This window comes from Turicibacter faecis (assembly GCF_037076425.1).
Classification (GTDB): Bacteria; Bacillota_I; Bacilli_A; order MOL361; family Turicibacteraceae; genus Turicibacter; species Turicibacter faecis.
This window is the reverse complement of record NZ_AP028127.1, coordinates 779731-837401: the sequence shown is the minus strand read 5'-3', so window position 1 is coordinate 837401 and position 57671 is coordinate 779731. Positions and strand designations below refer to the sequence as shown.

54 protein-coding genes, 3 tRNA genes, 3 rRNA genes and 1 other annotated feature (2 of these 61 only partly in view) are annotated in these 57671 nt (G+C 39.0%); of the genes, 15 read left to right on the top strand and 45 right to left on the bottom strand.

All coding sequences use genetic code 11. From position 1 onward, the window contains the following. Positions 1–128: the 3' portion of a helix-turn-helix domain-containing protein gene (locus tag AACH31_RS04035; RefSeq protein WP_262950817.1), read on the top strand. Its footprint begins 1126 nt before the window's first position; 128 of the gene's 1254 nt are visible here — the last part of the coding sequence; its start codon lies off the left edge, out of view; it ends in the stop codon at positions 126–128. Between the two features lie 70 nt (positions 129–198). Next, positions 199–405 (top strand): hypothetical protein, encoded by a 207-nt coding sequence (locus tag AACH31_RS04030; RefSeq protein ID WP_262950816.1) that lies wholly within the window; start codon positions 199–201, stop codon positions 403–405. A 123-nt stretch (positions 406–528) separates the two neighbouring features. Here AACH31_RS04030 and AACH31_RS04025 read toward each other — a convergent pair whose 3' ends face one another. The 9 genes from AACH31_RS04025 to AACH31_RS03985 form a co-directional block, all read right to left on the bottom strand. Further along, positions 529–1059: an apolipoprotein A1/A4/E family protein gene (locus tag AACH31_RS04025; protein ID WP_262950814.1), complete on the bottom strand. Its 531-nt coding sequence runs from the start codon at positions 1057–1059 to the stop codon at positions 529–531. A 128-nt stretch (positions 1060–1187) separates the two neighbouring features. Beyond that, the gene (locus AACH31_RS04020; RefSeq protein ID WP_262950813.1) at positions 1188–1466 is read right to left on the bottom strand and encodes a hypothetical protein; all 279 of its coding nucleotides are present in this window, start codon (positions 1464–1466) and stop codon (positions 1188–1190) included. A gap of 24 nt (positions 1467–1490) precedes the next feature. Continuing rightward, positions 1491–2798 carry a UDP-N-acetylmuramate--L-alanine ligase gene (gene murC, locus AACH31_RS04015; RefSeq protein WP_161832499.1) on the bottom strand — a complete coding sequence of 436 codons (1308 nt, stop codon included), beginning with the start codon at positions 2796–2798 and terminating at the stop codon, positions 1491–1493. Positions 2799–2955: 157 nt separating this feature from the next. After that, entirely contained in the window at positions 2956–5367 is a 2412-nt protein-coding gene (locus AACH31_RS04010; protein WP_262950812.1) for a DNA translocase FtsK, read from the bottom strand. A gap of 120 nt (positions 5368–5487) precedes the next feature. Then, a complete protein-coding gene (locus AACH31_RS04005) occupies positions 5488–5802 on the bottom strand; it encodes a thioredoxin family protein (RefSeq protein WP_161832501.1) in 315 nt (104 codons plus the stop codon). A 74-nt stretch (positions 5803–5876) separates the two neighbouring features. Next, positions 5877–6875: a hypothetical protein gene (locus AACH31_RS04000; protein WP_161832502.1), complete on the bottom strand. Its 999-nt coding sequence runs from the start codon at positions 6873–6875 to the stop codon at positions 5877–5879. 65 nt (positions 6876–6940) lie between these two features. Next, positions 6941–7462: a DUF84 family protein gene (locus AACH31_RS03995; protein WP_237658970.1), complete on the bottom strand. Its 522-nt coding sequence runs from the start codon at positions 7460–7462 to the stop codon at positions 6941–6943. Between the two features lie 28 nt (positions 7463–7490). Next, positions 7491–8132 carry a tRNA (guanosine(46)-N7)-methyltransferase TrmB gene (trmB, locus tag AACH31_RS03990; RefSeq protein WP_338617933.1) on the bottom strand — a complete coding sequence of 214 codons (642 nt, stop codon included), beginning with the start codon at positions 8130–8132 and terminating at the stop codon, positions 7491–7493. Between the two features lie 190 nt (positions 8133–8322). Beyond that, positions 8323–9051, bottom strand: a complete 729-nt coding sequence (locus AACH31_RS03985) for a pseudouridine synthase (RefSeq protein WP_338617932.1) — start codon at positions 9049–9051, stop codon at positions 8323–8325. 195 nt (positions 9052–9246) lie between these two features. Here AACH31_RS03985 and AACH31_RS03980 point away from each other — a divergent pair, with 195 nt between their 5' ends. After that, positions 9247–10374 carry a hypothetical protein gene (locus AACH31_RS03980; RefSeq protein WP_338617931.1) on the top strand — a complete coding sequence of 376 codons (1128 nt, stop codon included), beginning with the start codon at positions 9247–9249 and terminating at the stop codon, positions 10372–10374. 47 nt (positions 10375–10421) lie between these two features. On the opposite strand, the gene AACH31_RS03975 is transcribed toward AACH31_RS03980, so the two are convergent. Next, positions 10422–10820, bottom strand: a complete 399-nt coding sequence (locus AACH31_RS03975) for a hypothetical protein (protein WP_161832506.1) — start codon at positions 10818–10820, stop codon at positions 10422–10424. 41 nt (positions 10821–10861) lie between these two features. Continuing rightward, entirely contained in the window at positions 10862–12508 is a 1647-nt protein-coding gene (locus AACH31_RS03970) for a putative polysaccharide biosynthesis protein (protein ID WP_161832507.1), read from the bottom strand. 317 nt (positions 12509–12825) lie between these two features. On the opposite strand from AACH31_RS03970, the gene sspI reads away from it, so the two are divergent. Continuing rightward, positions 12826–13044, top strand: coding sequence for a small acid-soluble spore protein SspI (gene sspI / locus AACH31_RS03965; protein WP_161832508.1), 219 nt, complete (start codon positions 12826–12828; stop codon positions 13042–13044). Between the two features lie 465 nt (positions 13045–13509). Further along, positions 13510–15621 (top strand): LTA synthase family protein, encoded by a 2112-nt coding sequence (locus AACH31_RS03960; protein WP_262953796.1) that lies wholly within the window; start codon positions 13510–13512, stop codon positions 15619–15621. A gap of 31 nt (positions 15622–15652) precedes the next feature. Here the strand turns inward: AACH31_RS03960 and AACH31_RS03955 are convergent, their stop codons facing one another. The 3 genes from AACH31_RS03955 to AACH31_RS03945 all read right to left on the bottom strand — a co-directional run bounded on the left by AACH31_RS03955 (position 15653) and on the right by AACH31_RS03945 (position 18986). Then, positions 15653–16813 carry a leucine-rich repeat domain-containing protein gene (locus AACH31_RS03955; protein ID WP_161832510.1) on the bottom strand — a complete coding sequence of 387 codons (1161 nt, stop codon included), beginning with the start codon at positions 16811–16813 and terminating at the stop codon, positions 15653–15655. 186 nt (positions 16814–16999) lie between these two features. After that, entirely contained in the window at positions 17000–18259 is a 1260-nt protein-coding gene (locus AACH31_RS03950) for a VanW family protein (protein ID WP_161832511.1), read from the bottom strand. Positions 18260–18362: 103 nt separating this feature from the next. After that, positions 18363–18986: a hypothetical protein gene (locus tag AACH31_RS03945; protein ID WP_161832512.1), complete on the bottom strand. Its 624-nt coding sequence runs from the start codon at positions 18984–18986 to the stop codon at positions 18363–18365. A 539-nt stretch (positions 18987–19525) separates the two neighbouring features. Here AACH31_RS03945 and AACH31_RS03940 point away from each other — a divergent pair. Further along, positions 19526–20845 (top strand): leucine-rich repeat domain-containing protein, encoded by a 1320-nt coding sequence (locus AACH31_RS03940; protein WP_161832513.1) that lies wholly within the window; start codon positions 19526–19528, stop codon positions 20843–20845. 57 nt (positions 20846–20902) lie between these two features. Here the strand turns inward: AACH31_RS03940 and AACH31_RS03935 are convergent, their stop codons facing one another. Next, positions 20903–22105 (bottom strand): DUF1002 domain-containing protein, encoded by a 1203-nt coding sequence (locus tag AACH31_RS03935; protein ID WP_161832908.1) that lies wholly within the window; start codon positions 22103–22105, stop codon positions 20903–20905. A 182-nt stretch (positions 22106–22287) separates the two neighbouring features. Continuing rightward, positions 22288–24456 carry a DNA topoisomerase III gene (locus AACH31_RS03930; RefSeq protein WP_262953794.1) on the bottom strand — a complete coding sequence of 723 codons (2169 nt, stop codon included), beginning with the start codon at positions 24454–24456 and terminating at the stop codon, positions 22288–22290. Positions 24457–24652: 196 nt separating this feature from the next. On the opposite strand from AACH31_RS03930, the gene AACH31_RS03925 reads away from it, so the two are divergent. Next, positions 24653–25255, top strand: a complete 603-nt coding sequence (locus AACH31_RS03925) for a C39 family peptidase (RefSeq protein WP_161832910.1) — start codon at positions 24653–24655, stop codon at positions 25253–25255. Positions 25256–25259: 4 nt separating this feature from the next. On the opposite strand, the gene AACH31_RS03920 is transcribed toward AACH31_RS03925, so the two are convergent. Continuing rightward, the gene (locus AACH31_RS03920; protein ID WP_161832911.1) at positions 25260–25421 is read right to left on the bottom strand and encodes a hypothetical protein; all 162 of its coding nucleotides are present in this window, start codon (positions 25419–25421) and stop codon (positions 25260–25262) included. Positions 25422–25553: 132 nt separating this feature from the next. Here AACH31_RS03920 and AACH31_RS03915 point away from each other — a divergent pair, with 132 nt between their 5' ends. After that, on the top strand, positions 25554–26480 hold the full coding sequence (locus AACH31_RS03915) for a cation diffusion facilitator family transporter (protein ID WP_262950800.1): 927 nt from the start codon (positions 25554–25556) through the stop codon (positions 26478–26480). 73 nt (positions 26481–26553) lie between these two features. Here AACH31_RS03915 and AACH31_RS03910 read toward each other — a convergent pair whose 3' ends face one another. The 5 genes from AACH31_RS03910 to AACH31_RS03890 form a co-directional block, all read right to left on the bottom strand. After that, entirely contained in the window at positions 26554–27306 is a 753-nt protein-coding gene (locus AACH31_RS03910; protein ID WP_262950797.1) for a hypothetical protein, read from the bottom strand. A gap of 137 nt (positions 27307–27443) precedes the next feature. After that, positions 27444–28241: an HAD-IIB family hydrolase gene (locus AACH31_RS03905; protein ID WP_161832919.1), complete on the bottom strand. Its 798-nt coding sequence runs from the start codon at positions 28239–28241 to the stop codon at positions 27444–27446. A gap of 510 nt (positions 28242–28751) precedes the next feature. Next, positions 28752–29975, bottom strand: a complete 1224-nt coding sequence (locus tag AACH31_RS03900; RefSeq protein ID WP_262950795.1) for a PfkB family carbohydrate kinase — start codon at positions 29973–29975, stop codon at positions 28752–28754. A 24-nt stretch (positions 29976–29999) separates the two neighbouring features. After that, a complete protein-coding gene (locus AACH31_RS03895) occupies positions 30000–31355 on the bottom strand; it encodes a GntP family permease (RefSeq protein WP_262950794.1) in 1356 nt (451 codons plus the stop codon). A 23-nt stretch (positions 31356–31378) separates the two neighbouring features. Further along, complete coding sequence (locus AACH31_RS03890; RefSeq protein WP_262950793.1) at positions 31379–32413, bottom strand: zinc-dependent alcohol dehydrogenase family protein; 1035 nt, start codon at positions 32411–32413, stop codon at positions 31379–31381. A 575-nt stretch (positions 32414–32988) separates the two neighbouring features. Between AACH31_RS03890 and AACH31_RS03885 the strand changes: the two genes are divergently transcribed. From AACH31_RS03885 to AACH31_RS03870, 4 genes are all read left to right on the top strand, one after another. Beyond that, positions 32989–34125 carry an ROK family protein gene (locus AACH31_RS03885; RefSeq protein ID WP_262950792.1) on the top strand — a complete coding sequence of 379 codons (1137 nt, stop codon included), beginning with the start codon at positions 32989–32991 and terminating at the stop codon, positions 34123–34125. A 193-nt stretch (positions 34126–34318) separates the two neighbouring features. Continuing rightward, positions 34319–34528: a hypothetical protein gene (locus AACH31_RS03880; protein WP_262950790.1), complete on the top strand. Its 210-nt coding sequence runs from the start codon at positions 34319–34321 to the stop codon at positions 34526–34528. Beyond that, positions 34528–35499 (top strand): M20 metallopeptidase family protein, encoded by a 972-nt coding sequence (locus AACH31_RS03875; RefSeq protein ID WP_262950789.1) that lies wholly within the window; start codon positions 34528–34530, stop codon positions 35497–35499. The genes AACH31_RS03880 and AACH31_RS03875 overlap by 1 nt, the downstream gene beginning before the upstream one ends. Before the next feature lie 143 nt (positions 35500–35642). Beyond that, entirely contained in the window at positions 35643–36077 is a 435-nt protein-coding gene (locus tag AACH31_RS03870; RefSeq protein WP_161832793.1) for a hypothetical protein, read from the top strand. 195 nt (positions 36078–36272) lie between these two features. Here AACH31_RS03870 and AACH31_RS03865 read toward each other — a convergent pair whose 3' ends face one another. Both AACH31_RS03865 and AACH31_RS03860 read right to left on the bottom strand, forming a co-directional pair. Further along, a complete protein-coding gene (locus tag AACH31_RS03865; protein WP_161832794.1) occupies positions 36273–36593 on the bottom strand; it encodes a hypothetical protein in 321 nt (106 codons plus the stop codon). 142 nt (positions 36594–36735) lie between these two features. After that, positions 36736–36996, bottom strand: coding sequence for a hypothetical protein (locus AACH31_RS03860; RefSeq protein ID WP_262950788.1), 261 nt, complete (start codon positions 36994–36996; stop codon positions 36736–36738). 356 nt (positions 36997–37352) lie between these two features. Here AACH31_RS03860 and AACH31_RS03855 point away from each other — a divergent pair, with 356 nt between their 5' ends. Next, positions 37353–38267, top strand: a complete 915-nt coding sequence (locus AACH31_RS03855; protein WP_262950787.1) for an Rpn family recombination-promoting nuclease/putative transposase — start codon at positions 37353–37355, stop codon at positions 38265–38267. 362 nt (positions 38268–38629) lie between these two features. Here the strand turns inward: AACH31_RS03855 and AACH31_RS03850 are convergent, their stop codons facing one another. From AACH31_RS03850 to AACH31_RS03810, 9 genes are all read right to left on the bottom strand, one after another. Further along, positions 38630–39898, bottom strand: a complete 1269-nt coding sequence (locus AACH31_RS03850; protein WP_237658990.1) for an ABC transporter substrate-binding protein — start codon at positions 39896–39898, stop codon at positions 38630–38632. A 169-nt stretch (positions 39899–40067) separates the two neighbouring features. Then, positions 40068–41621, bottom strand: a complete 1554-nt coding sequence (locus tag AACH31_RS03845; RefSeq protein WP_161832797.1) for a hypothetical protein — start codon at positions 41619–41621, stop codon at positions 40068–40070. 137 nt (positions 41622–41758) lie between these two features. After that, positions 41759–42703: an IS30 family transposase gene (locus tag AACH31_RS03840; RefSeq protein ID WP_338617927.1), complete on the bottom strand. Its 945-nt coding sequence runs from the start codon at positions 42701–42703 to the stop codon at positions 41759–41761. 139 nt (positions 42704–42842) lie between these two features. Continuing rightward, complete coding sequence (locus AACH31_RS03835; RefSeq protein ID WP_255421511.1) at positions 42843–42965, bottom strand: hypothetical protein; 123 nt, start codon at positions 42963–42965, stop codon at positions 42843–42845. Positions 42966–43256: 291 nt separating this feature from the next. Further along, positions 43257–43637 carry a hypothetical protein gene (locus AACH31_RS03830; RefSeq protein WP_161832917.1) on the bottom strand — a complete coding sequence of 127 codons (381 nt, stop codon included), beginning with the start codon at positions 43635–43637 and terminating at the stop codon, positions 43257–43259. Between the two features lie 99 nt (positions 43638–43736). Next, positions 43737–44786, bottom strand: coding sequence for a response regulator transcription factor (locus tag AACH31_RS03825; RefSeq protein WP_161832916.1), 1050 nt, complete (start codon positions 44784–44786; stop codon positions 43737–43739). 250 nt (positions 44787–45036) lie between these two features. After that, on the bottom strand, positions 45037–45759 hold the full coding sequence (locus AACH31_RS03820; protein WP_161832915.1) for an amino acid ABC transporter ATP-binding protein: 723 nt from the start codon (positions 45757–45759) through the stop codon (positions 45037–45039). Beyond that, positions 45752–46435, bottom strand: a complete 684-nt coding sequence (locus tag AACH31_RS03815; RefSeq protein ID WP_161832914.1) for an amino acid ABC transporter permease — start codon at positions 46433–46435, stop codon at positions 45752–45754. Before AACH31_RS03815 ends, AACH31_RS03820 begins: the two co-directional genes overlap by 8 nt. 240 nt (positions 46436–46675) lie before the next feature. Next, a complete protein-coding gene (locus tag AACH31_RS03810; RefSeq protein ID WP_161832913.1) occupies positions 46676–47446 on the bottom strand; it encodes a transporter substrate-binding domain-containing protein in 771 nt (256 codons plus the stop codon). A 175-nt stretch (positions 47447–47621) separates the two neighbouring features. Continuing rightward, positions 47622–47846: a binding site (T-box leader), on the bottom strand. A 196-nt stretch (positions 47847–48042) separates the two neighbouring features. Between AACH31_RS03810 and AACH31_RS03805 the strand changes: the two genes are divergently transcribed. Then, complete coding sequence (locus AACH31_RS03805; protein ID WP_338617262.1) at positions 48043–48414, top strand: transposase family protein; 372 nt, start codon at positions 48043–48045, stop codon at positions 48412–48414. Positions 48415–48420: 6 nt separating this feature from the next. Continuing rightward, a complete protein-coding gene (locus AACH31_RS03800) occupies positions 48421–49329 on the top strand; it encodes an ISL3 family transposase (RefSeq protein ID WP_338618079.1) in 909 nt (302 codons plus the stop codon). A gap of 187 nt (positions 49330–49516) precedes the next feature. Here AACH31_RS03800 and AACH31_RS03795 read toward each other — a convergent pair. The 12 genes from AACH31_RS03795 to AACH31_RS03740 all read right to left on the bottom strand — a co-directional run. Further along, positions 49517–49590: transfer RNA gene (locus AACH31_RS03795), tRNA-Gly, on the bottom strand. A 128-nt stretch (positions 49591–49718) separates the two neighbouring features. After that, positions 49719–49827 (bottom strand): 5S ribosomal RNA (rrf, locus tag AACH31_RS03790). A 171-nt stretch (positions 49828–49998) separates the two neighbouring features. Further along, positions 49999–52892 (bottom strand): 23S ribosomal RNA (locus AACH31_RS03785). 44 nt (positions 52893–52936) lie between these two features. After that, positions 52937–53012: transfer RNA gene (locus tag AACH31_RS03780), tRNA-Ala, on the bottom strand. 17 nt (positions 53013–53029) lie between these two features. Continuing rightward, a tRNA-Ile gene (locus tag AACH31_RS03775) sits at positions 53030–53106 on the bottom strand. Positions 53107–53167: 61 nt separating this feature from the next. Beyond that, positions 53168–54683 (bottom strand): 16S ribosomal RNA (locus tag AACH31_RS03770). Together the 16S, 23S and 5S rRNA genes with 3 tRNA genes alongside form the textbook arrangement of a ribosomal RNA operon. Positions 54684–55092: 409 nt before the next feature. Next, positions 55093–55365 carry a 30S ribosomal protein S16 gene (rpsP, locus tag AACH31_RS03765; protein WP_338618088.1) on the bottom strand — a complete coding sequence of 91 codons (273 nt, stop codon included), beginning with the start codon at positions 55363–55365 and terminating at the stop codon, positions 55093–55095. Positions 55366–55478: 113 nt separating this feature from the next. Further along, positions 55479–55706, bottom strand: a complete 228-nt coding sequence (locus AACH31_RS03760) for a DUF2129 domain-containing protein (RefSeq protein ID WP_237658987.1) — start codon at positions 55704–55706, stop codon at positions 55479–55481. Between the two features lie 13 nt (positions 55707–55719). Further along, a complete protein-coding gene (locus AACH31_RS03755) occupies positions 55720–56121 on the bottom strand; it encodes a YlbF family regulator (RefSeq protein ID WP_161832772.1) in 402 nt (133 codons plus the stop codon). 128 nt (positions 56122–56249) lie between these two features. Then, positions 56250–56474, bottom strand: coding sequence for a YlbE-like family protein (locus tag AACH31_RS03750; RefSeq protein ID WP_161832771.1), 225 nt, complete (start codon positions 56472–56474; stop codon positions 56250–56252). Positions 56475–56485: 11 nt separating this feature from the next. Next, entirely contained in the window at positions 56486–56935 is a 450-nt protein-coding gene (ylbD, locus tag AACH31_RS03745; protein ID WP_161832770.1) for a spore coat protein YlbD, read from the bottom strand. 150 nt (positions 56936–57085) lie between these two features. Continuing rightward, on the bottom strand, positions 57086–57671 hold the final stretch of the coding sequence (locus AACH31_RS03740) for an FtsW/RodA/SpoVE family cell cycle protein (protein ID WP_237658986.1). 665 nt of this gene lie beyond the right edge of the window; 586 of the gene's 1251 nt are visible here — the last part of the coding sequence; its start codon lies beyond the right edge, outside the window; its stop codon occupies positions 57086–57088.

Sequence of the window (57671 nt, the reverse complement as noted above, 5' to 3'; positions counted from 1 at the left end):
ATCGTCAGGCGTTCGAACTCTACTCTTACCAACTTCATCACATCTACGAAAAGCAGCATAAATATAAGTCAGCTCTTTATATTTTAAAAACGTTAAATGAAAAAATGGATTTTTTAAACGTGGAGTAAAAACGACAAAATAAACTTTGGCTCCATTATATAATTAATCTACATTTTCTCATTGAAAGTGAGGGATATAATGAAAGAACTCTACATTCAATATTGTTATTCAAGGGAAGCATGGGGACTCTATGATCCAGACATAGAAGATTATATTCATTTTCATCCAACAATGAATGAAGTCGTCGCATATGCGTACGAGTTAGCGCCTTTGATTAAACCTTGTAAAATTAATCTTATTCCGCAATATTTATTAACAAGCTATACGCTTTGTTATTATTGCTAATTTAAAAAGAGTTATGTTGGGGAAAGGCATAACTCTTTTTTCTATTCATTAAGTCATCACGCCGATTGTTATGATGTTAAAAAGGAATAGCCCTTTCTTCTATGAAGGAGCTATTCCTTTTCATTATTTGTCTTCTTTTTTCATGGCAATATCAACAACATCAGATGTCGCCTTTTTCACTTCATCTGCCACATCAGATGCAATCACTTTTGCATCATCTGAAACATTAGAAACACGTGTTTTCACATCTTCGGCAATATCTTTTGCATGTTCTTTCACCGTATCAATAACGATAGTAAAATTCTCTTCTAAATCTTCTTGAGCTAATTCCGCTTGATCTTTAATATTATCTTTAGCCTCATCTAAACGAGCCATCATTTCGTTTAATTTAGCTTTTACTTCGTTCACTTTAACTTCAAGTTCTGCTTTTGATGTTTCCCAGTCAAAATTATTAATCACATCTTTTACATCATCTAATTTCGCTGTAAAAGCAGCCTTTACTTCATCCACTTCAATATCTTTGATTTTTGATTGAAGGTCCTCTAATTTTTGTAATAATTCTTTTTGCATTTCCTGACCAGACTTAGGTGTAAATAAGGCAACAGCTGCTGCCCCCACTAGTGCGCCTAAGAAAAAAGCATTTCTTTTTTTCATATAAAAACCACCTTTCCTTTTACAGTTTCTATTTTACCCATTTCAGATTATCCTATGAAGTATTAACGGAAATTATCACCGTTTCCGCTAAAAATTATTGAACAATCGGGTGATTGAAATGAATCAACTTATCGCTGACGATTCATCACCGAAAAAATTTTAAAAATTCCATGCCCATTTGTTAAAGCATCCGTCATGTAATCCCCCATGATCTTTGTTTTTTCTTGCACATCATCAACAATCTTTGTACTCTCATTAACTAGAACACGTGATTCATTAAGCAAACGAATGACTGCCTTTAACGTTAATACGAGATATACCGTTAAAACAATCAAACATCCAATAATCGTTAACATTAATAAATCCGATAAGGTTAATGTTACTGTCATTCCTGCTGCTAAAATCATTCTTTTCTCTCCTTAAAACTTACCTTAAATGCTTGGCGTTAATGTGGTATAAGCATCCTCATACTTCTTAATATCTCCCGCTCCCATAAAGACAATAACAGCGGTTGGATATTGTTCTAACTGATTGACTGTCTCTTTCGTAATTAAATGGCCGCTATGACATTTATCAATTAATGTTTGAATATTGACAGCACCACTTTCTTCACGAGCAGATCCGAATATTTCTGTTAAATAAATATAATCCGCTAAATTTAAACTTTGAGCAAACTCGTCGATAAAGGCAGCTGTTCGCGTAAATGTATGCGGTTGAAATACAGCAACTAAATCACGATCCGGATATTTTTGACGAACCGCTTTTAATGTCGCCGCAATTTCTGTTGGATGGTGGGCATAATCATCAATGATGATTTGGTCACGATAATTTTTTTGTGCAAAACGACGTTTCACACCTTCAAACGAACATAAATCACTTTCAATCGTTTCTTGATTCAACCCTTCTAAATAACAAATACTAATTACGGCTAAACTATTTAAAATCATATGGTCTCCAAAAAACGGTGTATGGAAGGTATGATAAAATTCTCCATTAATTAAGACATCAAATGTTGTTCCTGCTGAACTTTTAATGACGTTTGTTGCAACGACATGATTAGTTGGTTCAAATCCATAGGTCATAATTTTATCAGTGTCTTTTAATTTTTTCACCTCAACGTCATCACCGCAAGCAATCACTTTTTTCTTACATTGACTTACAAATGTATTAAACGCATCTAGCACATCATCGATATCCTTAAAGTAGTCTGGGTGATCATGTTCAATATTTGTAATGATTGCATAATCAGGATGATAAGCCAAGAAATGTCTTTGATACTCACAAGCCTCAAATACAAAATATTCGCTTGATTTAACCCCTTGTCCTGTCCCATCACCAATTAAAAATGATGTTTTGTGGTTAAGGCGTAACACGTGTGATAACAACCCTGTTGTTGTTGTTTTTCCATGAGTTCCAGAAATAGCGATTGACGTAAAGTTCCCCGCTAAAGAACCTAAGAAGTCGTGATAACGAATACACGTTGCTCCAACCTCTTTCGCCAATACCACTTCCACATGGTCATCCTTAAATGCATTTCCGATAATCACGGTCATATCAGGGTCGATATGAGAGTGTCCAAATGGATAAAGCTTCATCCCTTTAGCTTCTAATCCGATCTGAGTAAATAAAGTCTCCTCAATATCCGATCCTTGAACCTCATATCCCATATCATATAAAATATGTGCCAACGCACTCATTCCTGAACCCTTAATCCCAATGAGATGGTATTTTTCACTCATTTCGAATCGACTCCTATCTCGTCATAATTTCCTTACTATTATATCATTTATCATGTATTTGGAAACCGTCTTTTTACGATTCTTTCCATTATATCATCCACCTATAAAAAAACGTTCCCTCATGACAATGAAGAGGGAACGTTTTTTCTCATTTTATTTATAGGCGCGTTTGATCTTGTAAACTTTCAAACTCCGAACGTGTAATTTTTATTTCACGTTGCTTTTGTGCCCCCTGAGGATGGCCAATCCATCCATTTAACTCTAACGTGTCAATAATTCGGGCGGCACGATTAAACCCAATACGTAAACGTGTTTGTAAAGATGATACGGTCGCATATCCGCGATCAAAGATAAAACTCATTGCCTCATATAGGAGCGGGTCTGTATCCGTGTTCATTGCAGATGTTCCACGTTTAAAGATGTCATCTGCAATTAAATACTTCGGTTTCCCCTTTCCTTTGATGCAATCAACAATACGTTCAATTTCCTCGCTTGAAATATAGGCTCCTTGAACGCGCTTTGCCTTTGAACTGCTTCCTAAAAACAGCATATCACCTTGCCCTAACAGATTTTGAGCACCTGTCTCATCTAAAATTACCCGTGAATCATTCGCCTGGGCGACGGTAAACGCAATCCGACTTGGAATATTAGACTTAATCGTTCCCGTAATGACATCCACCGTTGGTCGTTGCGTGGCAACAATCAGATGGATTCCTGCCGCACGAGCTTTTTGGGTAATCCTCATAATACAATCTTCAACCTCTTGTGCTGACACCATCATCAAGTCGGCTAACTCATCAATAACAATTAAAATATAGGGGAGTTTCCCATAAGATATTTCAAATTGGTGACGGCGTTCATTAAAGGACTTAATGTCTTTAACACCATTTGCTAAAAATAAATCATAGCGTCGCTCCATCTCTTCTACTGCCCAGCGCAATCCTTGAGCAGCTTTGTGTTCATCACAAATAACAGGAGTAATTAAATGCGGAATGGTGTTATACGGAGCCAATTCTACTCGTTTAGGGTCGATTAACATCACACGAACTTCCTCGGGGCTCGCTTTATACAACATACTAATAAGTAAGGTATTAATACACACACTTTTACCTGAACCTGTTTGTCCCGCGATTAATCCGTGTGGCATCGCCGCGATATCCGCATAAACTGGATTTCCTGCTACATCTTGCCCTAACCCAATGTAAAGAGGACTTTCATGTAAAATAAATTCTGGTCGCGAAAGAATCTCTTTTAAACAAACCATTTTCCGCTTAGGATTTGGAATTTCTACTCCTATCGTATTTTTACCTGGAATCGGCTCAATACGTAACTCCTCAACAGACAGACTAAGTTTTAGATCATCCGATAAATTCATTATTTTATTTAATTTTGTTCCCGACTCCGGCTGAATTTCAATCTGAGTTACCGTTGGTCCTTGCGTATATTCTCCCGTTAGCCTCACCTTTACTCCAAAATCAAGGAACGTTCGCTCAAGAATATCCATCTTGCTAAAAATCCACTCTTCATCGATGAAATCTTCGCGTTTCGGTTCATTTAGCAATTCTAAAGAAGGCGTTTCATAATAAATAACCTCTTCCTCTTCATCCGCAATCTGAACCTGATCTAATAATTCGTTACAAAAATTCTCATCATCGTAAGGTTCGTCATCGTCTTCAAAAAGGAGATCTTGTGAGTGAAGGTCATCCTCCTCGATCGATTGAGAAAAATCAATGACTTGATCTTGCTCAATCGCTTGGTCGACTTCACCTTCGGAAAGAATTGAATCAAAAATCGAAGGCAATTGTTCCTCATCCTCTAATAAGGAAAAGACATCTTCTAATCCTAACTCCTGATTTTTTTCCTTTAATCCCCCTGCTACTTGTTGAAAAGCAACCGTATTTTCTACTCGTTCCGTTTGTTCCTCTTCAACCGTCGGTGCCCCTTCATCTATGGAGTCATTCACAGCCTGGGTTGACGCTACCGGTGTGTTAATTTCCTCATCTTTTGATACTGATCGATCCACCGTTTTTTCGTCTGTTTCCAAACAAGAAGCGTCTTCCTCAGCTGTAAAACTGGGACAAGGAGTAACATCATCAGTCGGCTCGAAGAGCTCGCTTAGCTCCTCGTTAGAAATAGCTGTTAGCTCCTCACGACAAACAGGTGCGAACTCCTCCTCACGTTGCCCCGCTTCTTGACCTTCATCGGTAACGATGGTTGCAGTCGATAATTGATACTTCCCATGCGCGAGTTGGACCGCTTTAGGTTGTTGCACGCGCCGTCCAGTAATCGGAGAAACAAACTCTACCGGCTTATAAATGGCCGTTTTTGGTGCACCCGTTTGTCCCTCTCCTGTGCGTGTTGTTGATGGCATCGGTTTCTTTTCCTGTACCACTTTAATTTCTTGACTTAATATTGCCTGTGGGCGGTCTATCACCGGTTTAACTTCCGATTGACGAACCGTATTTACTCTTTGTTTCACTTCATTTATTGAGACTGATTTTGGAGTAGCTACAACTTCCTCATCTCCAAAACCAATTTTCTCAATATCAAAAATCTTCCTTTTTTTCATATTGTCTCACCCTAAATTACCCAAATGTCTACATTTAATTATACATGAAAAATTCCATTATTCTCAACAATGTTCAAAAAAAATCGCCACGCGTTTTCATGACGATTTAATCTTAATGACCTATGCCAATGATTCAATAAAACCTTCAATTTGTTCACGTGTTTTACGTTCCTTATTAACATAACGTCCCACTTCTTTTCCATTTTTAAAGGCCACAAAACTAGGAATTCCAAAGATATCAAGTTCGATACAAAGATCCATTAAATGATCGCGGTTAACCGTATAAAACTGATAATTTGAGTATTTCTCTTCAATTTTTGGCATAAATGGTTTAATCACCATACAATCTGGACACCAATTAGCGGTGAATAAAATAATCACATTTTCATTTTTAATAATCTCTTGATACTGCTCTACTGTCGTAATCTCTTTCATATGAATCCTCCTTTTTTATACTTACCGATAACAGTTTTCTATCATCGGCTCCTCATCAAAGATGATCATCTTCGCTACTTATTTCCCTCTGTTTCCTGACGCTTTTCTGTACTAAAATCAAATTGAATAACTTGATTTCCTTCCTCAGTCGCCATCTGTTGATTCGAAGAATCGACTGACTCGCTCATTTCTGTTGCTTGTGTATCTTCTTTCGATATCACAGGCGCCTTAGCGTCCTGTGCCTCATTCCCTTGCCCCTCTACATTAGGGTCTACCGACCGAACTTTCGCTTCAGCATCCTCTAATTTTGCCTCATTTTTTGAAACTTGTAATTCCTTAGCAACTCCCACTTCATCAGCTACTGCCGTACGCCCTAAAACTAACATATTATATGTTAAGTAAGGGGCCTCTTGATAGTCAATAATGGCTGAAAGCTTTGTTCCATCCACTAACACCATCAGTAAATATTTCTCGGGCAATTGAACCAATTGAACAAATCCATTTTTTCCATCGCGATTAAAGCTTTTGTAAAAAACTTCATGACCCGCCGCCTTATTCTCATCACGTAAGAGGTCGTACGTCTCATTATTCACATCGACAGCACTATATTGATGATTATAATTCATAATCACCTCGTTATCTTTATATTTAATAATATCATTAACTCCTATTGACCATTTATACTTAAATTGTCGTGGAATATGATAACTTAGTGTCTCATTCTTAATATTAATATTATTTCCCTTGTAATTAAATGCGGCACTAATACTGTCTTCCATCGTTCCTTCAAACGTTTCTGCTGTTACAATAGGTTGAGCCATATATAGAAGCCCAACGCTTAGTCCCACCACGACTACCCCACTAATTGTCGTCGTTAGACGATTAATGACTCGAAGTCGCGATGAATGTTCGTTCATGCCTTCTGATGTTGAATTTAATTTATTTTTTAGCCGAATGGCTTGTAATTTTCGTTTTGACGATTGAGTAAAATTAATCACTTGTTCTTTTAGCCAATGTGATACTTTTTTCATTTCTTCACTGTTTTTTTGCATATCAGTTTTTTGTTTCGACAAAAAAATCGCCCCCTTATCACATGATATACTCTATTATATCATAGGAGACGATTCTAACCAAATTTTTATTTTCGACAACAATTGCTATTACGGACGAATTGTCCCCATAACAAGCGGACGATATGACAGAAATTATCTTCTCGACTGACAAAATCAGCTGTTAAAACGCCGATGGCTCCCTCATTTGTACGGACATTTTGTCGCTTAGAATAACCATCAATGACATCACCCAATTCGATTCCATCTTCTAGGGCGTCACGTAATTCATCAGGCAATGGCAGGCGCGTTCCTCCCGCATAAAAGGTTTGACCTTCCTTCGTTTTTAGCACACCCCAGTTGACTAAAAACAGCTGATCATTTAAATATTCAACTCCAGCCTCAAGTCCAATTCCAATGTCCCCAAAGGCTAGCGCCCCTTGTGCACGATGACTTGCACCTAATACGGTCTCAGCATCACTAAATGGCTGGTCTGAAACCTGGCTTAAAACATCGACTCCTTCTACTTCATATCCTTGTGGGGTGAGAATTCGCTTAACCGCTCCCACTTTTACCTTATTCGTTGATCCTACCACAACTTTCAACTTCATCCCCACTTTCCTAAGCTAACTTTTTTGATTAAAATTGTGCCTCTAATCGATAAATCGGTTGTCCCTTTGCACTAAACTTCTCTTCATATTCCGTCATAATATTCCAATCTAACGCTTCTCGTTGATGTAAGTCTAACGCAACATCTTCAAGTTTCATTCCATACCCTGTCACACTAACGAGCGAATATTCAAAAAGTAAACGATTATCCGTTTTAAAACGTAAATATCCATTTGGGACCGTAATTTGTTCATAACGCGTTAAGAAGTTTTCATGTGTTAAGCGGCGTTTCGCATGGCGAGGCTTTGGCCATGGATCCGAGAAGTTTAAATAAACACCTTCTACCTCGTTCTCAGCAAAAATATCGGTTAAATCTTCTGCGTCGATTTTTAATAGCTTTAAATTAGGAAGTTCCCCTGCCTCAAGCACCTTTTCTAATGCACGAACCATAACTGAATCAAACTTTTCAATTCCAATAAAGTTTAAATGAGGATTTTGTTTAGCCATTCCAATCATAAACTGCCCTTTCCCCATTCCTACCTCAATATAAATAGGTTGTTCCTTTTCAAAAACAGATTGCCAGTTTCCTTTTAACTCCTCACCATTTGGGATGACAATCTCTGGATGGGCAGCAATCGTTTCGGACGCTCCTTTTACCTTTCTTAAACGCATCACTATCAGCACCTTTCTTCTATTTACTATAGATGTCTTAACCTATATTCTTAATTTTTTGACAATATTTCTTCTTTTTCGTCTTTTTTTATCGCCCTAATTGTATCACATGTCCCCGCCTTTGTGAAAGCAACAATTCTCTTAGCCCATTAAAAAGAGGCCACCTTTTAGTGACCCCTGCCTCATCTTATTAAACCGTTCGTCGTAGCAACTCAAGCTCTTCATCTTTCAATTCACGATATCCACCCAAAGGTAGCGACTCGTCTAATTTCAATTCACCGATCGCTAATCGTTTTAAATACTCGACTTTACACCCTACACTCGCAAACATTCGTTTCACTTGATGAAATTTACCTTCCATAATCCAAATGTCAACGACAGTTAGATCATCCATCGATCCGATTAACTGAAGCTTTGCAGGCTTGGTCATAAAAGACTCATTGCTTCCGTCTAAAATTTCGACCCCGTTCTCTAATCGCTTCACGGCTTCCTTGGTTAACTCGCCACTGATGCGGGCTCTATAATGTTTATACACCTCTTTTTTAGGAGAGATAATTTCATGTGCTAATTTTCCGTCATTTGTTAAGAGCACTAATCCTTCCGTATCTCGATCTAAACGCCCTGCGGGGGCCACATCATAAATCAAATACGACTCATCTAACAAATCGATCACGGTTCGATAATCACGATCCCGTGTCGCACTTAAACAGTTTTGCGGTTTATTCATCATGATATAAACAAATTCACGGTAGTCTACTACTTCATCAAAAACAGTGACAACTTGAGATGAAAGGTCAACCTTTACTTTGGCGTCTTTCGCCACCTGACCATCAATCTTTACAACTTTTGATTTTAATAATCGCTTCACCTCAGAACGGGTACCATACCCCGTATGAGCTAATAATTTATCTAAACGCACTGGCCTATCCTCCGACAAAAATACTTTTTTTCAACAAAAATATCATAACACAACTAGGGCATAAATCATAGAATATATTAACAGGTTAAAGGCACCGGTTATTTTGTGGTTCACGCTTGACTCAAACATCTTAACGTATGGCCTAACAACCCGTGTCTAAAACTCGTTTACCTAAAAGAAAGGAGGGCTTCGCCCATGTTTGGTAAACTAAAAAAACAAAAAACAAAATCGCCTGTTGAACAGATGGAGCAATTCTATTTAAATCAATTTCTTAACCCGCCAAAACCTACGCCACAAGGACCAAATGGAATGCCTCAAGGAGGAATGGGCTTTAATCATAGCGCGGGTCCTCAAGTCTCTGGACGAATGGTCCCACCTACAGGAGGAATAAACGCGATGGTAAATAACGGCTTTAACCAAGGGCAGCCAATGATGAACAACAACTTCAATCCATCCCAACCAGGGATGAGCAATAACTTCAATTCGTCCCAACCGATGATGAGTCATAACTTCAATCAACCTCAACCGATGATGGGCAATAATTTCAATCAACCTCAATCGATGATGGGCGATAATTTCAATCAACCTCAACCGATGATGAGTCATAATTTCAATCAACCTCAATCCATGATGGGTAACAATTTCAATCAACCTCAATCGATGATGAGTAACAACTTCAATCAACCTCAACCGATGATGGGTAACAACTTCAATCAACCTCAATCCATGATGGGTAACAACTTCAATCAACCTCAACCGATGATGGGTAATAATTTCAATCAACCCCAATCCATGATGGGTAACAACTTTAATCAACCCCAACCGATGATGAGTAACGATAGTTATGTCACATCTATTTCAAACCCAAGTCTACAAAATACTTACGCGCCATTGACACCCACTTCTTCATTTAATGAACCACTTAGCTCAAACATTGGAGCAGAACCAATGAACACTGTTACATTTTCGGATTCAGCCTCATTTAACGATTTTGCGTTCGACTCATTACCCACCCAAGCACCCCAGGATTTGACCCCTTCCCTTGAAGATTTAACACAAACGAATATCCTCGGCAATCAATATTTTTCTAATCAGCCCCTCACCTTGACGCCTGATACAACACCTACCCGTGTCCCAGGCATTCCTGCACAAAACCCTACACAAACATCTAATGGATCACCTGTCGTTAATCCCACTCCCCCTTTTCAAGATATGAGTCCATCCCAAGCGCCACAAGACATCCAAAGTAAAGTTGATAATATGAACATCAGACTTCGAAAAGTAGAAAGTTATCTTGGATTTCGCCCTGAAACGACCATATAAAAAGAACGCCTAGGCGTTCTTTTTATATTTGATGTAAAACAACTTTTTTATTCATAATAACTTGGTGCAAGTTGATCCTTATATTGTTGTAATAAATGTTGCTTGTACAGCTGATCCATCTCCTTTTGAACTGCTTGTTGCTGATCCGCTGTAAATAAATGTTCTAAATCCTTTAACATTTCCTCTACTATCTCTAAGGCAGCATCGTAATTAACATCTAGGCTCGCTCGTTGCGGACTATTATCAGTGCTCACCACCACCGTCTCTTCTTTATCTTCACCCAACCAGGATCTAACATACCCTTTGACCTCTTGAATTTCATGGCCTAAGCGCGCCATATTCAGTTTGGCCTGTTGTGTCAACTGAATCTCCGTTCGAAAACCGCCCACAAATAAAAGCCCTACTACCGCGAATCCTAACACGACATACGAAACTAACCGCTTCATTTCATCACCTTCATACTAAGTTGTCTTTTGTTTAGTATGAACTAGCGACGACGAACTATGCGTCCCTTCAATCGTTTTAACGAAAATTTCGTCCCAAAAAGGGTCTCAATGAGATCAAAATACCACGCGAGTCCGAAGTAAACTATAACACCGAAAAGTCCCGCAATTCCTACATATAAATATGAGAGCATATGATGAACCTGATAGTTCATAAATAAATCTAAAATAAACTTCACGCCCACCACAACAAGGGCCATGACCCCTGTAAAAACAAAAATCGCAACCAATCGGCGAATTAAGTTAGCCACTTTAAACTTTGTCTCCCGTTGAATGACCACTAAACTCATGACAATACAGAAGGTATACGAAATCATCGTCGCCATCGTTGCTCCATCTGTTTTAAAAATCGGAATTAATAACACATTTCCAAGATATTTAATTCCTAACGAAAGCACTAAGAAAATAATACCATTCCACTGTTTACCAATCCCTTGTAAAATCGCCGTGACAATACTATAAAGTGCCATAAATAATCCAAGCAACGATCCTAATCTAAAAATATCTCCTCCCATCGCATTATAGCCTTTGACCGATGAGTTAAAAAACATGATAAAAATAGGCTCCGAAAGAAGCGCCATTCCTACGACGGCAGGGACAGTGATAAAACAGGTTAATTGAATCGCCAACATTAAATTTTTACGAACCGACTTCATATTTCCTTCCGTCAGATGATACGTTAACTCTGGAATTAAAGGTTGACCAAACGAAATCGCAAACGAGACAGGAATCATAATAATCTTATACAATGATCCTGCGTACATCCCGTAAGAATCCTCAACAATTACTCCATCTAAGCCACTCTTTAACATGTAATGATTATATGTTGTCTGATCCACAATTTGGAATAGATTAGTTGCCAATCCTAAAATCGCAAACGGAATCGCATACGCAATTAACTCTGTAAATAAATTTCCAAAATTTCTTGGTTCATGAGAAACCGTTTCATTCAGCAACTGATTATACTGCTTTACATTTTTTCTCCAATAATAATACAAAATTAAAAAAGCTGTAATCCCCGCTAAGAAAGCCGAAAAGACAGAAAAACCAACCGCTTCCTTCGCCGTTCCACCCTTTATATGAATAATATAATAAGAGCCTACAAGGATAAAAACAATTCGTACGACCTGCTCAACAAACTGAGAAACTGACGTTGGAACCATATTTTGATTCCCTTGAAAGAATCCTCTGAAAATTGCCATAACTGGAATAATCAATAAGGCAAAACTAATCGTTTGAATCGCCATCGTTACATCTTCAACTGTATTTGCTAACTCACTTTGACCTGCTAATACGACATTAGCATACCAAGGCGCCATATTATACATCGTTAAAAAGCCAACACATCCGAGTGCAATCATAAACCAACTTGCATACCTAAACATCGTCCGTGCCGTATCATACTCCTTAGCCGCATTATATTTTGACACAAACTTTGCAATTCCAACTGGGATTCCTAACGTGGATAAACTAATAAACAGGGCATATGGCGTATAAGCATAGTTGTATAATGCCATCCCAGAAGCTCCAACTAATTGTTGAAATGGAATAACATACAAAATTCCTAAGAACTTCGTCGCGAACATACTAATACTTAAAATCATGGCCCCCTTTAAAAAGCGATTCCCCATATCCTCGACCTACTTTCTTTTCGTTCATACCGCTTTGCAAACGGATTTATTTTATTATTTTACTATAATTTTATAAACTTTCCAAATCATTTTATAGGATGAAGCGTTTACGGTAAAAAGACATTTTCTTTTTTTTTCAACCAAGGTAGCCCTTGACACCTTACGATCCACCTTTTATCCGTGGCACCTTTTTCTTAAACGACTAACATCCTTAGTATAGACCACTTCTCCATAAAAATTTCATCAAATAAAGCGCGTATACTTTCGATGCATTTTGAAAAACTATAATTGAAAGATAAAATGATGAGGTGATGTTGATGAACTTAGATTTAAGAAAAGCCGTCATGGCAAACTTAGATGATTCTAACTATGATGAAATCCGTGAAACGATTATTGATGCAATTGAGTCAGGGGAAGAAAAAACACTTCCTGGGCTCGGTGTTATTTTTGAAATCTTATGGAACGGAAGTAATGACGCTGAGAAAGAAACAATTGTCTCTCGCGTTAGTCAATGTTTACGTCCTAAAGCTAGCTAAAATACCCTTTCTAACAAAAGAATCTAAAAAAGGAGAACTTTTATGTTCTCTTTTTTTATTCCTCTACCTCCATATAAATAAAGATAACCCCTTCCTGCCCTACAACCTTCGACATTCTATGGTGAAATAAACAAAATAAGCGATTACATCAGTTAACCGCACCTATAAGAAGTAAAAAGTTTGAGGAATTTTATAAAAAGACACATCTAGGAGATGAATTCTTTATTTTTATCCGTATAATAATTACTTGAATTGAGTCTCACTAAAATAGACAATAGCATCCCTGATTAGCCTACCTTATCTATCGTAAGCGTAGAAAGGGCACCTATAAATGTAGTAAATTTTTCTAATTGATTTTAAGGGACGAGATTGCTACAATGTCTGATAGGTTAGACATAAGATTCATCAACTTAATAACCTCGAAAAAATCATCACAAACCGAGGTTTTATCTATGGGGGTTTCAGATGAAAGAAATGATAAAAAAATATTTATATAACAATTATACGATTTCGTTACTTGTTGCCATCTTATTAAACTTTCTCATCGAAAGCTTTAGTCGTCATTCAGTTGTTGCGGCACTTAACTATCTCGTTCATTCACCACTCGTTTTTCTTTACAATACGTTATTAATCTTATTGACGTTATCTATCTCGCTACTCGTTCGCCGAAAAGTTTTCACTTTCACTGCGATTTCAGTCATTTGGTTAGCGGGGGGAATTACAAATGGGATTGTCCTCAACAACCGTGTCACACCATTTACGGCAAACGAATTAAAATTAATCTCATCAACGTTCGATATTTTAGAAAAATACTTTTCAAAATTTCAAATTGGATTAATCATCCTTGGCGTTGCTTTAGCGCTAATTGGTGTCGTCATTGCGTTCTTTAAAGCACCAAAATCAAAGGATAAGGTCAATTATAAAAAAGCTGTACCCATGTTTTTAGGCGGAATCCTCTGCTTCTTCTGTTTAACACAAGGGGCATTAAAAACAAATGTAGTGGCTAGCTACTTTGGAAACATTGCATTCGCATATCTCGATTACGGATTCCCTTACTGTTTTACAAATACATTATTAAACACTGGGATTACTCGTCCAGCAAACTACTCTGAAGCATCAGTTGATCAACTAAAAGAGCAACTTGCATCATCTGAATCAACAACGATTGGGGGTTCTAATTTAGTTGCCAACAATGATAACCAATTGATGTTACAAAAAAAGGCACCTAATATTATTATGCTTCAATTAGAATCATTCTTTGATCCAACTTATATGAAAGATTTAAAATTTTCAGAGGATCCTGTGCCGAACTTCCGTAAACTAAAAGAACAATTTTCTTCAGGTTTCTTAACTGTGCCTTCTGTTGGTGCGGGAACTGCTAATACGGAGTTTGAAGCTATCTCAGGAATGAACTTAGAATTCTTCGGAGCCGGAGAGTACCCGTATAAATCAATCTTACGTAAGACAACAGCAGAAACGATCAATTATGATTTAAAAGACCTTGGTTATTCAACACATGCGATTCACAATAATAAAGGAACGTTCTATAGTCGCCAAAAGGTATTTAAAATGCTAGGCTTTGATACCTTTACATCAGTTGAATACATGAACGTAGAAGAGCTTACCCCACGCGGATGGGCAAAAGACAAATATTTAATTAAACCTATTCTTGATGCCTTAAAATCGACTGAAAACTCAGATTATATTTATACGATTTCTGTTCAAGGGCATGGAGATTATCCAAGTACACCTGTTGAAAATCACTCTAAAATTAAATTAAGTGGATTTGATGACACCGAACGCTTAAACTCATTTGAATATTTCACGAATGAAATTCATGAAATGGATACTTTTATTGCAGAGCTCATTTCTGCCCTTTCGTTAATTAACGAAGACACGGTGCTTGTCATGTATGGGGATCACTTGCCAACCCTTGATATTACAAATGAAGAATTAGCTAACGGCGATATGTTCCAAACAGAGTATATTATTTGGAATAATTTCGGCCTTGAAAAACAAGACGCTAATATCGAAGCCTATCAACTTGGGGCACACGTATTAGACCAATTAGGGATCCATCATGGAACGTTAACTAACTACCATCAACAATTTAAAGATGAAGCTGATTATCAAGAAAATCTTAAACTTCTACAATACGATATGCTATACGGTGAACGCTATGTTTACGATGGAGTGAACCCTTATGAACCAACTAAATTACAAATGGGGGTTAATGAAATTTCCATTTCTGAGGTTTACCAAGATGAGGAAGGGCAATTCATCGTCAAAGGACAAAACTTTACCGACTCTAGTCGTGTAAAAATCAATGATAACGCCCATGAAACCATTTATGTTGATTCAAATACATTAAAGGTTCCTGATTATACGTTAAATGAAGAAGATCAATTTTCAATTCAACAAGTGACGGTCACTAATCACGTTCTTAGTACATCTGCAAAATATAAAGTGGGACAGGAAGAAGAGAACAACCAATTTTATGACCAAGGATTTGAAGAAGGCTATCAGGCGGGATATCAAGCGGCCCTTGAAGCAATGAATCCCCCAATGAGTGAATAAAAAAAACACCTCTTATTAAGAGGTGTTTTTTTTATTCTTTAACCTTTGGCTTTAAGACACAATCAATTGTCCCGCTAAAGGGAACATCTTCACATTCCCCTTCAAATCCTAAAGTAAGATGTGTCTTTCCCTCAGGGATACTAACGATCTTGCTCCGAGGGTCATAACTTCCCATTTTAGGGTCTACACAAATCATTGGAACGGTTCCATTTATATCTGTGATTCGTCCTCTTAGATCCAAACAGGAAAGATTATCTCCCTCTATTTCCCACTGGATATGTTGGCGTTCTAACTTAACAATTAATAACTTTTTCAACCCCGAAATAGACGCAATTTGATTTCCCTGAGCTAATAATACCTTTAATAACGGAAGCTTTTCAATCGGTTTCAAATCACTCACCTGATTATTAATTAAATTTAGGGCCTCTAAAAATTCAAGACCACTCAGTGAGTCTAGATGACGGACTCGATTATGACTTAAATCCAAAAATTGAAGATGTTTTAATCGGCGCAATGGACTTAAATCGCTGATCTGATTATTTTCGACAAATAGCACACGTAAATGAGTTAACTTCGAAAGCGGTGATAAATCACTGATCTGGTTATGGCCTAAATGAAGTTGGGTTAATAAAAAATGTTCACTAATCGGTACAAGTGATTCAATTTTATTTTCTTCTAACGTTAACGTTTGCAACTGTGTTAACGGTTCGAGCGGAAATAGCGTCTGAATTCCACATCCCTTTAAAGAAAGAAACGTCAGTTTTTTCATAAATCGTAACTCTTCGTAACCTTGAAGGGGGTTGTAGTCGACGAGTAACATTTTTAAACGGTCAAGCTTAGTTAGCGGCCATAAACTACGAATGTGATTTCTACTCACATCTAAGCGTGTTAACTGCTTTAATTGACTTAGCGGTCTTAGGTCGTCAATTTGATTATGGCTAAGGTTTAATTGCTCAATATTTTTTAATCCCTTTAAGGGAGAAAGATCTTTAATTTGATTGCTACCCAGATGAATCTGCGTGGCATGAATCGCATGATGAATCCCACTTAAATCTTTTATTCCTTTGTTTTCTAATACGAGAATTCCTTGTAAATTCATTAACTGTTCTTTAGTTATATCTGATTCTAATGGTTGATTTAAATACTGTTGATTGAGTGCGGCTTTTAATTGTTGATCCACTATCACATTCATGAGTGCTCCTCACATTCCTTCATTTGTTAAATTAGTTTTATGGTTTGAACGATTAAGTTAAGTAGGATACACCCTAGTATATTCAATTTTTAAAATCAGTGGCACCTCAAAGGCCCCTTCTAACACACGTGAGGCGCCATTTAATCATGAAAAAAAGTGTTTCCACCTAAATGGAAACACTTTTTATTATTTATAAACACTTGTATCAATATACTTATTAAATACGACATTTCCAGCTGCATCATATCCTAATAAAGACGTTTGATATTTATTCGCTGCTAACTGTCTAACTTGAGGCTTATACGTTACACCGTTTAGGGCACTTTCGTGTGACCAAAAATCAATGGTTAACGTTCCACCGCTCGTATATGCATTAATATAAATAGGATAATCGAGCGTATTCACAAACTTAAAATCGATTAAATCTTCTGCCATCGTCGCATCTAACCCACTTGGAACATATCCAACAGGTAAACTATGGTTTCGACGTTCTGTCGGTAAGATTCCGGCTTTTAATACCGTGTTATAAAGTGTAGAGGATACTTGGCAAATTCCGCCTCCTACTCCATCAACCGGCTTAGAATTGATAAAGACGGTTGCATCAACATAACCGTTTGAATAAATAACAGGTGAAACTTTTTCCGTATAAGAGAATTCATCACCTGGCATTAACACGGTTTTATTAATTTTTGATGTGGCCAACTCCACATTGCGGGCTCTTGGAATACCTGCTGGGAAAGTCGAGCTATAACTTGAAATTCGATGATTAACCGATGCAAGCGCCTCTTTATCACGTTGGGGATGTGTGACAACACCTTCAGCTGTTATTTTGACTGCTTTTGTTGAGCTCTTATTTAAAGCCTTTTTGATTTGCTCTTCAATCTCCGCTGTTTCCACACGATATCCATCTCGGCCCCCGGTCACTTCAAAGTTTCCGGCTGATACCATCGTTAAGGTTGGCTCTTCTACTTCCACATACAATTCATTTGCAATCGTTTCAAGCCACCCATCAACTAATGTCTCATCATACGAATAATCAATCTGATACTCCTTTAATGGCGCCTCTTTAATTCGTTTCGCTTGTTTTATCAATTCTAAATCTTTTCCAAGCGTAAAAATTTCATCCGCTAATTTCTCAAGATTTTCTTCAATCGTTAACCCTAATTCATCTAATGTTTTTGTAAAAGTATGTTCATCTATTTTAATTTCAATGCTACGTGTTGCAAATTTTTCAACTTCTTTTTCTAGCGCACGAGTTAACTTCTTCTTCGACAAATTAGATACATCTTGTCCATTGACTTTAATATTTGGAAATGTCTTTGTCTCATAAGTGGCAACAAGTTCTTTTGCCGTATAATACTCGTACCCTTTATAACCTCCATATAAAAGTCCGACGGTTAAAACGCTAATGGCCCCACCCATTAAAATTTTTTTCTTCATACTCATAACATGGTCCCTTCTTTTATATTTTTAGCTCTTTCCTAATCCTTATTTATCATACCACACCTGGCATATTTTTGAATAATATTGATTTTTTTGGTTATTTTTTCTAAAAATTCGACTCCGGTTTAATGTCGAGAGAGTAGTTGAAACGCTCTTTTTTGTTCCCCTCAAAACTAATCAGATAGTTTCCCTCCCCCGCATAACTATAATAACTAAAACAATTTTGTTCTTTATTCGGTTTTAGTTGCACAAGTTGACACGTTACCTCTTGATTAATAACTGGCTCATAAAGAATGTGCGGACTTTTTTCATATTCACCAAATTGATACGCAATCTTCGCCTCAGCTAAGCTTTGAGGCTTTAGTGCCCATTTCTCATAAAAAACAGTTGGAATTGAGACAGGCATCACTGTTTCATTCATCTCAAAATCTTTTAACAGATAACGATAATTAAAGTGAAGAACAAGTGCTTCCTTCGATGCGGCATACCGATCCTTAACAACTTCATAAGAAGTAAGCGTCACCTGCCAAAGAACGCCTGAATCATCTAAAAAAATAACGGGGTCCCCCACTTGATACGTCACGTCACTCTCATATGCCTCTCGATGAACCTCATCCATCATTAATAAATTTTTAAATTCGCTTGGAGTGACCTCCTCCTGCTTTTCTACCTTTTTATCACATCCAGCTAAACAAATACTCATGCCTAGCACCATCATCCATGTCTTCATCTAATTCATCCTTTTTATCTTAACTTAATAAATTAAGCCTATCATTAAACCAACCTAATAACAACAAAAACTTGCTAACATAACTCAATAAAATTTTAGAAAAAAATTAATTTTTTATTCGCTTTAAAAAAGCACGACAAACGACACTCGTAGAAATGACTTTTTAAAATTTATAGATACTGAGAAGTCATTTAGCTTTAATAAACCTCTATTACGCGTGCATCATCTCTTTTTTAAAAATTTATTGACTCCTAGTCGTTTAACTCACCTTTTATTTTTCCCTTCAGCTTCTTTCATGCTAGGTCCCAGATGTTTTAAACCTAAAAGTTCTCCGTTATCCTATCAATCCTTAATCATAAAAAAACCATTGAATCCACACACAAATACGGATGTATTTCCTCCGAGCTTTATCGTGCTCAAATGGTTTTTTAAATTGTTTTCATAGGGAACTCATTTTGTACATTCTTCATGCTTTGTTATCGTGTCACCCTCTTGTTGCTAAAGACATATACTAAAGTAGAAATTTTAAAAAGGAGGTGATGGCTTTGGCCACACCCGTTAATATCCCCGATGCTGCCTTTTATACATATCTTCGCAATACCCTCATAGATAAAGGGATAATCACTTCTGAGACTCTGCAACTTACAGATGACGATCTCGCCCAATTAGATGAACTTGATTATTCTGGAGACGGAAAACCCGTAACACAAAAAATATCAAACCTTACGGGAATCGAATACTGTGTCAACGTCACAGATATTTATTTTCCTTACAACAACCTGACAACCCTTCCGGATTTGTCTGCTCTCACCGATCTCCAAATTTTAGATTTAATCGATAATCAAATTAACGACCTTTCAAACGTCTCAAATCTTCCATCGAGTTTAACAACTATTCTGTTAAATACCAATCAGATTGCAACCTTACCCTCACAAGATTCGTTCTCACATCTTATTAATTTAGAATCCTTACAGCTTGGCGACAATCAGATATCCGATATTTCAAGTTTAGCAGGACTTCCTAACTCGATTTCACAATTATTATTATTCAATAATCAAATTACCGACTTAAGCGCATTAGCTGGCCTAACCAGTTTAACAGAATTACACCTTTATATGAATACCGACCTAACAGACATTACACCTCTTGCGAATTTAACAAACTTGCAAAAACTCTATATTTCTGACACAAAGGTCACAACAGTTACATCGTTAAAAAAACTAGTGAACTTAACTCACTTATGGTTACATTACAATCAAATTCAATCGATTAACGGTTTAGAAGATATGACAAAATTAACCTTATTAACCCTTAATCAAAACCAGATTCATGATATTTCCCCTTTAAAGACAGTAACGAATCTTACAATTTTAGACTTATATACAAATGAAATTACCGATATTACTCCCCTTCAAAACATGACTGAACTCCAAACGTTAACATTACACGACAATCAAATTTCTGATATTTCGCCACTCGCTGACAAAACAGAGTTGATTTCCCTCACACTTGATAATAATCACGTCTGCGATCTTTCACCCTTAAAAGGTTCTCCACTCACACAGAAATTTTCCGCCACCAACCAAACCGTCCATCTTCCTAACATCATTCTTCACACGTACCGTCTTATTCTTCCTTATCCCGTTAAAGACCACCAGGGAGAGCCGGTTCCTCCAAGCCCACAACAATGGACTTACTACAACGAAAGTCCTCATACGATATCATGGGATAATTGCTATGGATGGGGAACTCGAACCTTTAATTTTGAAAATGAGAGTCACACCTTCTCTGGACAAATCCATATTTTTTATCAAACCTTTATCCCTTTAAACCGTCATTATACTTATTATCGTCATTAATGCTATTTAAAGAAAAAGACAGAATAACAGTTAACTGTTATTCTGTCTTTTTCTTTATTAATTTAGAGCCTCTTGTGTTTCATCATTTGGATTTAATTCGTCTGCCTGCAAAACACCGTCCACTTGAGTTTGTTCCGTGTCCTTAGCCTCTGGCAATTCAACAGATTCCTCTGTATCCTGTGTCGATTCCAGTAATGATTCGTCTAATGAACTTGAGTCAATATTGGTTGGAAGTGAGTCTTGCTCTTCTTCAACCGTTGGTGCCACTGTTGATTCTAACTCATTGTTATCTGTCTCAGCCTGATTCGAATCTGGGATAGAAACAAATAACTGTTTAATCCATTCACCAAAAGAGGCAAATAAATCTAAAAACCAGTTTCCGATACTTTCTAATAGGCCAGATTCCTTCAAATGCACGCCTGCTTCTTTGAGGCTGTCGGCAATGCTATTTCCGATATTTTTCATTGTATCTTTAATCTCTGAGTAATCAATATCTAAATCATTCACATTTTCCATTAAAGAGGCAACGCGTGCTTTCGTTTCGTCACTTAATTCGACTCCATAATTATTTGTTACATTCGTAATGATTTGACCAATTTGAACTGAATTTGGTGAATCCTTAATGACTTGCTCTTTAATGTCGTTCATAATTCCTGATGCAACGGTTGATGAATCACTTTTTGAATCAATATTATTTGATTCATCGTTTAAAATTTCATCAGCAACCTCTAGCGTTGTATCAATTTCTTCTTTCGCAATAACTTTATTCTCCTCAGAGAGACTCTCACCCATAATTTCTTCCGCACCGGCTAAAATTCCTGCCAATGCTGACTCTCCAGTCACCATAAACGGTGCTGAAACATTAACTTCGCAATTTAAAATTCCTGACGTGATGAGGGCATTCGCAAACATCTCATTCGTGACTAAACTTACGTTTTTCGATGAAACTTGAACCCCTCCTTGATCCGTTAACTTAACATACGCCGATGAATACCAGCCTCCCGTATAATCATCTAACGCATCAGGTGCTAACCCTAATTGCTCAATCGCTGTGGCATTATCAACATAAATAGCTTCCATATCCGCGGGTACCCCGAAATACTCCCGGAGAGCAGCCTCTTCACTCTTTGTTAAACTTGTTCCAAAAGATAAAATCTCCCCCTGACGGTATTCACCGCTAAACGACGTCTTTGCTAAAACTGGCGTTGAAAGACTTAACCCAATAGCCAATCCCAAGGTAAGAATCGATTTCTTAATCATACGTTTTATTTCCTCCTTTATAAAACTTCTAACAGTCTATGCAACTGCCATCCTATTCATGACTCTCCCGTCTATTTCACCCTACCACATAACTTCTAAAAAATCATATAATGCGTGTATAAAAACAACAGAAAATGTAAAAAATAGGCCCCTCGATGAAATTCACCCAAAGGCCTATTTTTTTATAATTTTAATTTAGCTAACGCATCAGCGAGCGCTGAATTCATTGGTTCTTGTTGCTTTTCTTGTTCACGCAAATATTTTTGGACGTCACGTTTGCTTCCTTGTTTTTTCTGTTCCGATTTTCGCTTATTAAACGTACTTAGCTTCTCACGGTACCCACACACACAGCTAAACATTCGACTGTCTCCCTCACCACGAAGTTCTAACTTTTTATGGCAATTTGGACAACGAGCATTCGTCAATTGAGAAACCGTCTTTTTCGTGTTACATTCACGGTCCTGGCATACGAGCATCTTTCCACGCTTTCCATTCACGGCAAGCATCGGCTTGCCACACGTTGGACATTTCGTTGTTGTTAAATTCTCATGTTTATACGTGGCTTCGCTTCCTTTAATTTCATGCACAATTTGACTTGCATACTCGCGCATCTGCCCGACAAACTGTTGGCGCTTTAAGCGCCCATTTGAAATATCTTGAAGTTTTTTCTCCCACTGTCCTGTTAATTCAGGTGACTTTAACTCCTTAGGCGCCAGTTCTAATAATTGTCGCCCTTTTGATGTCAAATAAATATCTTGGCCCTTTTTCTCAATCATAAAACTATTGAATAACTTTTCAATGATATCGGCGCGTGTCGCTACCGTCCCTAATCCACCCGTTTCCTTTAATGTTTTAACCACCTCACTTGAGGCCTGATTCATATATCGTGATGGATTCTCCATCGCTGATAAAAGTGTCGCTTCATTAAAATAAGCGGGTGGTTGAGTCCGTCCTGATGTTTTGATTAATTTAATATGAGATAAGACCGTCCCTTCCTCAACAACTGGGAGATTGGCTAACCCATCCCCTTCCTCTTCATCCACGTGGTAGATTTCTTTAAACCCCAATGACACGACACGCTTTCCTTTCGCAACAAACGATTCCTGACCCATTTTAGCCAACATCGTCGTCTGCTCATAAATATATGGCTTCATAAAGACAGAAAGGAATCGTTTCACGACTAAATCATAAATTTTTCGTTCTTTATCACTTAAATCGCTTAACAGGGGTGTTTGCTCGGTTGGAATAATCGCATGGTGATCACTTACCTTTTTATTATCGACAAACGAAGAATTTGTGACGATTTTACCCTTTAACAGTTGGTTCGCCACCCCTCGGTAAGGTCCGATAGCGACCGCTTTTAAGCGCTCAGGGAGAGTAGCAACAATATCCGTTGAAAGATAGCGTGAATCCGTTCGCGGATATGTGAGCACCTTGTGATGTTCATATAATTTTTGCATCGTTGATAACGTCTCTTTCGCCGAAAATCCAAACCTTTTATTTGCATCCCGCTGCAATTCCGTTAAATCATACAAGCCCGGCGCATAAACCTTTTTCTCGGCCTTTTTAACTTCTATAATTTGTAACGGTTTCTCTTTAAGCGCACGCATTAACTCATCGATACGCTGTTCTTCAAATGTCTGTGTACTTTTTGACTTTCCGTCTTGCCACGTCCACTTCACGGACTCACTCATGGCCGTTAACCCAAAATAAGGTTCTGATTTAAATTGTTTAATTTCTTCTTCCCTTTTTGAAATCATGGCCAAGGTTGGGGTCTGCACGCGACCACATGAAAGTTGAGCGTTGTATTTCGTTGTTAAGGCCCGTGTCGCATTCATTCCGACAATCCAATCCGCCTCAGAACGCGCCAACGCTGATGCGTATAAATCATCATAGTGACGTCCATCTTTTAATGATTTAAATCCTTGTTTAATCGCCTGATCCGTCACTGAAGAAATCCATAAACGTTTAAGTGGTTTTTTTACACCCGATTTCTCAATAATGAGACGTGCCACTAATTCTCCTTCGCGCCCCGCGTCCGTCGCGATGACAATTTCAGAAACGTCCTTTCTTAACAGCTGTTCCTTCACTGCCTTGAATTGCTTCGCCGTCTTTTTAATCACCACAAATTTAAACGCTTTCGGTAACATGGGTAAATCTTCTAAATTCCACGATTTATATTTCACATCGTATGCCTCTGGGTCCGCAAGTGTCACTAAGTGACCAAGTGCCCATGTCACGACATAATCTTTTCCTTCTAAATATCCCTGACCTTGCTTCGTGCATCCAAGCACACGAGCAATGTCACGACCAACAGACGGTTTTTCCGCCAACACGACACGTTTACTCATCGCTACTCCTCCAAACCTTCATCGTTCACATTTTCTCTTATTTTATCACTTCTTAGACAAAAAAACTACGATTTAAAAAGGACGATTAGCCTTTTAGATCCTATCAAAATCTTCCCTACTTATAATACCAATATTTGACGCTTTTTAAGGAACTATGCTATACTGAGGATACATTTAAAACAAAGGGAGATATGCAATGAAACGATGGTTATTTTGGGGCAGTTTAGGTCTACTTCTTCTCGTGCTCATCATTTTTTATTATTTAACCCCCTTTCCCCAACGGGATTCTCTAACAAAAAGCGTTCCTTCCTCTTATTCAATTGATCAGGAAAATAGCTTTGAAACTCAAGTTCATAACGAGTGCTCGGCCTTCTCAACCGCCTACGTATTAAGACACTTTGGGGAGTCTCAGACGGGGCTTGAGCTGTACGAAAAATTCGGCTATAAGTTACCCTTTTCTGGTTATGTTTTACCGAAGGGAATTTTAAGTTATTTTAAAGATAGTGCCTATGAGGCGACACTCTATCGCGGAACATTTGAGACGTTAAAAAGTCGATTGATTGAGGGAACACCTGTTATTGTCTTAGTCGGTGATGGTTTAAATTGGCAACACTACATGACACTTGTTGGATTTGATCAATCACTAAGCGAGGTCTATTTCTTTGATTCGCTTCGTCAGGACGATGAAAACGGTGAGGCACCGGGAAATCGAACATTATCAACCGATTACTTCTTACAACTTTGGGACAACGGCCTGCCGATCTTTAATCACATTTACTTCACAATAGAAAAAAGGTAACCCTTTAAAAAGGAAAAGGATTACCTTTTTTTTCATCTAAATGATATTGTAAAGCCTGTCTTCGTCTGAGTTGATGATCATAGGCAATAAAGAAGACAAGTCCCATTATCACAATACTAATGACACAAAGCATTAATCCAATTTGAATCATTAATGTCATATTCATTGAAATCCCCTTCCTTTCTAACTGGGTTACTCTTAATATCCCCGACTCACCGATGATTATACATTTTTAGGCACATATCCTAACTTTTTCTCATAAACTATAAGTAACAAACCACTAATGGAGGTGTTTGATGTGAATTCATCTAATCGGGAGCAGATTGGAAATCATACCTTACTCGTCACAATTGTGATGAATACGATTTTAACGATGATTAAACTAGTTGCTGGACTCGTGGGACACAGTGCCTCAATGATTTCTGATGGGATTCATTCCTTATCCGATGTCATTAGTTCTATTGGGGTCCTTATCGGATTTCGTCTTTCACAAAAACCTGCTGACTGTTCCCATCCGTATGGGCATGAAAAGTTCGAGCCTATTTTAAGCAAAATTCTATCGTTTATTTTATGTTTAACTGGACTCTCTATTGGCTATTCCGCTATTGAAACCATTGTATCCCACCATTATTTAACCCCGGGATCAGTGACAATCTGGGCCGCCTTGTTATCGATTGCTGTTAAAGAGTGGATGTATCATTATACCTTATACCAGGCGAAAAAAATAAATTCCACGGCCCTTGCCGCTGATGCGTGGCATCATCGAAGCGACTCTCTTTCATCGATTGGAGCTCTCATTGGAATTATCGGGGCTCGTTTAGGGTTTCCCATCCTTGATCCATTAGCGGCCCTTATTATTACCGTCATTATTTTAAAAGTAGCTATTCAAATCTTCATTGAGGCCACAAACCAAGTGATTGATAAAGCGGCAAGCCCCCAACTCATTGCTCAAATCAAACAGCAAATCGAACAGGTAGACGGCGTCCTTGCCATCGATTCATTAAAAACGCGGATCCATTCCAATCGAATTTATGTTGATCTAGAAATTTCTGTCGATCCTACTTTAAGCCTTATTAAAGCCCATGCGATTGCAGAGCAGGTCCACTATCAACTTGAACATCACCTTCCTCAAATTAAACACTGTACCGTTCACGTTAACCCGTTCAAGTTACCGGAAGACCCGCCAAACAAATACCACGCGATTGAAGAAAATGATGATTTTTAACAAAATAATCATAAAAAAACTCGAGGAAAACTCCAAATTAGCGGGACATTCTTCGAGTTTTTTTATTCCACTGTTAAAGAAGCGGACTTTGTTGGACAGGCATCATATAATAAGGCATCACCTGAGTTGCTGGACGACTTTCTAACGCCACTTGATGTGTCACGACCGGAACCATTGCCATAAACGGACCGGAACTTTCCTGATACGGAGAAACATCTGTTGTTATCCAACGGGCCGAACCATTTCTTGATGGGTAAGGCATCATGGATTGTTGCATCACCTGATAAGCCGGCATCATCGGTTGGTAATACACGGGCGCCTGTTGATACACGGGCACTTGTTGATACATGGGCGCCTGTTGGTACGTTGGCATTTTGTTAGACGTTGCCTGATTTGGGATGGTATAGACTTGATGTGTTTCTTTTACCGGTTGTTTTCCTTTCCACTCATCAAAATCCGGATATAACTCCTCGTCGTCATCTTTTTCTTTCACCTTAGGCTCCTTTAATTGCGATGTCGGTGACATATATCCATAAGGCGAATAATTATAAGGCATTCCTTGGACGACCGGTACCGGTTGAATGACGGGTTGAACCGAACTGGTCGTAGCTTGTGCTGGATGCGCCGCCTGATCATGCTTATTACCAAAGGCACTCGCCAAAAAGGCACCCGCTAACCCTCCGACAATAAATGAACCTAATCCACCAAATTCACCTGGATACGGAACCGGAACAAAATTTGGGTCAAAGCCCCCTTCATGATTCTCACGATATCCCCTTAAAAAAGAATAAGGATTACGGCGATTAAAACGTGGTCGATCATACATAAACTCACTCCCCTTTAACCAATCTGTTGACAAATGATATCACACGTCAATAGAACGATTCACTGATAGTATATCCACTTTAGCCCCGATTGGTGATAGCTCACACAAAAAAAGCCAAAGTTCCCTTTGACCTTTCCTTACCCCTTTAAAATTTGTGTGAGCGCATCGCCCACCGTTTCAAATACTCCACGTACATTTTCTTTAATCGTCTGATGGGCCTCTGGAAGCGTGAATCCATGATAGCGTTTTAACATAGGCAAATCATTAAAACTATCTCCCATACAATAAATATCATTCGCATCAATCCCATGCCGATTCGCAATATATTCAATTCCCGTTGCCTTCGAAAGACCCCTAGCCGCAATATCAACATGGCGTAGATTAGAAAAAGCCACAATATCTTTTCCAAACAATTGATTCATTTGATGAGCAAAGGAAGACGCTTCGTCGGCACTTTTTAATTTGACTGAAATTTGAACAACGGGTCGATTTAACGCCTCATCTAAAGTAAGCCCATAAGTTTTTAAAAATAATTTAAAAAAGGCAAATAAATAAAAAGTCTTGTGGGACCATCCAAAAGCCGTATGATAGTGGCCACATAATCCATCACTGACCGAGTAATGTAACACCTCTTTTTGTTGAATTAAAATCATGATTTTTCGAGCAATCGAGTTATTGATAGTTTCCCGAAATAAAATATCTCCTGTTTTAGAGATAATGATTCCACCATTTAGCCCTACAATATAATCGTAAACAATGCCATGCATATATTTTTCTAGCCTCATCATGGAAATAGGACGTCCCGTTGCAAAAACAAAAAGATTCCCCTCTTCACGCCACTGTTTCGTTTGTTTAATATTTTTAACAAGGTCTACCTGACCTTTAAATGTATGTTTCCAATAGGTTCCATCGTAATCTGATGCAAATAATTTCATAGAAATCCCACCCTATGCCCTTTTTTAATAACTTATGCAAGCTATCCTCCTTTTATTAAAACATCTCGCCTTTTTTTCATCCGCTAGCAAGCGTCATTTTTGGCTACAACCCCTTTCTTACGTCCGATAAATAAAATAGCGACCCACCATCCTACTGAATTTTTCACCTTTACGTGACTCTCTCTGTTGGGAACTCCTATAAGAGGTCAGACACTTGATGAGCAAGGGGCCCCTATAAAGAAAATAACGATTTCAAAAGAGGACATCATTCATTTTCTTCATTATAACATATCAAAGCCCGCCTATCACTCATCTGCAACTATTTCATAAAAGATAGCGATTCGCGATTTAACCTTCCGTCAGTTGCAATCAGCTAAGGTTTCTTAAGATCTGATGCACAGAGCGCTTAAAACGTAAACAAACAAAAGGATGACGAGTGTCAACTGTCATCCTTTTGTTTGTTCTTAACCAGGGGGGCGACTTGTCCTGATCACCCTCGCCCCTACTAGACTACGCAAATCCAATAAAACGTTTACAAACTGATTCTTTAAGAGGCATCGCTGGAATCGCCCCCATTTGTTCAACACATAAGCTTGCCACCGCATTTGCAAGTCTGACGTGAGACGTTAATCCCTTTAAAGATAGTTGTGACATCAAAATAGGGTGTTGTGAAAGACTATGTAAAAAGCCGCCTAGAAAGGCATCTCCCGCTCCCGTTGTATCGATGACATGGCTTAAATACCCTGGAATCAACTGCCCGCCTTCTTCCGTATAAAGATACGCGCCATCCTTTCCGAGTGTAATCAATACGATTTGAACCCCTTGATTAATTAAACACGTGGCAGCAGCCTCTGGAGTCGATTGATCCGTTAAAAGCTCCATCTCAACCTCCGAGATTTTCATAATATCCGTATAAGGAATCATCTGGCGCATGACCTCTTTCGCGATTTCTTCACTCTCCCATAAGGACGCCCGATAATTTGGGTCATAGGAAATCATCGCCCCATGTTCCTTTGCATATTTAACCGCGTAAAACGTCGTCTCATAGCTCGGTTGATGCGTAAGAGACAGCGATCCTACATGAAAGATGCGACTCTGTTTTAAAATTTCTAATGGAAGTTCCTCTTTTTGAATTTGGGTATCCGCCCCCGGCTTTCTAGCAAATGAAAAGGTTCGCTCCCCGCTTTCATCTAATTCTACAAAGGCGAGCGTCGTAAAGAAATTTGAATCAAGAATGAGTCCCTTAGTCTCCACTCCTTCCGCTTCTAGTGTTGTTTTCAAAAACCTACCGTGAGCATCTGTACCCACCTTTCCTAAAAATGCCGTTTTTGATCCCAGTTTGCTAGCAGCGACTAAAACATTAGCAGGAGCTCCTCCAGCATGTTGAACAAATATTTTTTGGCCGGATGCCGTGACACCCTCTTGTGTAAAATCAATCAAAATTTCCCCAAGCGCCACTAAATCATACGCCTTATCGTTAATAGCGCTTTCATCTTTTAGTAAATGAAAAGTGCTTAATCTTTTTAAAACCTCATCAATCACCTGTTGATCCTCTGTTTCAAGTGATAATTTCGCCTCTTCCATAAAAGGTAAACTCAGCACTCCTAGTAATGATTTTGCATTAACCACGTAACGATGACAATGAAGCCAAACCTCACACGGTGTTCCTTCTGCAATTGAAACTAAATCTTTCGCATGCGTGATACTATTTAAAACAACCTCAATTTGAAACACGTTTTTATCCTCCTTTTTTCGACTTTAAGCAAACATCGAAATCACAAGGGCACAAACCAACCCTGTCACTCCAATTAATGTTTCCATAACTGTCCATGATTTTAATGTTGTTTTTTCATCGATTTCTAAAAGTGAGCTCACCAACCAAAATCCTGAATCATTAAAGTGACTAAAGGCCGTCGCTCCCCCATTAATCGCACAAACCATGGCGGCTAAATAAAGGGGTGATAATTCCAGCACAGCAGGCATCGATGCCATAATTCCAGCAGCCATCGTCATCGCCACAACCGCAGCTCCGACAGAAAAACGAATAAATCCAGCAATGAGGAAAGCTGCTAAAACATAAGGTAAGCCACTACTTTCTAATAGGCCACCCACAAGTTCTCCTACGCCGCAAGCTTGTAAAATAAAGCTAATTATACCTCCACCTGTAATGACAAGTAAAATTTGTCCAGTTGGCCGTAAAGAGCGCTCTAAAATCTTTCGCACTTGTTCCGCATTATACCCTTGTTTAATCCCTAAAAGATAAACGGCACTTAATACGGCTATCACTAATGCCACAAACGGCGTCCCTAAAAACTCAAGAATCGGTCGAATCGGGCGAAGCCCCTCAAGATAAACCGATACAGTACTCGCTAGAATTAAAAGAAGTGGGATGAGAATAATAGTTGCCACTAGCTTAAAAGATGGAAGTTGATTTTCATCAATTTCCTCTACTTCCAACACATTGGTCGGTAAAGCGGTATGCAGGCGATGACCAATAAAGCGTGAGAAAAAGATTCCTCCCACAAGTAAGGCCATTAGCCCGACAATCACACCAACGACGATCATAATCCCTAGGTCAACCCCTAAAAGATTAGCGACTAGCACTGAACCCGCAGAAGGTGGAATAAACGCAAAGGCTGAGGCCAATCCGGCCAGTAACGGAATCACATAATAAAGCGTTGATCGTTTCGTCTTTTTCACCAACCCAAAAGCCAGTGGAATTAAAATAACGACACCTGCTTCAAAGAATACGGTAATCCCTACGACTAACCCTGTTAACCCAAGAGCAAGTCCCGCTCTTTTTTCACCGAATTTTTTGATTAAGGCTTGGGCTACTGCCTGGGCCCCACCTGAGACCTCTAATATTCCCCCGAACATAGATCCCAGTCCAATCAGTAAGATAATCCCCTGTAACGTTTGTCCCGCTCCCTCTTCAACAGCAGACACAAGCATTGGGACAGGAAGACCGCTTCCAAGTCCTATAACAAACGCGGAAATAAGGAGCGAAATAAACGGATGAAGCTTAAATTTAACAATTAAAACGAGTAATAACAAAACGCCACATAAGGCGGCTATCACTAGCCGCTGTGGATCTGCAATAAATGCTGGACTCATACTATCCCCCCTCTAATCTCTTCCTATTTAGAAGGAGAAATTAAATACTTCCCTTTCGCACGTAACTTTGGATCGCTTAAAATCTCTTCTAATTGTTCAAGTCCACATACCTCATAAATCATGCTCTCAACATCTAAACGACCTGAATCAATTAAATCTAACGCACGTTTTTGTGTATATGGATTAATGTAAGACGCTTTTAAGACTAACTCTTTTTGGAAAATTTCAAACGGTTTAATGCGTAACTCTTCTTCGGGTTTTGTTAATCCAAACATCATGACAACTGCTTTATTTCCTGCAACCTTAATCGCTGTCTCAATCGTATCGATTCGCCCAACACATTCAATAACCGTATTAATCCATGTCATGCCATTTTCCTTAAGTACTTTTTCAACATCTTCTGTTAACGGATCGATACAAACGTCTGCTCCAATCGATAATCCCACTTCACGTTTACTCGCGACTGGCTCTAATAAAGCGACTTTTGCTGCCCCCGCTAATTTAGCCAATTGAATCATTAATAATCCAATCATTCCCCCACCGATGACCACTACTTGATGTCCAGGTTTAATTTCACACATATCAATTCCATGTAAACAACAAGCCACAGGTTCCCCCATTGCTCCCTGCTCAAAAGACGTATGATCACCTAATTTATAAATTTGGCTTTCTTTAACCACACAGTATTCAGCAAATCCACCATTCACTGTTGTTCCATACCCGATCATATTTTCGCAATAATGTGCCATTCCATTTCGGCATGGATCACAAACCCCACAATAACAATTCGGATCCACACTCACACGGTCTCCAACCGCGCAACTTTTAACTGCGGTACCTACCTCTTTAATAACCCCCGAAAATTCATGTCCTAAAATGGTCGGTGGCGTAACAGGTGCCGCTCCCTCATCACCTTCATAAATATGGACGTCCGTCCCGCATACACCACATGCTTTTACTTCGACTAATACCTCATGTTCTCCAACAACAGGAAGATTCACTTCCTCTACTTTCAATTGATGTTTCCCGTAAAATACCGCACTTTTCATTTTATTCATCCTTTCTCTCCTAGAAACTTTCCACTTTAACTTTAGACTTAATGTTAAGTGTAAGTTCATTGTAGCCTAAACCCTCTATTTTGTAAACGCTTTTTTAGGATGTTTTTTATATTTTTTTTACTCCCTTGAGCTTTTTTTGATTTATTGCTTTGAATGTACTATAATTACGACTAGAGAAAAACAGAAATATTTTCTATATATAAACCAAAACTAAAAAATCGGCTCTTTTGGATGATTTTGTCCTAAATGTTTCTCGCAGCCTAGCACTGCCCACCACTTCTTGTTAAATATTTACCGTGAAAAAGATTAGCCAGACTTTGTGTAATTTTGAGTGCACAAGTGGTCGCATTCTCTCACAGATCCTTATTTTTTCCTCACCGATCCAAAAGAAAATTGACGATAGCGACCCTAGAAATCTGAATGAGTCTAACTCTTCCTTGCCTAAATCTCTACGCCAATTCCTACGCTGGCAACACGCGCCCCCCCTGATAAGACCCACACTCTAATCGCTGGCGAGCAACATTTTTGCGTTTATATTTAGATTGAAATAGATGATGAAAACTAGGAGGTACCCGATGATAAGCAAAGGAATGACCACCATGGCCATTAAACAAATTAATTTAAAGAAAGTCTACACTGCCATTTATCAAGAGAAGGAAACATCAAAACTACAATTGGTTCAATCTTTACAGATGGGGCTTTCCACCGTTAGCCAAAATCTTAAAGAGCTAGAAGATCAAGAACTTATCCTTAAAACGGGATATTTAGAATCAACAGGGGGAAGACGTGCTCATTTAATCACCATTAATAAATTAGCCCGAACATCGATCGGTCTTGGCATTTTAAAAGATTGTATTCATCTTGTCCACGTCAACTTATACGGTGAAGTCACGCATAAACAAACCCATCCCATCCCCTACTCGGATGAAACACCGTACTATCAAACAATAGGTAAGCTCGTTCAACAATTTATCGAAAAAAACAACATTAATCCCGATCGCCTTTTAGGCGTATCCATTGCTATTCAAGGCATCATTTCCTCAGATGGTGAGTCCGTCAGTTATGGCCCCATCCTTCAAAATGACCAGTTAAAACGCTCGACGCTTGCTGAGTTCATTCCCTATCCTTGTCGATTGACTCACGACTCTAAGGCAGCTGCCTACCTCGAACTTTGGCACCACCAAGAGCTTGATAGTGCCATCCTTCTCTTTTTAAATGAAAACCTAGGTGGCGCTATTATGACCCACCGTAAAGTTCATAATGGACTTCAAATGAGAAGTGGAATTATTGAGCACCTCTCCCTTAATAAACAAGGCCCCACTTGTTACTGCGGTTCCCGTGGATGCTTAGAGACTTACTGTTCTATCCATGCACTTGTCTCCCAAGCAAAAATGAGTGTTCCTGACTTCTTTGAAAAGTTACGCGCCGGCGATGATCACTGTCAAACCATTTGGAAAACTTACTTGACTCACTTGGCAGAGGCGATTCGAAATATTACCGTTATCGTCGATGGCGTCGTCATTATTAGCGGACACCTTGCCCCTTACTTTAATCAAGAAGATCTCACCTTTATTCAACATTACTTAAAAGAAATTGCCCCTTTCCCACTCACCCGTGAAAATATTATTCTTGGAATTGAAGGAAAATACACCCCCGCTATTGGCGCGGCACTATACAATATTGCGGATTATTTAAAAACGATGATGGTTTAATGAGCCTTTTAGAAGAGGAAAGACATCGATCTCTTTTAATACCGTGTGCTCGTGTTTAAGTTCACGCCCTCCCTGTTCACCTGACGTGATGTGCATCATAAGAGAGAGATTTTTATTCACCCTTTAAGAATCTTAAAATTTTGTTGTATAATGTTTTATAATCAATAAAATTAAAGAAAAAGGGGATGTTCCGATGAACACATTAATAACACAAGCACTAGCCATTAAGAACGAATTAATCGGTTACCGTCGCGCCCTTCATCAAATTCCTGAAGTGGGCGCAACTTTACCTCAAACGAAAGCTTATGTCATGGAACAACTAAAATCATTGGGTTATGATCCGATTGAAATTTGTGAAAGTGGAATTGTAGCGACCCTTACAGGACGGTTGGAAAAACCATAATGCTACGTGCCGATATGGATGCTCTTCCAGTGAAAGAAACGTCAGCCTGCGACTTTAAATCAACAAATGGTTGCATGCACGCTTGCGGACACGATATGCATACTGCCATGCTCCTTGGGGCTGCAAAACTCTTAAAACAGAATCAGGATCAACTCGAGGGAACCGTTAAGCTAGTTTTCCAACCTGATGAAGAAGGCTTCACAGGGGCTAAAAAAATGATAGCAGCCGGTGTCTTAGAAAATCCTAAAGTTGATGCCGCTTTGGCGATGCATGTTCACTCCCAAACACCGTCTAATCTCGTTTTATGTGGACTTGGCACAACGATTGCCGGATGTTACCGATTCCAAATTGTAGTTAAGGGGACAGGGTGCCACGGGGCAATGCCAGAAACAGGTGTTGATCCGATTAACATCGCCGTCCATATCTACCTCGCACTTCAAGAAATCATTGCACGTGAAGTGTCACCTTCAAAACCAGCTGTCATCACCATTGGAAAATTTGTTGGAGGGGAAGCACCGAACGTCATTCCCGGAGAAGTTGTGATGGAGGGAACCATCCGCAGCCTTGATAAGGAACTTTTAGATTACATGGTTAATCGAGTAAATGAAATCGTCGTTTCTACAGCGACAATGTTTAGAGGCTCGGCTGAACTGATTGAGCTCTCTTCTGTTCCACCGCTAACGAATGATACACCGTTAGCACATGAAATAACTTCTTATATGAAAGACCTACTTGGTGAGCAGGCTGTCATTCAATTTGAACAGGGAGGCATGGGTTCTGAAGACTTTGCGTCATACGCCTACCATGTGCCAAGTGTTTATCTCTTACTTGGAGCTGGAACAGAGCAGGAAAACCCATTATTCGGAAAACCGATGCATAATGAAAAAGTAGTCTTTAATGAAGATATTTTACCTACTGGTGCCGCGATGCACGCCTATAATGCCATCATGTGGTTAAAAAACAACAAATAACTGATGGGAAGCCTTGAAAAGAGGCTTCCTTTTTTCAGCCCATTGCCCCTTTCAAAAACAACATCCTATCTTGTCGTATTTCTCTGTTTAGAAACATATATTACTAATGGCAAACGATGTTTCACTAAGGGAGATGATGAAAAATGGCAAATGTTAGATTTAATGCGTCAAGTTTTTATGTCCCAAAAGATAAATTTCTAGTTGCAATCAATGAATCGTGTACAGCGCACAAAGAGGACAATCCTCAATCAAAGGTCACCGCTCATCTAGCAAAGGACCAAGTCTTTGCAGTCACAAGCGAAACACCTCAACACTTTAAAACAAAAGTGGGTTGGATTGCTAAAGAAGCTTGTCATGTCTTAGATCAATCATCAAATGAAGTTGTACAACCATTACCGGAAAGTTTCGTCGTTAAAGTCATTAGTAACACAGCTGTTTACACTGAACCTGCGACAACCTCTCACGCCACGACAGTTTTACGAATTGGTTCCTTACCACGCGTCGTCGGAGAATCTCATGAATTTTATCAACTAGAACACGGTGGATTCATCCAAAAAAACGGTTGCCGTCATTATTAAAGCCCGATTCGAATCGGGCTTTTTTCAATGAAAAAAAGACTCCCTTGAAGTGAAAGAGCCTTTTTCATCTAATAAACATAAGTGGTCACTAAAACCCCTTTCGTGAATTCCTCCAAATTAAAAACGACGAATCGATCGTCGTCTTAAAGAACTCGCTCAACTTTATGAAAATAGCTTTCACTAACCTGCCATTTCCTAGTGCTTATGCCTCATTTCCAAAAATAATCCAAGGAAGAAGACAACAAGTAGATAAATCAAAATCATTCCCCATGAAGCTGGACTTAAAAATAGCCAAAGCGTGATGGCATAGGAAATGGAAGTCATCATAACAGCGACATGCAAATTTCCTCCATAAAAAGAAACGAGCATTCCTTGCAAAAAATAAAGAAATGGAAATAATGCTAATAAAGGAACATAAATTTGGGCTCGGCTTCCCTCTGTTTTAGCTAATACTTCCCCTAAAAACACAATCACTAAGGGCATCATATAAACAATCAATCGCATCACTCTTTTCATCTCATCCGCCTCCCTCACAGATAAAGCCCTACTTTATCTTATGATAAATGGTAGCGTTTCGATTATGAAAGTTATATAAATATTAAAAGGAGGATTCTTTCAAATCCTCCTTTTACCTCATTTAATTTTTGAAACTCATCCGTTATCTTGACACAAAATTAATGAGATAAAGACCATAACAAACTGAACCCCCAAACATTAAAAAGAAACTCCCATAAATAATGAGTTTTCTTAATTGCGTAAGAGTTGGATGATTGATGATAACCCGTCGATTTAAAACAGCTAACGGGATAAAAATCAAAATACCGATTGTTTTATAAAACCAAAATATATAAATAAGAAAAGTAAATAAATTTAATGTCACCATTGAAGCCACTGGATTTTTATATAGTATCTGTTTCACCCCATCACCCATCTTCCTTTTTTTACATATTAACTTATCTAGCATTAACTGTCAGGCAAAAACGAGCTATTTTTAAAGGCTTAAATTTAACTAATCCATTTTCAGGATCACCACAAGAATTGAGTCTTAACAAAAAGTTGATAAAAATAGCCGAATCACAGCAGTCGCATTTAGGCGTTTTGTCATTACTAATGAAGCCCTATTAGAGCTAATTTTTAGTTGAACCCGATCACGTGCCATTTGCTGTGAAGATTCAAAATATTTTAATTTAAAAAGGAAATCTCCGTTTATACGCGTATTGTAAGATAGAAAGAGGTTTTGACATCGTTAATATGTTATAATGGAGGTAATTAATTATGATAAATTTAGATGATTTAATGAAACAACCGAAAGGGGCTGGAGAAAACGTGGGACCGGTATTATTACCCCCAACAATGGACTTTGTATTTAAGGGGCTGTTTGGAAACGAGAAGAGACCAGAACTGTTAATTTCATTTTTAAATGCCGTTTTGACGCCAGATGAACCGATTACTTCGATTACCTTTAAGGACCGAACTATTGACAAGCAATACAAAGAGGATAAAATGGGGACTTTGGATATTTTAGCGACCACCAATAAAGGGGAGTTAATTAATGTCGAGGTTCAAGTGGCAGATGAAAAAAATATGATTGAACGCAGTTTATTTTATTGGAGTCGTTTGTTTTCTGGGCAACTTCAAAGTGGTATTCCTTATCAGAAGTTAGAACGAACAGTCTGCATCAATCTCTTATCTTTTGACTTACTTGAAACTGCCGAGTATCATAGTTGTTACGTTTTAAAAGAACGCGAGCGAAATGAACAATTAAGCGACCTTTTAGAAATCCATTTCATTGAATTAGATAAGATAAAAGACATCCACCATGCGGATGAAATAAAAACACAATTAGAAGCCTGGCTCGAATTTATTAAACATCCCGAAAGTCAAGTCAGCTATGAGTTGGCACGTCAGGATGAAACGATTCGCGAAGCAAAGGACGAACTCCTTGTCCTAAGCTGTAATGAAAAATACCGTTTATACTATGAGGCTCGCTTAAAGGCTCTACTTGATGAAACAAGCCGTCTACAAACAGCACGAGATGAAGGAATTGAGCAAGGAAAGATGCAACGGGATTTAGAAATCGCCAAGAACCTATTAGACGTTCTAGATGACACAACAATTGCGTTTAAAACGGGATTACCCGTACTTACTGTTAGCCGATTAAGAGAAGATAAAAATAAATTAAAAAAGTAGCCACTCAGCTACTTTTTTAATTTATATATCATATAGACTCTATATACTTTACCCACCCATATTTCATCTTTAAATATTTTTTTAACAAAAAGTTGATAAAATTTGCCACATCACAGCAGTCGCATTTAGGCGTTTTGTCATTACTAATGAAGCCCTATTAGAGCTAATTTTTAGTTGAACCCGATCAAGTGCCATTTCTTAATTTATTTCAAACAAAGAAACCCTTATAAATCCTGATTAAAGAAGGCTAAACATTTTGCCCTGGCTTGCCATACGTTGTGAGAGGTGTCGCTCCTACACCATAAATAGGCTTCCGTTTTTTGTATTTATAACATAAAAAAGGGAATACTTGTCCCTTTTTCCTAATTTAATTTTTGAATATAGCGTTCAATTGTTTCAACAACATCAGCATTTGTTAACACGATTTCTTCAATCATTGCTCCCACTTCGGTACGGACTAAATTAGAATTTTTATGATCCATTAAGAACAGCGGTTCAACAAATCCGCTCTTTGCAGCTTCAATTCCCGCTTCCTTAGCTGATTGCTTGGCCTGTTGCACATATGACGCATAGTCTTCTGACGTCGCCACTGATTCACGGATAGGTAAATACCCCGTGCTTGTTGCCCATTTTAAGTTTGCTTCATCAGATGCTAAATATTTAATAAATTCAAAAGCCGCATAAACCTCTTCCGATGTTTTATTTTTGTTTAAAATGGCAACATTGTTTCCTTGTTGAATATTTTGCGGTTGATCAACTTTTAATTGTGGGATCATTGCCGCTTCCCAAACAAAGTTTTCTTCTGGTAAAAAAGCTTCACTTGCGCTTGATCCAATATATAAATAAACATTCTCAGCTAAAAAAGGACCTGATGAAAAACTATCCTCACCTGCTAAACGCCAATACCCTGCATTCACATTATCTTGAAGCATCGTTAATGCCTCAATCGCTGCCTCATTATTAAAAAGTAGGTCTCCTTTTGAATTCGTATACTCAGCCCCTGCTTGCATTAAATAAGTAATTAAATAATTCGCTGGGTTATCAATACTAAACGCCGTTTTCCCCGTCAATTCATAGATCTTTTTAGAAACTTCCGTTAACTCATCCCACGTTGTTGGAACGGTTAATCCATGTTCATCAAAAAATGTGCGATTATAAAAGAGTAAATCTGTTGATTTAGAAAACGGTAAAGCATAGTAGCGTTGATCCTCACAATAACTTGAATTTTCTAAACGGTACCCTTCATAAATATCTTCGAAATCATTCATTCCGATTTCTTGGTTAAAAATATAATCATCTAACGGTTGAACAATCCCAGACCCAATAAACTCCATGATATTATTAACTGTCCCTTGAATAACTGCGGGATTATTTCCGGCTTTAATCGCAGCCATCGTTTTAGCCTTTAAATCTTCGTAATTACCTTGGTATGTACTCTTTACTTTAATTCCTTTTTCGCTTCCAATTCCTTCATTAAAATCGGCTACTAATTCCGTCATTGTTTCACCTAACGCCCCGCTCATTCCGTGCCAAAACTCAATCTCAACTGGCTCCTGAATCGACGTCACCATTTCCATTTCATTTTGCTGCGTCTTTCCTTGACACCCTGCTAAACATAATAAACCACTCATAAGTAGCAAACTCCATCGTTTCTTCACTTCAATACACCTCATTTTACTTTTTTTGGCCTACATCCTTTAAACTGTTAATAAAAATTTCTTAACAATTTCAAACAAATTATACCATTATCGACCTAAAAAGTATACTTTTTTACAATAAAAGAGGGGGTTCACCCCTCTTTTATTTTTTAAATGCGAGATCCATTTTTAATAAATCCCCATCTATTACTACTTCTAATTGGGCATCCATATACTCTGCTAACTGATTTAAACTTGCAGGCCATGTCTCATTCACCTCTGAGCGAATCACACTACGTGTTGTAAACACCACTAAATCTTCCGATTCTGCTAATTGTAAATACACGCGCGTCTGTTGTAAAGCTGACGTGGCAATTCCCATTAATAAAGAATCCATCAAGAGTTTTAAGTCCTCCTCATTCGCCTGAATAGATACTGTCTTTTCTGGAAATCTTAGTTTGACTTCTAATGGTATATATTCTTGTTCCAATTGCACTAATGTATCAGAGATGAGTTTCGTTAAATTAACCGTTGTCTTTGGGCGATTTAGTGCACATAATTTCAAAAGAGACTCGATTTGGACAGCAACATTTTCAATATCGGCGGTATTCTCAACAGAATGCTTCACTCTCGTTAACGTTTCCTTTAAAAGTTCCAGACGTGAAACCATCAAATCAACACGAGGGTCTTCCTTGAAAATCACTTTTTCTACTGTTTCTGTTTCAACCACTACTTTTGGTCGAGTCCAAAAATAGACTAACTGACCTAAAATCGTATGTTGACGAATCATCTGCCATGGGCCAATCACAAAAAATTCTTTTACATAAAGGGCATGAAGTAGGACAACCGCAATAAATCCTCCCCAACAAATGAGGTTAATCCAATGAACAAGTGCAGGGTCAATCAACTGTGTCCACTGGTGAGCCTGCGTCAGCACAACAAGGAGCGGAGCAAACGCTGAGGCAATTGCCGTCACAATGACAAAAATGAATCTCAGTTCCAATGGAACAAGCAATAATCCTCGTACAGTAGCAAGTTCCTCAAACCACGAAAATGGGAGGATAAAGACAATAACTAAAACAATAAGCGTAATGGATACTAAATAGACAACGACAATTTGTAAATACTCCCCACCTAAGTAATTTTCAATTTTATGATTGAGCAATCCATCCTTAGACAAACTCTGATGGACACCAAAAACCATCGTTGTATCTTTGATATCGGTTGGATAGTTTGATAAATACCCTTCTAATCGTTGCCGTGTTTCCGTCGAACTGGCCCCGATAATCTTCTTAATCGTTAGTTGTCCTTCCCCATCAAATTGTAAGGCGAGCACATACTGATACGCTGACAAATCATCCGTCTTTTCGGCTGCCCCTTCCGTTAATAGCTCGGCTAATTGATCCCCTTTATGTTCTAATACCTCATCCCCCTGTTTAAGATAATAATCCATGTCCTTTTGGTAATCCCGTTGCCAACTTTGCGACAACGTATAAAACTGACTTGCTTCCCCTTCTTTTAAGACACTGTCTAACGAATAGATTCCTTCGGAAAAATTCCACAAAAACATGTAAGACTCGTAAAAATTATCCGTCATTTTAATGGCACGCTCTCGCATTTGCGGGTAGCGTGAATAAATACCGATAGCACCTAAGCCAATCATCAGAATAACGATCACTCTAATCAACACTTTATGGATGTTAGCTCGCTTCTTCATTCATAACCCACCTTTCAATAAACTATCACTTCCCCCATTTTACCCTAAATATCTTAATAAAAAACATGATTAATTCTTAATAATTTCTTAATACCCCGAGGCGTTTATCATGAATTATATTTCTACATGACGAATTGTCAATACAAATGCGACAGTTTCTCATGAAATAGCTCGAATGAAGTTTTCCAACCTAAGCATTTTCGTGGTCGATGATTAATGAGGAGGAGGGCTTCATCAATCTCTTTCTCACTAACTCGTGCTAAGTCCGTCTTCTTCGGAAAGAATTCTCGAAGAAGACCATTGGCATTTTCATTACTTCCTCTTTGCCAAGAGGAATAGGCGTCAGCGAAGTAAACAGGAACCTTTAAATCTGCTTCTACTTTGGAATAACAAGCAAACTCTTTTCCTCGATCAACGGTATAAGTTTTAAAGGTGTCTTTAGGAAAATGTTCATATAACTCACTAATCGCTCGGTACATTTCAGATGCTGAGCGATTTTCGATTTTAACGGCGACATAAAATCGTGTTTGACGTTCAATAAATGTAGCTAAACATCCTTTACTTTTACCACGGCTTGAAACAACTGTATCAAGTTCCCAATGACCAAATGCCTGACGTTTTTTTACCTCTTTCGGACGTTGATGAATTGATGTCCCAATGTTAAATCGTCCGCGTGTTTCTCGTGGTTTTCGGCGTTTTCCCTTTTGCCTTAAACAGCTTAAATCCCCTAACAAAATCGTTCCGTCATAAATCCAACGATAAATAGTTTTGAATGAAATAACACCCTTTAAAACCGTATTAGAAATTTGTTCAGGCGACCAGGTTAACTTTAAATAATGTTGGAGGGTTTGAATAACTTCTTCAGATTTGGTCTCTGGACGATGACAAACTAAGCGACGTTGCTCGGCTAATTCATCTGCTAGCTCTGCTTGATACGTCTTTTGAGTATTTCGTTTTAGTTCACGAGCAATGGTTGAATGATGACGATTTAATTGCCCCGCAATTTGTCTCGTTGAATAACCCATTTTTGAAAGAACTTCTATACGTGTACGCTCAAATGTGTTAAGATGTTTATAACTCATAAATAGATCTCCTTGTTAAGAATTTGGTGTGGTAACTTCATTCTATAACAAAGAATTCTATTTATGAGCTTTTTTTATTTGTCGCACTTAATATTACAATCTGTCACATAAAAAAAGATGATTTCTACCTTAGAAATCATCAACCTTTCATTATGAAATGATACATCACTAAAACAACAAGAAGAATCGTCATCATATTCTTCAATACATATCCAATTCCAACATGATTTTGCTCACCATAATACATCGCTTTACGCTGCATCGACCTTATATCCCCCTTAACGACAATACTCTATTATCTATTTACAATTATACATTAATTTTGATATTTTCCAACATTTTTTTATCGCATAACGAAATGAATCATCACGCCAACAATTAAAGCTACCGTCATCAGATTTTGGAGAATATAACCTATACTTTGTTCATTCTTGAAATATCCCATGCGTCGCTCCTTTTTCATCGACTTCCGCCTCCTCCTACCTCATTCGTTTACTTTAAAACTATAACGCAAAAATCTTAATAAAAAGATAGAATCATTCTTAATTTTTTCTTAAGGAAGAATTAACTTTTCATACCACTCTGATACAGAAATCCCCTCGTATTCTACTTCATAGCAAAGTCCTCCCTTTAAGATGCGCGTCGTATCCTCCCCATTAAACAGCACCGTCTGTACCAACTGATCCCCCTCATAAAATTCATAAACAAGCGGTTCAGATAAGACATAGGATTCTTCACGAACAAGATTTCCTCTTTTTGCTTTCAATAAAATATCAACAAGTTGTTCGACATCCTCGGGCTCTTCAATCGTAGATTTAACCTCCTCTCCAAATCGAACCTCCACCCGATTAACAGAAGAAAGTTTATTTTCTCCACTATTTATGCATCCGCTTAGTAAAAAAAGAGTTCCAACAAGAAGCCACCCCTTTTTCATTTACATCGCCTCCTACTTCATTTTAGTCATCATTCAACAAAAATATGAAAAAAAACTGCCTTTTAAAAGACAGTTTTTTTCATATTCTATCGAATTGTTCTAAATGATGCCGTCGAACTTTATTCTCTCCTGATAACGCTTCGGACTAACCCCACATTGACGATTAAATAACCGGTTAAAATACAGTTGATCCTGAATGCCAACTAATTGGGCGACTTCCTTAATCTTAATACCAGGAATTCTCAACAGTTCTGTCGCCTTATATACCCTTAATTCATTAATATAGGTACAAATCGTTTTAGAAGTATCCTGTTTAAAAAGACGGGCTAAATACGATTCATGTAAACAGGCCATTCGTGCTAACTCGCATCCTGAGATTCGTTTCATGTAGAATTGATGAATGTAGATTAAACTATTAAATACCTCTTGTCGATAATAGCTAGCTGTTTCTTCAATCCCCGAAGTCAGGTAATTCCGTAACGCTTCTATAGACTCCACCATAATTCCACGGGAGACCTCATTCTTCACCTTTAAGGTGTCCCTTAATTGAGCACGCAGTTTCATCCAATAATCGAAGCAACTGATTTCATGAAAAACTCCATTTTTTGCGATAACCACGGCAAATCCACTATCATTTAATCGAAAAACATTACATCCAAGAAATACTTTTTTAACTCGCTCTTCAACTAACTTACCGTGTCTGGTGTCGAGACTGCGTTGAAAAGTAAGATAATACAAAAGAAAAGGACCTGTGTGTGCCATCTCCTGACTCGTCGGATAGCAAATCGATGCACGCCTGATCAAAGATTGCATCTCCTCGGAATTTAAATGTTTCTTGATACAGTAATCAAACACTCCTAATCGCATGGCCTGGGACACTTGGTCATAGTCCTCATGATTGCTAAGCACAACAATTAGGGCCCGATGATGGCGCCTTTTCATCTCTTGAATTAACTGAATCCCCGATATTTTAGGCATTTTTAAATCAATAAACACTAAATGATACATTTCCTGAGACAAGAGTATCAGTGCTTCTGTTGCATCACTACATCGTCTCACCTCACAAAAACCAAAGCGCTTCCATTCGACAATATAAAAAAGTTTATTTAAAACATCCTCCTCGTCATCCACCAATAAGACCCTTAACAAAAACAATTCCCCCTTTTCCCATTTTTACTTAAAGCTCTATTTCATTCCCTTCTTCACACACCTAATTTTTCTCTCTCATAACTAATTCATTGCCCCCCCTTCCTATTTTCCTATTATACAACAAATTTCAGTTTTTTTCTATATCATTCCTCTTTCCCTGCTAATCTTCGAATATTTCTCTTAATTTCCGAGGAAATTAATGAACGAGAAAAAAAGCTACCTGCCTTTTCGCTGGTAGCTTTTTATGACTTTATAATACTTTTGCTAAAAATTCTTTCGTTCGTTGGTGCGTCGGTCGAGTAAATAATGTTTCTGGCGTAGTATCTTCTAAGATTTTTCCACCATCAATAAAAATGGCACGTGAGGCAACTTGTCGAGCAAACCCCATTTCATGGGTAACAATGACCATGGTCATTCCCTCTTCTCCTAACTCTTTCATCACATCAAGTACTTCGGTTACCATTTCCGGGTCTAATGCAGATGTCGGTTCATCGAACAACATCACCCTTGGTTTTAAGGCCAGTGAACGAGCAATCGCGACACGTTGCTTTTGACCCCCTGATAGTTTAGAGGGATAGACATTAAATTTATCCTCTAAGCCAACACGTTTTAATAACCCCAGAGCTATTTCATTTGCCTGCGCCTCATCCATTTTTTTTAAAAGTTTTAACGCTAATGTAATATTTTCTCCAACTGTTTTATTTGGAAATAAATTAAAACTTTGAAATACCATCCCGATTTGCTCACGAATTTCATTTAAATTCGTTTTTTTATCTAAAAGGTTTGTTTCTTCAAATAAAACATCCCCTGATTCCGGAATTTCAAGTAAGTTTAAACATCTTAACAAGGTTGACTTTCCCGATCCTGAGGGACCAATAATAGTTACAATTTCTCCCTCTTTAATCTCTAAATCAATCTCATGAAGCACCTGTTTTCCGTGAAAATACTTTGATAATTGTTTTACCTTAAGCATCCTGTTGTAATCTCCTTTCAAATATAGTCACAAGTTTTGAGCAGCCTGATGTTAAAAGGAAATAAATCAGGGCAGCTACTATATAAACACCAAACGCATTAAATGTAGCTGCAGTTACTTTATCTGCGTTATACATTAAATCAGCCAATCCAATAACAGAAACAATAGCAGATTCTTTAATAATAACAACAAACTCATTTCCAAGTGCAGGGAGAACATTTTTAATGGCCTGTGGTAAAATGATATGCTTTAACGTTTGTCGTTCACTTAATCCAAGTGAACGTCCCGCCTCCATTTGTCCAACCTCGACCGCCTGAATTCCTGCTCTAAAAATTTCGGTTACATAGGCCCCTGAATTAATAGCTAAGGCAATTGCCCCTACGATAAATTCTGCTGGAATAAAACCAACAGGTTTTAAACGAATTCCGCATAATTGAGGAATCCCAAACCAAAAAATAAATAACTGAATCATGAGCGGTGTTCCACGGAAAAAGGCGATGTATGCATCCGCTAACTTATTGAGTAATTTACCAATAATCCCTTTATTATTAAATCTTAAAATAGAAATTAAAATTCCGATTAATGTTCCTGAAACAACCGTTAATAAAGCTAATAATATTGTGATCCCAGTTCCCTTTAAAAGCATGGGATAATAATCAATAATAAAGTCAAACATTTTTCCACCTACTTCATTTTAATTCTTCTTTTCCTCTAACAGGCTCCCTCATTCTCGTTCCTCACTCTTTTAGAAGTTAGTAAAGGAATTTTTAGCCTTTTTAAAGGAATCCTTTTTAAATGTAGGAACCCTATTCCTTAAATAGGATCCCACTCTTCACCGAACGTTGTGTCACGGCGTTTAAACTATATTTTTTCATTTGTAATCTGGCTATTCTTTATCTTTAAAGAAAAGCATCATCTAGTTTGCCAACTGCATTGCCTCTTCTAACATTTTTCCAAGGGTTCCGTCGGCTTTTAATGTAGAAATAATTTTATTGACTTGCTCTGTTAATTCTGTTGATTCTTTTGGTAAGGCAACGGCCATTTTTTCCTCAGATTCAATTTTAATGTCTGAGACAACCACGTTATCAAATTGTTCTGCATAACGTGCCGCAATATCATTTCCTAAAATAACGGCCTCAACATTTTCATTACTTAACTCTAAAACAATGGATTGTGTTGATGCGAGTTCTTTCACATTTGTTGTTAATGATTGCGCAATTGGTGTCTGAATACTACCTAATTGTGTCCCGATTTTAACATCTTTTAAATCCTCTGTTGTTTGATAACGATCAGCATCTTCTTTTCTGACTAAGACTGCATTTTCTCCCGTATAGTAAAAGTCTGAAAAATCAACTTGATTTAAACGCTCTTCATTAGGTGACATTCCTGAAATAACCATATCCACTTGCCCTGACTGTAAGGCCCCAATTAATGAGTTGAAGTCCATATTTTTAAATTTAACCTCTACGCCTAGTTCTTCCGCAATTTTTTCACCTAACATGACGTCAAAACCAACAAGTGTCTCTTTCCCATCTACCATTTTATAAAACTCAAATGGAGGATAATCCCCCGATAACCCGATTAAAAGCGTTCCTTCCTTTTGAATATCCTCAATGCTAACCCCCTGTTTTGAACATCCTACCATTCCAATGAATACGAGCATGATCATTAATAATACCTTTTTCATTACAATCTCCTCCTCTTAAATTTCATGATTTAATTTGAGCTCCTTTTTGACCAAGAAAAAAAGACCCTCTCTTGAATAAGAGACGATCTTTTACCGCGGTACCACTCTTATTGATACATTATAGTTAAATTTATTAGAAATTATGACAGATAAAAAAAATCGCCTCTTATTTACCATAAGAGACGATGATTCACCGCGTTACCACTCTAATTAATACAACTAAATTGTATCCACTCTGCTCTGTAAGGGGAGTACCCGATTATCATACTCTATACTTATCATATATTTGTGATAATCTCCATCAAAGGGCGTTTCACGAATAAGTACTGACTAGACTCCCACCCTCACTAGCTCGCTTAACAGTTTAACTTATTGCTACTTTCTTTATCAAAGGATTTATTCAAACTAAATTGTTAGTTATATTCTAAATGATGGAACCCATAAATGCAAGCTATTTTTATAGATTTTTTAGGTTCTATAATATTTAGTGTTGCTGATTAAGCAGCACTTTTTTCATAGGATAAAAAAAAGAGACTTCAAGTCTCAATCCTGTTACAATGTTATCGACTAAAACAATATTGAAAGGATAAGATTTAATGTCTCACTCATATTTTACTAGAAAACTTTTAAATATTAAAGATAAAAATATTACATTTTCAGAAGATTATCTTGAGGAAGTGAAGTTGAACGGAATTACTAGCTTTATCTTTAAAGGTATTCTTACGTATCAACCGACTCATTGTCAAAAATGCGGAACCCTATTTGATTCAAAATTTAAGAAGCATGGATTTAAAACCTCTCGAATTGTCATTCCAAAAGTCTCTCTTCACGATACCTACTTAGACCTAAAAAAACAGCGTTATTATTGTGGGCATTGCCAGTCTACTTTTACACTAAGTACTTCAATTGTTGAAAAGAACTGTTACATTTCTTATCATACGAAACACGCCATTGCTTTAGAGGCCTAAAATAAAATTTCTGAATGTGATATCGCACGTCGCCATCAGGTCTCTCATTCAACCGTCAATCGAATCATCCATAGCTTTTATGAATCTCAAACCTTAAACCTTAATTATTTACCTGAAAATCTCTGTTTTGATGAATTTAAATCCGTTAAGTCTGCTGAGGGGCATATGTCTTTTATTTTTTGCGATGCTGACTCAAAACAAATCATCGATATCGTTGAAGATCGTCGTTTAAACTCCCTTCAAGCTTATTTTAAACGATACACAAAGGAAGCACGTCATCGAGTAAAAAATATTGTGATTGATATGTACGCTCCTTACATCAGCCTCATTAAGGATCTTTTTCCTCATGCCCAAATTATCATTGATAAATTTCATCTCGTTCAACATCTCTCTCGTGCACTGAACAAAACTCGAATCCGATTCATGAAAAAGTTCAAAAAGCATGGTCGTAAATTCAAACGTTATTGGCGCTTATTTTTAAAATCTCACGCTTTACTTAATACCACCACTTATCGATCAGTTTACTGCTTTAAACAACCCATGCGTGAAATTGATATCTTAAACTTTCTACTTGATTTATCTCCTGAATTAAAAGCAACCTATGATTTATATCAAGAGTTACTTTTCGCTCTTCAGACAAAAAACTTAAAACGATTTAATCATTTACTCGAAACGGAACATCCGCTTGTTTCTCCTGAGTTTCAAACGGCTTTCCAAACCTTTAAAACTTATCAATCCTATATTAAAAATACACTCTCAACTCATTACACAAATGGTCCCATCGAAGGAATTAATAATAAAATTAAGGTCATTAAGCGTATTGCCTTTGGATATCGTAGTTTCTATCACTTTAAATCTCGTATTCTCATGGTTCAAAATCTAACAAAGCCTAAAACGAAAATCCTAGCAGCATAGCTACTAGGATTTCGATTTGAATTTTCGTTGTAACAGGTTACAAATTAATCAGCAACACTATTTGACAAAGAACCATTTTTTATAAATAGACGGGAAATCTCATTTCGTATCCTTCTTTATCTCCCACAACATACGATTTAAGCTTCATAATATAAAAAAACATCCCGAAGGATGTTAATTGGCTATTTGGAGCGGGTGAAGAGAATCGAACTCTCACAGTCAGCTTGGAAGGCTGAAGTTCTACCATTAAACTACACCCGCATTTTTTGTCTAGTACCGTTCGCATCTTCTCTATAAACTTATGCACACTCTCATGGCTTTTAGCCATTTCTGTGTTCGCTAAGTTTTATTCGAAGATAATCGCTCACTTGTACTTTTCTTTATTTATGGCCTAGCGACGTCCTACTCTCGCACTTGCGTACTACCCTCGGCGCTAAGGAGCTTAACTTCTGTGTTCGGTATGGGAACAGGTGTGCCCTCCTTGCCCTTATCACTAGACCTTCTGTCAGATCTTATCAATCTCACAAAACTAGATATCTTCTGCTTACTTCCTTGTCTGGCAACTCTCGCATCACAGTGGTAAAGTTCAATAACTGTTCATCACCTTCGTGATTCCTCAGTTCTTTTCACTTTCTGCCTGTGATAACCGCTCGTTTTTGCCTTTCCTATTTAGTTAAGTCCTCGATCGATTAGTATCAGTCCGCTTCATCTGTCACCAAACTTCCACTCCTGACCTATCTACCTCGTCGTCTTCAAGGGATCTTACTTCTTTCGAATGGGAAATCTCATCTTGAGGGGGGCTTCACGCTTAGATGCTTTCAGCGTTTATCCCTTCCACACGTAGCTACCCAGCTATGCTCCTGGCAGAACAACTGGTACACCAGCGGTGTGTCCATCCCGGTCCTCTCGTACTAAGGACAGCTCCTCTCAAATTTCCTACGCCCACGACGGATAGGGACCGAACTGTCTCACGACGTTCTGAACCCAGCTCGCGTACCGCTTTAATGGGCGAACAGCCCAACCCTTGGGACCGACTACAGCCCCAGGATGCGATGAGCCGACATCGAGGTGCCAAACCTCCCCGTCGATGTGAACTCTTGGGGGAGATCAGCCTGTTATCCCCGGGGTAGCTTTTATCCGTTGAGCGACGGCCCTTCCATTCGGTACCGCCGGATCACTAAGCCCGACTTTCGTCCCTGCTCGACTTGTTGGTCTCGCAGTCAAGCTCCCTTCTGCCTTTACACTCTTCGAATGATTTCCAACCATTCTGAGGGAACCTTTGGGCGCCTCCGTTACTCTTTGGGAGGCGACCGCCCCAGTCAAACTGCCCACCTGACACTGTCCCCTGACCAGCTCATGGCCACGGGTTAGAACCCCAGTAACACAAGGGTAGTATCCCAACAGCGACTCCTCCAAGACTGGCGTCCTGGTCTCTTCGTCTCCTACCTATCCTGTACATGTGTCACCAGTGCTCAATATCAAGCTACAGTAAAGCTCCACGGGGTCTTTCCGTCCTGTCGCGGGTAACCTGCATCTTCACAGGTACTATGATTTCACCGAGTCTCTTGTTGAGACAGCGCCCAGATCGTTACGCCTTTCGTGCGGGTCGGAACTTACCCGACAAGGAATTTCGCTACCTTAGGACCGTTATAGTTACGGCCGCCGTTTACTGGGGCTTCAATTCAAAGCTTCGCTTGCGCTAACCTCTCCTCTTAACCTTCCAGCACCGGGCAGGCGTCAGCCCCTATACATCACCTTGCGGTTTAGCAGAGACCTGTGTTTTTGATAAACAGTCGCCTGGGCCTTTTCACTGCGGCTTGCTTTCACAAGCACCCCTTCTCCCGAAGTTACGGGGTCATTTTGCCGAGTTCCTTAACAAGAGTTCTCTCGCTCATCTTAGGATTCTCTCCTCGCCTACCTGTGTCGGTTATCGGTACGGGCACCTAATAAATTATCCCTAGAAGCTTTTCTTGGAAGCGTGACATCAGCTGACTTCACCCTTGCGGGCTTTCGGCATCACAGCTCAATGTTTCGCCATGCGGATTTGCCTACATGACCACCTCACTGCTTACACGTGAATCCATTCACACGCTCAACTTAGCCTTCTCCGTCACTCCTTCAGTTTATTAAGTGGTACAGGAATCTCTACCTGTTGTCCATCGGCTACGCCTTTCGGCCTCACCTTAGGTCCCGACTTACCCAGGGCGGACGAGCCTTCCCCTGGAAACCTTAGGCTTTCGATGGATAGGATTCTCACCTATCTTTCGCTACTCACACCGGCATTCTCACTTCTAACCGCTCCACAGCTCCTTCCGGTACTGCTTCTCCGCTGTTAGAACGCTCTCCTACCACTGACACTTCGTGTCAATCCGCAGCTTCGGCGGTCCGTTTAGCCCCGGTACATTTTCGGCGCAGAGTCACTCGACTAGTGAGCTATTACGCACTCTTTAAAGGATGGCTGCTTCTAAGCCAACCTCCTAGTTGTCTGTGCATCTCCACATCCTTTTCCACTTAACGGACACTTGGGGGCCTTAGCTGGCGGTCTGGGCTCTTTCCCTTTTGACCATGGACCTTATCACCCACAGTCTGACTCCCGATCATATCTATCTGGCATTCGGAGTTTGATTGAGATCAGTACCCCGAGGTGGGGCCATCACCCATTCAGTGCTCTACCTCCAGTAGACTCTTATCGAGGCTAGCCCTAAAGCTATTTCGGAGAGAACCAGCTATATCCGTGTTCGATTGGAATTTCACCCCTAGCCACAAGTCATCCAAGCACTTTTCAACGTGCCCTGGTTCGGCCCTCCAGTCAGTGTTACCTGACCTTCAGCCTGCTCATGGCTAGCTCACACGGTTTCGGGTCTACAACATCGTACTCCTCGCCCTATTCAGACTCGCTTTCGCTTCGGCTCCGTCTCTTCAACTTAACCTTGCACGATATCGTAACTCGCCGGTTCATTCTACAAAAGGCACGCCATCACCCTTTAACGGGCTCTGACTAGTTGTAGGCACACGGTTTCAGGTTCTCTTTCACTCCCCTTCCGGGGTTCTTTTCACCTTTCCCTCACGGTACTGGTTCACTATCGGTCACTAGGTAGTATTTAGCCTTACGAGATGGTCCTCGTTGCTTCCGACGGGATTTCTCGTGTCCCGCCGTACTCAGGATCCCTTCCCTGCTTCACACAATTTCACCTACGGGACTCTCACCCTCTCCGGTTGGCCTTCCCAGACCATTCGGCTATCATGTTCAGTCATTTCTGAAGGTCCTTCTACCCCGGATTACTCCGGTTTGGGCTCCTCCCTGTTCGCTCGCCGCTACTTGGGGAATCGATGTTTCTTTCTTTTCCTCCAGGTACTTAGATGTTTCAGTTCCCTGGGTCTGTCTCCTCTATGGCTATTGATTCACCATACGGTGCTAGCGTATGACCACTAGCGGGTTTCCCCATTCGGATATCCCCGGCTCTTTGCTTACTTACAGCTCCCCGAGGCGTTTCGCCGTTTGTCGCGTCCTTCTTCGACTCCTAGTGCCTAGGCATCCTCCGTGCGCCCTTTATTACTTAACTTTTCTTCTTCAGAAGATATCTAGTTTTCAAAGATCAATTCTTTTTGGTGGAGACTAGGGGGATCGAACCCCTGACCTCCTGCGTGCAAGGCAGGCGCTCTCCCAGCTGAGCTAAGTCCCCATTCTCTTTTTATTTTATGGTGGGCCTAAATGGACTCGAACCATCGACCTCACGCTTATCAGGCGTGCGCTCTAACCAGCTGAGCTATAGGCCCATTCCACCTTAGGAAAATTGAAATTCTCCCAAAACTAAACAGAACGTCTCTTTCTCCATAGAAAGGAGGTGATCCATCCCCACCTTCCGGTAGGGATACCTTGTTACGACTTCACCCCAATCATCTACCCCACCTTAGGCAGCTCCCTCCTTGCGGTTAGGCCACTGACTTCGGGTGTTGTAAACTCTCGTGGTGTGACGGGCGGTGTGTACAAGACCCGGGAACGTATTCACCGCGACATTCTGATTCGCGATTACTAGCGATTCCAACTTCATGTAGGCGAGTTGCAGCCTACAATCCGAACTGAGATTGGCTTTATGAGGTTTGCTCCACGTCACCGCTTCGCTTCTCTTTGTACCAACCATTGTAGCACGTGTGTAGCCCAGGTCATAAGGGGCATGATGATTTGACGTCATCCCCACCTTCCTCCAGTTTGTCACTGGCAGTCTCGTTAGAGTCCCCATCTTACTGCTGGCAACTAACGACAGGGGTTGCGCTCGTTGCGGGACTTAACCCAACATCTCACGACACGAGCTGACGACAACCATGCACCACCTGTATCCATTGTCCCCGAAGGAAACCCTCTATCTCTAGAGGCATCAATGGTATGTCAAGACCTGGTAAGGTTCTTCGCGTTGCTTCGAATTAAACCACATGCTCCACCGCTTGTGCGGGTCCCCGTCAATTCCTTTGAGTTTCAGTCTTGCGACCGTACTCCCCAGGCGGAGTGCTTAATGCGTTAACTTCAGCACTGAGGTTCGACCCCCAACACTTAGCACTCATCGTTTACGGCGTGGACTACCAGGGTATCTAATCCTGTTTGCTCCCCACGCTTTCGCGCCTCAGTGTCAGTTGCAGACCAGGAAGCCGCCTTCGCCACTGGTGTTCCTCCATATCTCTACGCATTTCACCGCTACACATGGAATTCCACTTCCCTCTTCTGCACTCAAGTCAACCAGTTTCCAATGACCCTCCACGGTTAAGCCGTGGGCTTTCACATCAGACTTAATTAACCACCTGCGCGCTCTTTACGCCCAATAATTCCGGATAACGCTTGCCACCTACGTATTACCGCGGCTGCTGGCACGTAGTTAGCCGTGGCTTTCTCATAAGGTACCGTCAATTGATAGTCATTTCCTCCTATCACCTTTCTTCCCTTATAACAGAATTTTACAACCCGAAAGCCTTCTTCATTCACGCGGCGTTGCTCGGTCAGGCTTTCGCCCATTGCCGAAGATTCCCTACTGCTGCCTCCCGTAGGAGTCTGGCCGTGTCTCAGTCCCAGTGTGGCCGTTCACCCTCTCAGGTCGGCTACGCATCGTCGCCTTGGTAAGCCTTTACCCCACCAACTAGCTAATGCGCCGCAGGCTCATCCATCAGTGATGCCAGGAGCATCTTTAAACTTTCGTCCTATCCGGTATTAGCGATCGTTTCCAATCGTTGTCCCCGTCTGATGGGCAGATCACCTACGTGTTACTCACCCGTTCGCCGCTTCCCACCGAAGTGGTTCGCTCGACTTGCATGTATTAGGCACGCCGCCAGCGTTCATCCTGAGCCAGGATCAAACTCTCCATAATTGTTTGTTTCCTTAGCTTGCGAAATTTCTTTCGCTCATGATTCTTGACGTTCTGTTTAGTTTTCAAAGAACTTCTCTCGCCTTTTGGCGACTTCTTTATCTTACTACATTCGACTTTTTCTGTCAAATGTTTTTTTATCTTTTTTTGTAAGTTTTTCGTCCACCGCTCTTGGCGACTTTTTAAGTTTATCAGGTTTATTTCGTATTGTCAAACACTTTTTATCTTTTTTTATTAAATAAACGATAACGGTACGATAAGAAAGAGAATCCTTTGACAGCTGTCCACTCCTCCCCCTATCTCTCCTCTCCTTTTTTAAAAATTTAATGGGCACCTAAAAAGCTACTGCCTTCAGGTGCCCATTTTTATATTTAGAAATAAAGTATGTGCTAATTCAGTGTGAATAAATTAATTATTTAGCGTATTTTTCGTTATGGAATTTAGTCATGATTCCTTCGGCTGAGAATAAAGCACGAACTGTATCAGTTGGTTGTGCTCCGTTACGTAACCATTTCATCGCTAATTCTTCGTTAATTGAAACGATTGCTGGTTGAGCAACTGGATTATAAATTCCGATTACTTCGATGAAACGTCCGTCACGTGGACTTACTGAGTTAGATGCTACGATACGGTAGAAAGGTTTTTTCTTAGATCCCATACGAGTTAAACGTAATTTTACCATTATATATTCCTCCAATTTTTAAACATTTTTATATTGTTAAGGCATTCCCCTTAACACGACACTTATGATTATAACAACATCTCATTTAAGTGTCAAGCATTTTTACTTAACACATTTTATTTTATTGCTTCTAATACTTCAGGACCTATTTCAATCCGTTGAACACCATGTAAGTTTCTGATCTTACCGATCACGTAATCTTTCTGATTTTCATTAATATACAAACATACATAATTCATCTTTTTCGATATATACACAACATGACCAAATTGAAACATCTTTTGTTGAACATTATTCTTTCGTGTATACACGATCAGTTGCAATCTATTCTGATCCAAGTTCATTCCCCCTTCTGTTTTAACAAGAACAGCTCCCGTTTTTACACCCACAGGCCTGTGCTTTTTTTCCTTCTTTAAACTCAACAACGCCCATTAGATAACTGGCAATTTCGTCTAATATAGACTGAATACTCTTTTCACAGTTCTTAAATTTCTGAACCGTCTCATTCTGAAAAAGTGCCGTCTTGGCCTCAACTAACCGTTTTGAAACGTCCTTGTAATCGGGATGGTATTTCCCACCATAACGCTCTACTTCCGCGTAACTTTGTTTTGCTCTTTCAAAATTCGCTATTAAATTTTTAATTTCAACACTCGTTTCTATTTCATGGCGTAATTCTTTATATTCTTGGCAAAGTGGAAGAGATAGAATATCGTCTCCAATTTCTTCGCATAATTGTATATACTCACTACTGTTTAACAATTTAATCACCCATTTTATTATAACACAGGCTAATTGCCTTGACTAATTAATTGTTTTTCTAACAAATGCCCCGATCCTATTAAACAAAAAAACCACCTGATTAAAGATGGTTTTTTTAGATAACTCCCTTACTTATTACTATTAAGCATTCTTAACATAAATTGTGCCACATTTAACTGTTTTTCAAATTTTTGTAGACGTGTTGGTTGCGATTGTTTTTTTATCGTTTCAATCTCATTAACAAACTCTTGATAACGTTCCGGATTTCGGTTTAATTCTTTATACCAAATGGGATACATTCGAATATAATCCCGCTGTTCAACATTATTCACGATTTGATACATAATCTCCATCTACTCATCTCCTAATCATCAAATTTTGAGAACAAGCCTGGAAATGACTGTCGTTGACTCGCAGCCGCACCTAAAGAAGCCCCTGCTCCGGCGCCACCAGATCCTTGGAAGGATTGGAAAAGTTGAATAAATTTTTGCACAGTCCCCATTGTTTGTTGAACTTTATTCATATCCATTTTTTGAATATATTGAAAGGCCTGTGTCATCATTTCCGCCCCACTCATCGTTGATGTCGACGATTTCGAATCACTACTACTTTTTTCATCCGCCGTTACCGTTTCTTTTGAGGCCACTGTATCTTTTGGAATTTCTTTAAACTTTTCCCATTGACTATCCTCTTCCCCGTATAAATACCATTCCTCAAATATAGATTGCCACGTTGCTTTTCCACTACGGACCTCATATTTTAATCCTGGATATTTACGAGCAAATTGTTTAAATTCTTCTACTTGATTGTCCACTTTCTGTCACCTCACTAACCCGAATCACCTGATTATAAGCAGCACCCTTAATTAGTGACCCGTTATTGTTTATCCTTAAGGAACAATCGTCTGCTCTTACTTTTATCATATGAAAAAGGCCTTAGTCCGTGACTAAGGCTCGTTCAATATTTATTCTTTTATTAAAGGGACAACTTTTGTTTTAATCATTTGCTCCCGCTGTTCCTTTAACCGTTTGGTAGATATAAATTGTTCCATCGAAATATTTAAATAAAGCCCAATTCCAAGAAACATCGACATTAAACTCGATCCCCCATAGCTAATGAGTGGAAGTGTTACCCCCGTTAATGGAATCGCCCCACTAGCGCCCCCTAGGTTAATAAAAGGTTGGGCTAAAAAGATAGCGCCCACTCCCACCGCAACTAGCGCTGAAAAACGGTCTTTACATCGAAGTGCGGTTAAGAAACAACGTGTCGCCATAATAAAATAAACCACCATAATTAAAAAAACAACAAAAACGCCTAACTCTTCGGCCAGTATCGTTGAAATCATATCGTTGTGAGGCTCTAAAACATACCCGTACTTCTGTGTGCTTTTTCCAACGCCTACACCACCTAGCCCCCCTAGGGCAATCGCTGTGTAACCCATCACGTTTTGGAATCCTTTCGGATGATTAAATGGATCCGCCCAAATCGTAAAACGTTCTAATTGATAAGGGAAAAACTTAGCCGCCAAAAGACCGACTACCAACACACCG

Bases quoted from the DNA above. Each gene is read 5' to 3' on its own strand.
- AACH31_RS03850 (WP_237658990.1), bottom strand. From the start codon at position 39,898: ATGAGTGGTTTATTATGTTTAGCAGGGTGTCAAGGAAAGACGCAGCAA.
- AACH31_RS03930 (WP_262953794.1), bottom strand. From the start codon at position 24,456: ATGAGTAAACGTGTCGTGTTGGCGGAAAAACCGTCTGTTGGTCGTGAC.
- AACH31_RS03855 (WP_262950787.1), top strand. From the start codon at position 37,353: ATGATAAATTTAGATGATTTAATGAAACAACCGAAAGGGGCTGGAGAA.
- AACH31_RS03810 (WP_161832913.1), bottom strand. From the start codon at position 47,446: ATGAAAAAGGTATTATTAATGATCATGCTCGTATTCATTGGAATGGTA.
- AACH31_RS03750 (WP_161832771.1), bottom strand. From the start codon at position 56,474: ATGGAGATTATGTATCAAATCGTGAATAATGTTGAACAGCGGGATTAT.
- AACH31_RS04025 (WP_262950814.1), bottom strand. From the start codon at position 1,059: ATGAAAAAAAGAAATGCTTTTTTCTTAGGCGCACTAGTGGGGGCAGCA.
- AACH31_RS03955 (WP_161832510.1), bottom strand. From the start codon at position 16,813: ATGAATGTGATAGTGGATCAACAATTAAAAGCCGCACTCAATCAACAG.
- AACH31_RS03975 (WP_161832506.1), bottom strand. From the start codon at position 10,820: ATGAAGCGGTTAGTTTCGTATGTCGTGTTAGGATTCGCGGTAGTAGGG.
- murC (WP_161832499.1), bottom strand. From the start codon at position 2,798: ATGAGTGAAAAATACCATCTCATTGGGATTAAGGGTTCAGGAATGAGT.
- AACH31_RS03760 (WP_237658987.1), bottom strand. From the start codon at position 55,706: ATGAACTTGGATCAGAATAGATTGCAACTGATCGTGTATACACGAAAG.
- AACH31_RS03905 (WP_161832919.1), bottom strand. From the start codon at position 28,241: ATGAAATTATTTGCATCAGATTACGATGGAACCTATTGGAAACATACA.
- AACH31_RS03940 (WP_161832513.1), top strand. From the start codon at position 19,526: ATGGCTTTGGCCACACCCGTTAATATCCCCGATGCTGCCTTTTATACA.
- AACH31_RS03970 (WP_161832507.1), bottom strand. From the start codon at position 12,508: ATGGGGAATCGCTTTTTAAAGGGGGCCATGATTTTAAGTATTAGTATG.
- AACH31_RS03875 (WP_262950789.1), top strand. From the start codon at position 34,528: ATGCTACGTGCCGATATGGATGCTCTTCCAGTGAAAGAAACGTCAGCC.
- AACH31_RS03805 (WP_338617262.1), top strand. From the start codon at position 48,043: ATGTCTCACTCATATTTTACTAGAAAACTTTTAAATATTAAAGATAAA.
- AACH31_RS04020 (WP_262950813.1), bottom strand. From the start codon at position 1,466: ATGATTTTAGCAGCAGGAATGACAGTAACATTAACCTTATCGGATTTA.
- AACH31_RS03935 (WP_161832908.1), bottom strand. From the start codon at position 22,105: ATGATTAAGAAATCGATTCTTACCTTGGGATTGGCTATTGGGTTAAGT.
- trmB (WP_338617933.1), bottom strand. From the start codon at position 8,132: ATGCGTTTAAGAAAGGTAAAAGGAGCGTCCGAAACGATTGCTGCCCAT.
- AACH31_RS03820 (WP_161832915.1), bottom strand. From the start codon at position 45,759: ATGCTTAAGGTAAAACAATTATCAAAGTATTTTCACGGAAAACAGGTG.
- AACH31_RS03960 (WP_262953796.1), top strand. From the start codon at position 13,510: ATGAAAGAAATGATAAAAAAATATTTATATAACAATTATACGATTTCG.
- AACH31_RS04005 (WP_161832501.1), bottom strand. From the start codon at position 5,802: ATGAAAGAGATTACGACAGTAGAGCAGTATCAAGAGATTATTAAAAAT.
- AACH31_RS03870 (WP_161832793.1), top strand. From the start codon at position 35,643: ATGGCAAATGTTAGATTTAATGCGTCAAGTTTTTATGTCCCAAAAGAT.
- AACH31_RS03845 (WP_161832797.1), bottom strand. From the start codon at position 41,621: ATGAAGAAGCGAGCTAACATCCATAAAGTGTTGATTAGAGTGATCGTT.
- AACH31_RS03865 (WP_161832794.1), bottom strand. From the start codon at position 36,593: ATGAAAAGAGTGATGCGATTGATTGTTTATATGATGCCCTTAGTGATT.
- AACH31_RS03840 (WP_338617927.1), bottom strand. From the start codon at position 42,703: ATGAGTTATAAACATCTTAACACATTTGAGCGTACACGTATAGAAGTT.
- AACH31_RS03830 (WP_161832917.1), bottom strand. From the start codon at position 43,637: ATGAAAAAGGGGTGGCTTCTTGTTGGAACTCTTTTTTTACTAAGCGGA.
- AACH31_RS03815 (WP_161832914.1), bottom strand. From the start codon at position 46,435: ATGTTTGACTTTATTATTGATTATTATCCCATGCTTTTAAAGGGAACT.
- AACH31_RS03880 (WP_262950790.1), top strand. From the start codon at position 34,319: ATGAACACATTAATAACACAAGCACTAGCCATTAAGAACGAATTAATC.
- AACH31_RS03890 (WP_262950793.1), bottom strand. From the start codon at position 32,413: ATGAATAAAATGAAAAGTGCGGTATTTTACGGGAAACATCAATTGAAA.
- AACH31_RS04030 (WP_262950816.1), top strand. From the start codon at position 199: ATGAAAGAACTCTACATTCAATATTGTTATTCAAGGGAAGCATGGGGA.
- sspI (WP_161832508.1), top strand. From the start codon at position 12,826: ATGAACTTAGATTTAAGAAAAGCCGTCATGGCAAACTTAGATGATTCT.
- AACH31_RS03910 (WP_262950797.1), bottom strand. From the start codon at position 27,306: ATGTATGATCGACCACGTTTTAATCGCCGTAATCCTTATTCTTTTTTA.
- AACH31_RS03895 (WP_262950794.1), bottom strand. From the start codon at position 31,355: ATGAGTCCAGCATTTATTGCAGATCCACAGCGGCTAGTGATAGCCGCC.
- AACH31_RS03980 (WP_338617931.1), top strand. From the start codon at position 9,247: ATGTTTGGTAAACTAAAAAAACAAAAAACAAAATCGCCTGTTGAACAG.
- AACH31_RS03995 (WP_237658970.1), bottom strand. From the start codon at position 7,462: ATGAAGTTGAAAGTTGTGGTAGGATCAACGAATAAGGTAAAAGTGGGA.
- AACH31_RS03950 (WP_161832511.1), bottom strand. From the start codon at position 18,259: ATGAGTATGAAGAAAAAAATTTTAATGGGTGGGGCCATTAGCGTTTTA.
- AACH31_RS03945 (WP_161832512.1), bottom strand. From the start codon at position 18,986: ATGAAGACATGGATGATGGTGCTAGGCATGAGTATTTGTTTAGCTGGA.
- AACH31_RS03835 (WP_255421511.1), bottom strand. From the start codon at position 42,965: ATGCAGCGTAAAGCGATGTATTATGGTGAGCAAAATCATGTTGGAATT.
- AACH31_RS04010 (WP_262950812.1), bottom strand. From the start codon at position 5,367: ATGAAAAAAAGGAAGATTTTTGATATTGAGAAAATTGGTTTTGGAGAT.
- AACH31_RS03885 (WP_262950792.1), top strand. From the start codon at position 32,989: ATGATAAGCAAAGGAATGACCACCATGGCCATTAAACAAATTAATTTA.
- AACH31_RS03920 (WP_161832911.1), bottom strand. From the start codon at position 25,421: ATGAATATGACATTAATGATTCAAATTGGATTAATGCTTTGTGTCATT.
- AACH31_RS03925 (WP_161832910.1), top strand. From the start codon at position 24,653: ATGAAACGATGGTTATTTTGGGGCAGTTTAGGTCTACTTCTTCTCGTG.